Genomic DNA, 56,412 nt, shown 5'->3' with positions numbered 1-56,412 from the left:
CGGCCGGGTTCCTGGTCTTCCGCCGACGGACCCGGAACGCGCTCTCACCGGGACGTGGGAGAGGGGTGCCGGCCCCTCGCGGCCGCGGCCCCGGGACGGTTGACGGCCCTTTCGTCGCACGGACGGCCGACGACCCTGTGTGCCACCGTCCGCCCCACCGAAACGGCCGTGACCTGCGCGGGCGGTGATCGTTCTGTAGCCGTCGGGCGCTGATGCGGCGCCCGGAACGTCACTCTCTCCCGTACGAGGAGCACTGCCCCCATGCCTCTTTCGCGTACCGTCCAGCGCACCGTCCTCACCGCGGCTCTCCTGTCCGTCTCCGCGCTGGCCGCACCCGCCACCGCCGAGGCGGCTCCGCTGCCTCCCGCGTGTCAGGAGGCGCTGCTCGAAACCCTCGACAAGATCCCCGTCGTGGACTTCACGGTCCCCGACAAGGCCAAGAACACGATGCTGGGCGAGGTGCTGGGACTGAGCGAGGCCGAACAGGCCGTGTTCACCGAAGCGGCGTGCGCGGCCTGGAACACGTGGGCGACCCAGAACGGCCAGGCCGTCGCGACGGATCTGGACACCCGCTACCGGAACGCCGCCGGGCCCGTGTGCAACAAGTTCGCCAGGTCCTCCCTCGCGACGCTCAAGAAGTACGCCCCGAACGTGCCCGCCGAGACCCGTGAGCTGGAGAAGCTGGCCAAGAAGGTTTGGAGCAACTCCATGGAGAAGCTGGCCGCGGATGCCACCAACGCCGATTGCCGTACGGCTTACAACGCGGTGAAGGCCGGCTGGTAGCAGAGCAGAGCCCGGTGCGTCGTCCGGCAGGGCGGCGCACCGGCAGGACGGATCCGACACCGGGAGAACACCGGCCCGGCAAGACCGTCCCCGCCGCCGCGGTCGGCGGGGTCGGGGCCGCGCCGCGCGGGCGGCGGGCCCCGACCGCGCGGTCAGACCAGGTCGAAGCGGTCGAGGTCCATGACCTTGCTCCAGGCGGCGACGAAGTCCGTCACGAACTTCTGCCGCGCGTCGTCGCTCGCGTACACCTCGGCGAGCGCTCGGAGTTCGGAGTGGGAGCCGAAGACCAGGTCCGCGCGGGTACCGGTCCACTTGACCCGGCCGGTCGCGTCCCGGGCCTCGAACTCGTCCTGCGCCGCCGACGTCGATTTCCAGGTGATGCCCAGGTCGAGCAGGTTCACGAAGAAGTCGTTCGTCAGCGTGCCCGGGCGGTCGGTGAGGACACCGTGCTTCGAGCCGCCGGAATTGGCGCCCAGCACCCGCAGACCGCCGACCAGGACCGTGGTCTCCGGGGCGCTCAGCGTGAGCAGGTTGGCCCGGTCCAGGAGCAGGTACTCGGCGGGCAGACGGCTGCCCTTGCCCGCGTAGTTGCGGAAGCCGTCGTACACGGGCTCCAGGGCGGCGAAGGACTCGACGTCCGTCTGGTCCTGCGTGGCGTCGACCCGACCCGCCGTGAACGGCACCTCCACCTCGATGCCGGCGTCCCTGGCCGCCTGCTCGACGGCCGCGTTGCCCGCGAGGACGATCAGGTCGGCCAGCGAGACCCGCTTGCCGCCGTTGGCGTCGAAGGACTCCTGGATGCCTTCCAGGGCCCGCAGGACCTGGGCCAGCTCGTCCGGGTCGTTCGCCTCCCAGCCGCGCTGCGGCTCCAGACGGACCCGGGCGCCGTTGGCGCCGCCGCGCTTGTCGCTGCCGCGGAAGGACGCGGCCGACGCCCAGGCGGCCGAGACCAGCTGCGCCACCGTCAGGTCCGTGGCGAGCACCTGTTCCTTGAGCGCGGCGATGTCCTCGGCGTCCAGCGGCTCGGCGGTGCGCGCGGGCAGCGGGTCCTGCCACAGCAGCACCTCGGAAGGCACCTCGGCGCCCAGGTAGCGCTGGATCGGGCCCATGTCACGGTGCGTCAGCTTGTACCAGGCGCGCGCGAAGGCGTCCGCGAACTGGTCCGGGTTCTCGTGGAAGCGGCGCGAGATCTCCTCGTAGGCCGGGTCGAAGCGCAGCGACAGGTCGGTGGTGAGCATCTGCGGCTTGTGCTTCTTCGACGCGTCGTGGGCGTCCGGGATGGTCGCCTCCGCGTCCTTGGCGACCCACTGCTTCGCACCGGCCGGGGACTCGGTCAGCTCGTACTCGTAGGCGAAGAGGTTGTGGAAGAACTCGTTGCCCCACGTGGTCGGGGTGCTGGTCCAGGTCACCTCCAGACCACTGGTGATGGCGTCGCCGCCCTTGCCCGTCCCGTGGGAGCTGCGCCAGCCCAGGCCCTGTTCCTCCATCGAGGCGCCCTCGGGGTCCGCGCCGACGCTCTCGGCCGGGCCCGCGCCGTGGGTCTTGCCGAAGGTGTGGCCACCGGCGATGAGGGCGACGGTCTCCTCGTCGTTCATCGCCATCCGGCGGAAGGTCTCGCGGATGTCGCGGGCGGCGGCGACCGGGTCCGGGTTGCCGTTGGGGCCCTCGGGGTTGACGTAGATCAGGCCCATCTGGACCGCGCCGAGCGGGTTCTCCAGCTCACGGTCCCCGGTGTACCGCTCGTCGTCGAGCCAGGTGGTCTCCGGGCCCCAGTAGACGTCCTCCTCCGACTCCCACACGTCCTCGCGGCCGCCGGCGAAGCCGAAGGTCTTCAGGCCCATGGTCTCCAGGGCGACGTTGCCGGTGAGGATCAGCAGGTCGGCCCAGGACAGCGCCTGGCCGTACTTCTTCTTGACCGGCCACAGCAGACGGCGGGCCTTGTCCAGGTTGCCGTTGTCCGGCCAGCTGTTCAGCGGGGCGAAGCGCTGCTGACCGGCGCCCGCGCCACCGCGGCCGTCGCTGATGCGATACGTGCCGGCGCTGTGCCACGCCATCCGGATCATCAGCGGCCCATAGTTGCCGAAGTCGGCCGGCCACCAGTCCTGCGACGTGGTGAGCACCTCGGCGATGTCCCGCTTCACCGTGGGCAGGTCGAGCGCCCGGAACGCGGACGCGTAGTCGAAGTCCGCACCGAGCGGGTTCGCCACGGCGGGGTTCTTGGCGAGGATCTTCAGATTGAGGCGGTCCGGCCACCACTGGCGGTTCCCGCCGCCCTGCGTGGGGTGCGGCGCGCGGCCGTGGGCCACGGGGCAGCCGCCCGCCTGCGCCTCGGGCGCCTCGGGGACGGCCGTCTCGGGCGAATCCGGGGTGACGGGATCAAAGACATGCGACTCGTGGTTCTCGGTCATGGCAATCCTTCCGGACCCGATGGGTCGTGGGGCGCTGAACGGGGAGGAGGATTCGGGCCGTGCAGAAGGGGCACGAGGTATGCCGGGTCCCCGCGCGCCCGCCCGAACGTCTCACCGACGGGACCGGACGGCCCCGGGGTGCGGCGAGGGCGGCGCTCGGTCGGCGCCGCGCGGTCGACCGACGGTGTCCCACCGCGTTCTCTGCTGCCGTACCGGAGCCTTCCTGTCTCTTGGATGTCGCCGTGATCGATCCTACGATGGACTTCGTCCAAGTCAAGAAGTGCGCTAAAACGATAATGGCCCGGGCGTGACGTCGTCGGATTTGTGGATCCGTACGGGGTCGCGCGTCCCCCGCGAAGTGGAGCAGGTGACGAGATGAGCGACCTCCTTCAACGGCTACGGGGCCGTGGCTGGCGGTTGACCTCGCAGCGGCGCGTCGTCGCGGAGGTCCTCGACGGTGAGCATGTGCACCTGACGGCCGACGAGGTACATCTGCGGGCCGCCGCGAGGCTGCCCGAGATCTCCCGCGCGACCGTCTACAACACGCTGGGGGAGCTCGTCACGCTCGGCGAGGTGCTGGAGGTCTCCACCGTGGGCCGGGCCAAGCGCTACGACCCGAACGCCCGCCGCTCCCATCAGCACCTGGTGTGTTCAGGCTGCGGCAAGGTCCGCGACGTCCACCCGGTCGGGGACGCCCTCGGCGACCTGCCCGAGGCCGAGCGGTTCGGGTTCGCCGTCGGCTCGGTGGAGATCACCTACCGAGGCCTGTGCCCGGCCTGCTCCTGACCACCCGGCGCGTCAGTCGGCGGCCTGCGGGGAGCGGAGCACGAGCAGGGTGATCTCGCTGGGGGCGAAGACGCGGAAGGGCGGGCCCCAGAAGCCGGTGCCGCGGCTGGTGTAGAGGAGGGTGCGAGCGCCGTGGCGGCTGAGACCGGCGACGGCCGGCTGGTCGAGGCGGACCAGATGGTGGAAGGGCCAGATCTGGCCGCCGTGGGTGTGGCCGGAGAGCTGGAGGTCGATGCCGTGGGCTGCCGCGCGGTCGATGAACTTGGGCTGGTGGGCGAGGAGGAGCACGGGCAGGTCGGGTTCGGCGCCGTGGAGGGCTCCGGCGAGGTGGGCGCGGTGGCCCGCCAGTCCGGAGGACTCGGCGGTGACGTCGTCGACGCCGGCGACCACGAGCGTGTCACCGCCGCGTTCGAGCAGCAGATGGCGATTGCGCAGCGGCTCCCAGCCCAGCTCGTCCATCAGGTCGACCCAGCCCTGGGCCTCGCTGTAGTACTCGTGGTTGCCGGTGACATAGACACGGGCCCGGGTCGCCCGCACGGTGCCCAGCGGAGCGGCCTGGGCGCGACGGCGTTCGGCCGTGCCGTCCGCGATGTCGCCGGTGTGGCAGACCAGGTCGGCCTCCAGGGTGTTCACCGTCTCGCAGACCCGCGCCGACCAGCGCGCGCGGTCGAGCGGACCGTAGTGGGTGTCGGTGATCAGCGCGACCCGTGTTCCGTCCAACCCGGCCCCGAGGCGGGGGAGTCGCACGTCGAGACGGCGCACCCGCGGCACGCGGCGGGCCTCGGCGTGCCCCCAGGCGAGCAGCACGGCGGTGACGCCGAGGACGGCCCAGGTGACGATGCGCGCCCGGTCCTGTCCGGCACCCACACCGGCCACGGTCAGGGTGAGCCGCAGCAGGACGCCGAGCAGTACGGACCAGGTGAACAGGACCCAGATGGCGCCCAGCAGCGTGTCACCGACGATCGCCGCCCGGTCCCGCTGGCGCCGGCCGTGGCCGCGCACCATCGCGAGCGGCATACCGGCCAGGCCGAGCACGAACAGCGCGGTGCCGGCGAGGGTGACGGGCATCGGCCAGCGCTGGCCGGTGTGCAGAAGGACCCAGCACGGCACGGCCCACAGCAGGACGGGGGCGATCAGAGGGACATAGCGCATCAGACGCTGCAGTCGGCTCCGCTGCGCCTCCGGCGCTTCACCGGCGGCGGATCGGGTGTCGCTCGTCTCGGTCATGTTTCCCCTCCTGGGGTTCTGTCCGGCGCCTCTCGGCCGGCTCATTGTGCGCCGTCGCGGAAAGCCGCCGCCGCTCAGGGGTGGCCGAGTCCCTTGCGGGCGGTACACGGGCGGGCGCCGGACGACGGCCCGGAACCCGTGGTGCCCGGACGGCTTGGGGTACGGCTTGGGGTAGCGCCCGCCCCGGCATGTCCCGTCCCGGACGCCGAGGACGGCGATCGCCTCCACCCGCCGGGAGCCACCACCTCGACCCATGTCCGCAGTCCGGGACTGCCGAGTCGGTCGCCGCACTCCGGCATGCTGGGCGGTCTCCGTCGAGAATCGCCGGCCCCGTCGGGAACAGGCGGCCCGGTCGGCGCGGTTGCACCGTCCGAGGGACCGGCGCCGTGCGGGCGGGGGGACACGGAGGCCGCTGGGTCGTCCGCCCCGTCGGGATCCGGACCCTGGGACCGCGGTAGCACGCCCGCCGTCGGCCCGGACCACGATGTATCTCTGCGGGAGGACCCCTTCATGACCGACCGGCCCTTGACTCTCATGGCCGTGCACGCCCACCCCGACGACGAGGCGACCGGAACGGGAGGGGTCCTGGCGCGGTACGCGGCGGAAGGCATCCGCACGGTTCTCGTGACGTGTACCGACGGCGGTTGCGGTGACGGGCCGGGGGGTGTCAAGCCGGGCGACCCCGGACACGACCCGGCGGCCGTCGCCTCGATGCGCCGTCGGGAGTTGGAGGCGAGCTGTGAGGTCCTCGGGGTCAGTGATCTGGAGACGCTGGACTACGCCGACTCCGGAATGATCGGCTGGCCGAGCAACGAGGCCCCCGGATCCTTCTGGCAGACCCCGGTGGAGAAGGGCGCCGCCCGACTCGCGGAACTCATGCGGCACTACCGCCCCGATGTCGTCGTCACCTACGACGAGAACGGCTTCTACGGACACCCCGACCACATCCAGGCCCACCGCATCACGATGGCGGCACTGGAGATGACCGAGCTGACGCCGAAGGTGTACTGGACGACGATGCCCCACTCGATGCTGCGACGGTTCGGGGAGGCCATGCGCGAGTTCCACGAGGACGCGCCGCAGCCGGATCAGGAGCCGGAACGGCAGCCGGATCCGGCCGAGGCCGACGCGATGGCCGAGATCGGCCTCCCCGACGACGAGGTCACCACGTGGGTGGACACCACCGCGTTCAGCGGCCGGAAGTTCGACGCGCTGGCCGCGCACGCCAGCCAGGGCGACAACATCTTCTTCCTGAAGATGGGCAAGGAGAGGTTCGGCGACCTGATGGGCACGGAGACCTTCGTACGCGTCCAGGACTCCACCGGCGCGGCCCTGCCCGAGAAGGACCTCTTCGCCGGTCTCCGCTGATCCGCCCGCCCTCTATGGCATGGACGTGCCGACGCGCATGTCCGCGCCGTACGTCGTGCGGTAGTCCGGGACGACGATCCGGCTCGTCGGGGACTCCCGGTGGACCTGGGCGGTGATGCCGTCGAAGTCCAGGAGCTCCCCGCCCCTGACGACCGAGATCTGGCCGGGGTCGACGCCGAACGCGACCAGCAGATGGAACGTCGTCTCGGTGCCGACGATCCGTGCGCGCCGAGCCGACGACGGCGGCCTGGGCACCCTGCGCGCGGGCGTCCCTCCCGACACCACGGTCTCCACGCTCTCCGCACTGCTCTCGGCCTGCGCCGAGCACTCCCCGGGACTCTCCGTCGATCTGCAGGAGATCACCACCGAGGAACAGCTGCGGCTGCTCGCCTCCGGCGGGCTCGACGTCGGCCTCGTCCACCAGACCGTGGACGCCACCGAGCTCCGCCTCGGCCCGGAGGTGCGGACGGAGTTCGGCGTCGTGCTGCCCCGCACGTCACCGCTGGCCCGGCTCCCCGAGGTGGCGCTCGCCGAACTGTCCGGCCACGATCTCGTGCTCTTCCCCCGCGCCCAGGCTCCCGGCTGGTACGACCGGATCCTCGGCTCCTGCCGTGCCGAGGGCTTCGTGCCCGGCCGGGTCCGGCACGCGTCCAACCCCGAGTTCCTGCTGGCCCTCGTCCACGCGGGCCACGGCGTCGCCTTCGACCAGGGCCCGGTGGCCCGCAAGGAGCCCCGCGTCCTCTGGCGCCCCCTGGCCGGCCGCCCGCTCACCCGGCGGACCACCGGTGCCTGGCCCACCGGCCGCTCCGCACTTCGCGGAGCTCGCGGCCGCTGTGCTGGCACGCGACCGGTCGGCGACGCCGCGTGCCACCGGCCCACGCCCGCCGGACGGGCCGCCCCGCCCATGGTCGGTGGTGTACGACGAGCCGAGCTGACGTGCAGCCGGCCCGTGGCTCCGACGCTGTACGGCCGGGCCGGCCAAGCGATGTCCTGTCCACGTTCACGTGCCGCGGCCGGCCGCAGCGTACGGTAGCGGTCGAGTGCCCGCGGATCCCCGAGGTGTCGGCGGCCGCGAGTGCCGCGTCGAGGACTCCGTCCATCCAGAGCCGGGCTTCTCGCTGTACCTCCACCGCTTCGGTGAGGCAGCCGAGTTGAGCCCGATGCGACTGGAGCGTGTTGAGCGTGCTCTCGGTGCGTGGCCCGCCTGCCGCCCACGCAGTCATGAACAGGCGGGACGCCTCCCGCTCGCCCTGGCCCGCCGCGTGGTGGGCCCATGACCGGAGGCTCTCCTCCGCCGGGTCGGAGGGGAAACCGCGCACGTTGTTGGTCGAGCCACCGCCCGACGGCGGCGTCGGTGCGGCCGTCCGACGTGATGTCGTCCAGAATGCGGCCACCAGCCTCACGAGGGTTTCGCTCGCGGGGCACACGGCCGGTGGCTACCTCCGGGGCTTGTCCGCGAAGACCCACCGGTTGCCCGCCAGTGCGTCGTTCGGCTCGGGCAGCGGGCCGCGTCCGTGCAGCCGGGTGAAGTCGAAGGGGGTGCGGACCGACGTGCGCCAGCCCATGTCCGTCAGCTTCCCCGCGGAGTCGGGCCGCGGGCTCCTGTCGAACAGGTCCAGCAGGTCGATGCCGATCTGCTGGTGCGTGGCCGTGTAGAGCGGGCTGTCGCGGTACTCCAGCAGATCCTTGTCGAGCTTGACCTCGAAGGCCAGCGCGCTTCCCCCGGCACTCAGCCGGTCCACCGTGTCGATGAGATACGTCTCGGCGGCGGGCGGCAGATAGAACAGCAGGCCCTCGACGAGCCAGACGCTCGGCGCGGCGGAGTCGAAGCCGGCGGCGGGCAGAGCGGCGGCCCAGCCGGCGCGCAGATCCATCGGGACCGGTACGCGCGCCGTCTTCGGGGTGGCCGAAAGACCGCCGAGCACCTGGTGCTTGAACGCCAGGACCTCCGCCCGGTCGATCTCGAAGACCACACAGCCGGGAGGCCAGGCGAGCCGGTACGCACGTGAGTCCAGCCCCGCCCCGAGAAGGACCACCTGGCGGGCGTTCCCCGCGTGCACCGACCGGAGGAGGAAGTCGTCGAGGACCCGCGTCCGCAACCCGAAGTACCGGGCGAACCGCCCCCACAGCGGGTTCCGGTCCCCGTCCGGGACCTCCCGCGGGTGGACCGGCCAGCCCTTGGACGCCGGGGCCCCGAGCACGAAGTGCTCCGCGAAGACGTCCCGTGCCAGGCTGTCGGGGCGATGTGTTTCGATGGCCCGCGCCGCGGCCACCAGGAGGGCGGTCGCACCGACCCCTCCCGCCACCCCCTCCACACCGTCGTTCCGGTGCGCCGTGTCGGCCATGTGCACTCCCTTGGGGTTGTTGGGGAAGAAGAACAGAGCGGGGGAGCAGCCGGCGGGAAGCCGTCGGGGCGTCACCGGGAGCGCGGGGGAGCCGGCCGGGCGGAGCACGCCTCGGCCGTCGGGCCGCCCCGATCCGTGGAAACCACGTGCTGCCGGAATCCACGTGCTTCCGGAACGCGCGCTGCCCTACGGAATGAGGACCGGCTTCACCACACGGCCCGCGTCGCAGTCGCGTTCGGCCTCGTTGATGTCGGCCAGCGGGTACGTGCGGATCAACTGGTCGAAGGGGAACCGTCCGGCCTGCCACAGCCCGGTCAGCCGGGGGATCAGCAGCGCCGGGACCGCGTCCCCCTCGCAGATGTGGGAGATCTTCCTGCCCCGGTCCAGGGTCCCCGGTTCGAGCGGCAGACGGGTGTGCAGCCGTGCCACCAGACCCAGGTGGCCGGTCGGACGCAGCGACCGGAGCGCGTCGTTGATCAACCGGGCGGAACCCGTGGTGTCCAGGGCGTACTGAGCGCCGCCGCCGGTCAGCCGCTGGACGCGGCCGGGGAGGCCGACCGAGGAGGCGTCCACCGGAACCGCACGGAACCGCTCGGCCTGGGCCAGCCGTTCGGGGTGCCTGTCGACCGCCACGACGAGTGCCCCGGCGGCGGTGGCCGCCATGACCGCGGCCAGGCCCACCGCCCCGGCGCCGAAGACCGCGACGGTGTCTCCGGGGCCGACGCCGAAGGAGTTGAGGACCGCCCCGGCGCCGGTGAGGAAGCCGCAGCCGAGCGGGCCGAGCAGTTCGAGGGGGAGGGAGGCGTCGACCGGCACGGCGTTGCGGGCCGGGACCAACGCGTACTCGGCGAACGCGGACTGGCCGAACCACCGGGGCGCCAGCGCCTCCCCGGCCCCGTCGGTGAACCGGGCCGCGCTCTCGGCGCGCCCCCCGAAGAGGTTGAGTGCGGCGAACCGGTCGCAGTAGGCGGGTGCCCCGCCCAGGCAGCTCCGGCACCGCCCGCAGGAGTCGAAGCTCAGCACCACATGGTCACCGGGGATCAGACCGGTGTCCGGGCCGCCCGTCTCCACCACCACCCCGGCCCCCTCGTGGCCGAGCACCGCGGGCAGCGGCGAGCGGCCCGCCGAGCGGCGGACGGCGAGATCGGTCCGGCACAGCCCGCAGCCCGCGATCCGGACCAGGATCTCGCCGTCGGTCGGCCCCGCGCCCAGGATCACCTCCTCGACGGTGAACGGGGCCTCGTAACCGCGCAGTACCGCCGCGCCGAACCTCATCGTCGGACCTCCCGGGGACGGTGGACGACGAACGGCCGCAGATTTCCGTACAGCCCCCACGGCCCGCCCGCGACGCCGACGCCGCTCTCCTTGACACCGGCGAAGGGCTGGGCGAGGGAGAGCTCGGCGTGGTGGTTGATCCACGCCGTCCCGCACTCCAACCGGTCGGCGACCGCCTCGGCCCGGTCCAGGTCGGTCCCCCACACCGAGCCGCCGAGTCCGAAGCGGGTGGCGTTGGCCGCTTCCACGGCTTCGTCGAGGCTTCCGTACGGCAGTACCGGCAGGACCGGACCGAACTGCTCCTCCGTCACCACCGGGCTGTCGGGCCGGACATCGGCCAGGACGGTCGGGGCGTAGAAGTAGCCGGGCCGGTCCAGCCGGTGGCCACCGGCCAGGGCCCGGGCCCCGTCCGCCAGGGCCCTGGCCGTGTAACGCTCCACCCGGGCCAGTTGGGCCGCGTTGTTGAGCGGCCCCAGCTCCGTGGCCCGGTCGAGACCGGCTCCGACGACCACGCTCTTCGCCCGTTCCGCGAGGACCTCGACCACCCGCGAGTGGAGCCGGGCCGGGGCGTAGACGCGCTTGACCGCCATGCAGACCTGCCCGCAGTTGCGGAACGCCGCCCAGAACAGCCGGTCCGCGATCCGCTCGACGTCCACGTCGTCCAGCAGGATGGCGGCGTCGTTGCCGCCCAGCTCCAGGGTGACCCGGGCGAGGCCGGCCGCCGCCCCCGCCGCCACGGACCGTCCGGCGGCGACCGAACCGGTGAAGGTCACATGGCGGATCCCCGGGTGCGACGCGAGGCAGGCGCCGAGCGGCTCCCGCCCGGTGACGACCGTCAGCACGCCGTCGGGGAGGGCGGCGGACAGGACGGATCCCAGCAGCCGGGTGGCCAGCGGCGTGAACGGGGAGGGCTTGAGCACCACCGTGTTGCCCGCCGCGAGCGCGGGCGCGAACTTCGCGGAGGCGAGCTGGAGCGGGAAGTTCCACGGGACGATGGCGGCGACGGGCCCCAGCGACCGCCAGCGGACCTCGCTGTGCACCGCCCGGCCGTCGGTGATCGTACGGGGCTCGGGGACGCACTCGGCGAACCAGCGCAGGCGGGCCGCCGTGCGGGCCACCTCCGCGTACGACTCGGCCAGGGGTTTCCCCTGCTCACGGGTGAGCAGGGGAGCGAGGTCCGCCCCGGCCCCCTCCACGGCGTCGGCCGACGCGAGCAGGGCGGCGGTGCGGCCGGCCGGGTCGGCCCGCCAGTCCGGCCAGGCCTCCTGGGCGCGGCCGACCACCGCGTCCAGCTCCTTCGCCTGCTGGTCGGGAACCTCACCGAACGGCTCGCCCGTCGCCGGATCGAGGACGGTGAAACGCTCACCGCGGGGTGCGGGACCGGGTCGGTGCTGCTGCGGCTCCACGCCGGCGGTCAGCTCGCGGCCGGGGTGGCCGCGAACTCCCGGGCGTGCCGGTCCATCTCCGCCCGGAAGGCGGCCACCAGCCGCGGCTGGATCCTCCCGGTGTCGCGGTCGCCGCCCTCGCAGACCGCCCCGCGCACGCCCACGATGTCCGTGCCGATACGCGTCAGCGTGGCGAGGTCCGCCGCCTTGACGCTGCCCGCGAGGGCGGCGAGCAGACCGGCCTCGTGGGACAGCCGCACGAACTCCGCGCATGCCTCGGGCGGCACATGGTCGAACAGTCGGGTCCCGTCCTTGACCGCGGTGTCGAGCATGGCCGCGTCGGATCCTGAGCGGCGGGCGATGTCGGGCAGCGCGAGCGGGTTGACGCAGCCGATCCGGTGGGCGTCCGCGTACCCCGAGGCGACGACGAACGCGTCGGGCCGGAAGTCCTTCACGGCCCGGACGACCCCCCGCATGACGTCGACGGCCTGGTCGGGCGTCGTGCATCCGTAGAGGCCGACCTTGATGTAGGTGGCTCCGGAGACAGCCGCGCCGAGGGCCGCCTGGGCCACCGTGCCGGGCTTGTACGGCACGTCCCCGACGGTGGCGGACACCGGCTTGTCCGCGGGGACCACCCCGCGGATCTCCCTGATGACCCACGGGAAGTTCGCGCCGAGTGATCCCTCGTCGGGCTTCTTGACGTCGACGATGTCGAGGTGTTCCGCCGCCTTCGCACACGCGAGAGCTTCCTCGACGCCGTCCGGGGAGATGAGAAGCAGCAACGTGGATTCCTTCCACCGCGTGTTCACCCGCCGTACGGCGGGTGCGCGGAGCAGCCGGGATCTGGTGCGGTCGGCTCATCCTCGCGGCGCCGTACGGGCCCCGGCAGGGCGCGAGGGATGGCGAAGGGGGCACTGAGCCGACGCGCCCACGCCCCCGTGGCGCGCCGTTCACCGCGTTCGCCCCTGACCGGGCCCGCCGGGAGCGCATCCGGGAGCCGGACGGGCGCCCGCGAACCGGAGATCCGCCCGCGAACCGGAGATCTGCCCGCTCTGTCCGCGGCTCCTCCTCCGGAAGGTGACCCCGGGGCCCGGGCCCCGGCGGGCCGGCCGCCGACGAGGCGGGTGAACACGCGCATGAGCCGGTGGCTGTGGGCCGCGGGAGCCGGGATCGGCGAATGGGTCCAGGGCGTGACACGCCTCAGTAGGCGGTGCTGAGTTCCCAGAACCGGAAGACGGTCGAGGTGTCCAGGCAGTTCTGAAGCCCTCGGACGTTCTCGTGGGCGACCGCGTACTGCTTGCCCTGCCAGAGCGGCAGAATCGGCAGCTGTCGCGCCACGATGTCCTGCAGTTTCATGTACTCCTGCCGTGTGTTCGCGCGATCCGTCATGGACGAGGTCCGCGGAATGATCCGGTCGACGATCTCCTCGTTGTCGTAGTTGTTCGACAGGACGTTGCCCTCGCCGAAGAACGGCTGGGTGAAGTTGTCAGGATCGGGGTAGTCCGGCACCCAGCCCTTGACGTAGATGCCGTACTTCCCTTCGGCGATGCCTTTCTCGTAATCACCGAAGGGGACGGACTTCATGCGGGCGTCGAAGAGCCCGCTCTGGTTCAGCTGATCGGCGATGGTCTCCAACGCGTCGTCGGTGGCCGGCCCGTACCGGCTCGGGGTGGACCAGAGGGTGAGTCTCACCTTGTCCGCTATACCGGCTTTCCGTAGCTCCGCCTCGGCCTGTTTCGGCTTCGGGCTGTCCCCGTAGGTGTCGAAGAAGGAGGTGCCGTGGCCGGTGATGCCTCCCGGGATGATCGAGTAGAGCGGTGCCGCCGTGGACTGGTAGACCTCGCTGACCAGGGAGTGGCGGTCGACGAGGTAGGCGACGGCCTTCCGGACGGCGAGCTTGCCGACGACCGGGTCGTCGACGTTGAAGACCATGTGCTGGACTTCGGCGCTGTTGCCCTGGACCACCTCGATGCCGTCCCTCTCCGCGGTGGACGCGGTATCCAGGTCAGCTATCGCCCTGGCGCTGAGGCCGCGGTAGGCAATGTCGACGTCGCCCTTCTCCAGGGCCGACTGGAGGGCCTGCTGGTCTCCTCGGAAGAACTCCAGGGTCACGCCCGCGTTCTTCACCTCGGCGGTGCCCTGATAGCCCGGGTAGACCGAGAAGACGGCTTTCCTCCTGTCGATGGAGTCCAGCTGGTAGGGACCGGAACCGACCGCCTTGCCACCCTTGAGCAGGCCGTCCTCGGGATAGACCCGACGGTCGACTATGGAACCGCCCCCCGAGGCGATCTTGCTGGGGAACGTCGCGTCGGGCACCTTGAGGCGGAAGACGACGGTCCTGTCGTCCGGGGCGCTGATCGACGAGATCGTGGAGAGCAGCGGTGCGGGGCCCGCCGGGTCGTTGATCCTGATCGTCCGGTCGAAGGAGTACTTGACGTCCGCCGAGGTGAGGCTGTTGCCGTTGCTGAACTTCAGCCCGTCACGCAAGGCGCAGGTGTACGTTTTGCTGCCGTCGGAGAACGTGCACTTCTCGGCGGCCTCCGGCACGGGAGTGGACGCTCCGGGCGGGAAGCTCAGCAGGGACTGGAAGACGTTGTTGAACAACAGCCAGGATCCCGGGTCGTATCCGGAGGCCGGATCCGTGGCGAGGATGTCGTCGGACATCCCGACGGCCATCGTGCTCTCGGATTCCTGGGAGCCGCAAGCCGTCAATAACATCGCTGCCAGTCCCCCGGCGATCAGGGTGCTCGGCCGCCTCGTACGAACCTTCACAGAACGTTCCTCATGCTCTCGGCCGGCCGCGTGGGGGGTGTCCCCGGACAACCGGATCAGGTCGGAAACGACAGCGAACACCGCGACGGTCCAGCACTGTCGGCCCGACCGGGTTCGATCGCGGACCGACGGACCGTGCGGACTCGGTGTTCGTCAGAAAGTCTGCACGCGATGACGGGCCACCAAATTTCGGCTGGTGAACCGCGGTGGGAAGGTCGATGTAATCGCGTGGTGTCGTCGACAATCTACTTGTACAACGCGTTGCGCGCTGCCGCATTGCACGAAAGAAATCCTCATCCAACAGCTCGCGAACCCACTGGCCTCTTCTGGACTGTCCGGGTACCTCCACGATTTACCCCTTCGAGCAGGACGCTTCGTACCTCTTATAACCTGTCGGGGTATACGAACAGATTCGGCGTCCTCAGGTGAATGCCGGACGATCGGATATCGCCATCGAGTTGCCCAAAGGTTCCGCGTGGGACTGGAATGCCCTTTCCTGGGACGGCAGTCGATTCATCAGGAGAAATCCGGCAGCGCCGGGCGTTCCTCGGCCCGAACGGCGGGGAGCGGTCCGGGCGGTCGCGACCCCGTTCACGTTCCCGTTGCCGGAAGGTGCCAGAGCGGCGCGTACGTCGCCCTCGTCCTCGGCGGATCGGGTGTCGACACGATCGTGTACGTCCCCGAACTGGAGCGGGCGCGACCGGCCCTCCGATCGTCACCCGCCTTTCTCTGCCGTACCGGCCTGCGGCTAGTTTGGACGCAGCACAGGTGAGCGGGCCCGTGGTGGCAGAGAACGCACGGGGGACGGGAGGTCGGGAAGAGTGTCGCTGCGCGGAGGTGATCCGGTCGAGATCGGCGGTTATCCGCTGGAGGCTCGGCTCGGTTCGGGTGGCATGGGCACGGTCTTCCTGTCCCGCACGAGCTCGGGGCGACCGGTCGCGATCAAGCTGATCCATCAGCAGTTCGCGGGGGACGACGAGTTCCGCATCCGTTTCCGGCAGGAGGTGGCGGCCGCGCGACGGGTGAGCGGCGCGTTCACCGCCGCCGTGGTCGACGCCGCCCCCGAGGCCGAGCAGCCGTGGATGGCGACGACCTACATCGAGGGGCCCACGCTCACGCAGCGCATCGCCGAGGGCGGCCCGCTGGACGGAGTGGAGCTGAGGCGGCTCGCCATCGGGCTGGCGGAGGCGCTGCGCGACATCCACCGGGTGGGAGTCGTCCACCGCGACCTGAAACCCTCGAATGTCGTGCTCTCGCCCGAGGGCCCACGGGTCATCGACTTCGGCATCTCGCGCGCGGTGGACCAGCAGACGCTGACGATGACCGGGCGGGTCATCGGCACGCCGCCCTTCATGTCGCCCGAGCAGTTGCAGGCGCCGCGTGGTGTGGGCCCGCGGTCCGACGTCTTCTCCCTGGGGACGCTCCTGGTGTACGCGGCGACGGGCCAGGGGCCCTTCGACGCGGACAGCCCCTATATGACGGCCTACCAGGTGGTCCATGAGGAACCGTCGTTGGACGCGGTCCCGGAGGCTCTTCGGACGGTCGTCGAACCGTGCCTGGACAAGGAGCCCGAGGGTCGCCCCTCGGCGGACGAACTCCTCGTGCTGCTGCGGGACCTGCCCGCCGAACTCGGCGAGGCCAGGACCGGCGGCCCGGGTGCGAGTCGCACCCGCGACATGAACACGCAAGCTCACCTCGCCACGGGGGGCACCCCGGCGCGGACCGCCCCGACGGACCCCGGCACCGGAAGCACCGGCGCCCCGGTCGGCGGCCGTCTGCGCGGCCGCTGGCGGCCCGTGCTCGCGGCGGCGGTCGCGGTGGCGGCGATCGGCGGCGGAGTCGCCGCGCTGACGACGGGCGGCTTCGACGGGGGCGGAGGCGGCACGAGCCCCGGCGGCGCGGGCACCGGGCAGAGCACCGCGGTACCGGCGGGCGCGCTTCCGGACGGCTTCGAGCCGTGGCGCGCCACCGTGCCGGGCGGACGCGAGGACATCCCCGACGAACTGCGGTGCGTCGCGAGGGGCGACGCGCTGTTCTGCGGGGGCGGCGGCGTCGTCGCGACCCGTATCAGGGCCCACGACGGGTCCCGGGTGTGGACGGCGAAGAGCCCGGGCGTCCCCGTCCAGGGCATGCACATGGTGGGCGCCACCGACGACACGGTGCTCGGCTACCGCTTCGCCGCCCAGGATGCCACCGAGGGCCCCCGCAGCGAGGTGGTGGCCCTCGACGCCGACAGCGGCCGGGAGTTGTGGTCCGCACCGTCCGGCGCCCAGTCGACGGCCGTCACGGGCCGCACCATGGACGCCGTCGTGGTCGGCTCCGCCGCGGTGACGGTCGACGCCTCCAACTCCCGCTTCGAGGCCCGGGACGCCCACAGCGGTGACGTCCTCTGGACGACGCCGTTCCCGGCCGGCACCCAGTGCGCCCCCGTCCCGCTCCGGCCGCGGCTCCTCGCGATGTGCGCGGCCGACGAGGAGGTGGACGGCCTCCAGGTGCGCCGCCCCACCCTGCGTACCCTCGCCCTCCCCTCCGGGACACTGGGCAGGCCCGTCACGGTCGACGGCCCCGTCGTGCCGGTCGGCTCGGCCCGCGGCGGGCTCGTCCTCCTCTCGAAGCGCTACGAGGGAACGGCGCCGGCGGGGTACGACGGAGTGGCGCGGTTCGACCCGGCCTCGCGGAAGGTCACGTACGCGCGGTTCGACAGGACATACGCGGGCACCGCCGGCATGGCGGACGGCACCGTCTACGTGAGCGGACAGGCCGGTCTCGTGACGGCGTTCGACTCCGCGACAGGGCGTAGGAAGTGGTCGCGTCAGACGGGCGTGGAGGGTGCGTCGGGCCCTGCGGCGGGAGCCGGCGCGCTGTACTTCAGCTCGGCCACCGGCCGGGTGGTCGCACTGTCGCCGAACGGCGGCAAGCCGCTGTGGACGACGGATCCCCGGGTCGACGGTCTGACGGGCGAGCAGGACGCGAGCCCCCGCGTGACCGTCGCGGGACGCGCGGTGTTCGTGGCCGCGGCGACGAACACCCTCTTCGCCTTCGACGGGCAGAGGCCGCCGAGGGCCGGCTGACCCCGGCGGCCGCGTCCGCCCTCCCCGCGGGGGCGGGCGTCAGGCCCGGCGCAGGACCGTGGCTTCCGTGCCCCAGCCGAGCGCGATCGTCCGGTCGACGGTCCAGCCCGACCGCTCCGCGAGAGCGGCGATCGCGGCGGAGTCGCGCAGGGGGCTGCCGGTCGCGGTGTACGCGTGCAGGGCCGCCTCGGCCGCGTGCGGACTCAGGCCGTCGGGGCGGGAGGCCTCGACGAGGACCGCTGTCCCGGTCCACCCGGCCAGCCGCCCGAGGAGCTGGACGCACTCCTCGTCGGTGCGGTGGGCGAGGGCCTTCGCGGCGACGGCGACATCGGCGGGGCCGGCCGTCCAGTCGATGCGGTCCGGTGCCGTGACGTGCCGTCGCAGCACCCCGGCCGGGGTGGCTTCCTCCGCGATCCGCAGCCGGGGCCGCCGCCCGGCGTCGTCGAGAGCGGCGACCACCGAGGCGCTGCCCGGCCCGGTCAGGAGACAGGTCCCGACGTCCTCCCAGAGGGGGTCGGCCGTCAGACCGGTCAGCAGGAAGACCAACTGCTCGCACTCCGCGACCAGTTCGCCGTAGCGGTCCGTGTCGTGGGTCACCGTGTCGTGCAGGGTGGCGCCCGAGGCGAGCCGCCAGGGGGACGTGCCGTCCCGGAGCGCGGGAGCCAGGTGCGCGAGGGCGAGCAGCAGCTCGGCCTCGTGGCCGGTGTACTCCTCGCGCTCGTGGTCGTCCAGGAGTTCCTCGCCCGCCGGGCCCAGACGGAGCCCGGCCCCCGTGTCCGCGCTGACGACCACGTCGTACGCGGCGAGCAGCGGAAGCAGTACGCCGATCCCCGGCGCGGGCACGCCCAAGCGGGTCGCGAGCGCTTCGGCGGAGAGCCCCGGCGCGTCGGCCACCGCGTCGACGACGCCGAGCCGCAACGCGGCCCGAGCCACCAGCCACGGCAGCGGCGACGGAATCCTGGCAGGGCCCTGCGCGGCGGCGGCGTCGGCGGGGCCGTGTGCCTCCGGTGCGGCGGCCTCCTCGCGGTGCCAGTAACCCGTGATGTTCACGCGGTCCTTGGGGAGCTTCCGCTCCCGTTGGAGATACCGGCGTACCGGGAGCAGCGCCCTGCTCTCCGCGGCCGCCCAGGCAAATCCCTCGCCCGCCGGCGAAGGCAGTGCGCGGACGGCGGCGTCCAGCGCCGCCGCGTCGCCCGGCTCCGCCACCACCCACCTGATCGTGTCGCCGTCGCGCAGCGCCAGCTCCTGGCGTGCCGTGTCGTCGGAGACGGCGACCAGGATGTGCGCGGGGGCGTCGAGGGGACGTTCGTCGAGGAAGCGGCCGATCGCGGGCAGCGCCGTCTCGTCCCCGATGAGGAGGATCCAGTCCAGCCGTTCCGGCAGCCTGAGCGACGACTTGGGCCCGACGAACCACAGCTCGTCGCCCTCCCTCGCCGACGCGGACCAGGCCTCCGCGGGCCCATCGCCGTGCACGACGAAGTCGAGGTGGAGCTCTCCCGCCCGGTGGTCCACCCGCCGGGGCGTGTAGTCGCGGGTCAGCCGGTGTTCGGCCGGCGTCCACTCGATGCCGTGCGGCAACTGCGCGGGGAGCGCCGCCCGGACGTCCCCGTCCCCGGCCAGGATCAGCTTGATGTGGTCGTCGAACCCGGGCGCGGCGAAGGCCGGGTGAGCGGTCCCGTCGCGGGTGAACGCGGCGATGTCCTCGCCGCCGAGGACCACCCGACGCATTCCGGGGGTCACCTCATGGACGCGGCGTACGGTGACCCGGCGCAGGACGAGGGGGTGCGTCGTGTACGCACGCTGGGCGGCCATCAGGAGAACTTCTTCTCGATGAGGTCGAGCAGGGCCATCGACTCGTCGTAGTCGCCGCGCAGCACCCAGTACGGCAGGTCATAGGCGTGGTTCGCCGTGAAGGCGGGCAGCGCGCCGTAGACGGGGTTCTTCTTGAGGGTGGCGACGTCCGTCGTGTCGGCGTTGAAGCCCATCACGAACACGGACGGCTGGGTGATCGTCTGACCCACCTTCTCGGTCGACAGCTCGAACATGTCACCGCCCTGCCCGTACACGCGGAAACCGCCCTCCGCGAAGACCGGCGCCGGTTCGATGCCGACCTTCTTCAGCTCGGAGGGCAGGCCCACGCTCTCCACCAGACCGTAGGCGGTGCCGTCGCCGGTGAGGGCGAGGAAGGACACGGGGCCGGCCGGCGGCTTGATCGCCTTCTTCACCTCCTCGATTCGCCGGTCGTAGGCGGCCACGTGCTTGTCGTAGACGTCGGCCTTGCCGAACACGTCACCCGCGAGGAACGAGAACTGGCTCCGCCAGTCGCCGAGCTTCTTGCCCACGAGCACGGTGGGGGCGATGTCGGTGAGGTCGTCGTACACCTTCTCCGCCTGGAACAGCGGGAAGCCGATGCCGCCGCCCACGATGAGGTCGGGCTCCAGGGCGAGGATCGCCTCCAGGTCGAAGCCGTCGACGCTCCACGGCAGGAACGTCGTGCCGTCCTCCTTCGCCTCCTCGGCCCAGTTCGGGGAGAACTCGCCCTTGCCGTCGGCGTCCTCGGGGATCGTGGCCCGCACCGGCACGTCGAGGTCATAGAGGTACCCGGCGAGGGCGTGGTTCAGCACGACCACCTTCTTGGGCTCGGCCGGCACCTTCACCTTGCCGTAGTCGGTCGTGACGGTTCGGGTCTTCGCGGCGGAGGCCTTGTCCCCGTCGCCCGACGGGTCGGCGGCCGAGCAGCCGGTGAGAACCAGCGCGGCGACGGCCGCGACGGCGAGAAGGCGGGCAGGAGCAAACATGGGACCTCATGTGGCTGGGTAGGCTCGAATGTTCGAGCTGTTGGTAAGGTGAGGCTAACCTCGCTGGTTCCGCTGCGTCGATCCGCGTACGACATCGCCAGTGACGGACACGACGCGCCGCACAACGGGAGGCACGCTTGCCGACGACATCCCTCGGCACCGTGGTCGCCGAGAACGCCATTCGCTTTCTGGGGCACGACACGCACCGGCACGACGCGCCGCACCTCGTCTACCTGGTGACCGGCCGTGCCCGCCTGTCCGCCGACGGCGAGGAGTGGCGGCTCGGGCGGCACGAGGCCCTCTGGCTCGCTCCGCGCGTGCCGCACGCGCTGCGGATCGAGCCGGGCGGCATGGCTCTCGGCCCCCTCCTCGACCCCGCTGACCAGCCACGATGTCGGGTTCAGCCACTCGGGGCAGTACCCGCGATCGTCGAGGTCATGACCACCACACTCGGCGCGGCGCCGACCACGCCGGAGCAGGTCGAGCCGTTCCGTCAGGAGCTGGGCCGCGTACTGAAGGGCATCTCCCGGCAGTACTTCCCGGTCGTGCTGCCCGTCCATCCCGCGGTGCGCGGACTCGCCCGCGAGGCCCTGCGCGCTCCCTCCGTGACCCTGGAACGGCTCGCCGAGCAGCACCGGATGAGCCCTCGCCAGGTGCAGCGCGTCTTCCTCGACGAGACCGGACTGCCCTTCACACGGTGGCGCAACCGGGCCAGGATGAACGCCGCCGTCGAACACCTCCGCGGCGGAGGCGAGCTGACGGCGGCGGCCAGGGCGGCCGGCTACGCGACCCGGGCCGGACTGCTGCGCGCGCTGAGCCGCGAGTCCGGGGTGCCGGTGAGCGCGCTCACCACGGACGCGGTGGGGGCGCTCGGCGGCCGCTGAACCGGGAGCCGGGCGGTTCCGGCAGTCCAGCAGTTCATGTACGTCGATCACGCACGGCACTCCGGCCTGTCCGGATGGCGGGTTGCACAGGGAGAACAGATGGCACAGGCGCTCGCCCCGACGACCGCGCCACCACCGGCCACGCCGTCGAGGTCGTCGCGTCGCAGGACCCGCCGGCTCCTCGGCCTGGGCGTCGCCGTCGCCACGCTCCTCGTGGCGGTGGTGCTCAGCGTCGCGATCGGCTCGGCACTGCTCCCCCTCGACGTGGTGTGGCAGGCGCTGACCGCCCCCGACGGCTCCGCCTCGCACGCCACGATCAGCGGCGCCCGCGTGGACCGCACGCTGCTCGGCGTCGTCGTCGGCGCGTCCCTGGGCGTGGCGGGGGCGCTCATCCAGGCGCTCACCCGCAATCCGCTCGCCGACCCCGGAGTCCTCGGCGTCAACGCCGGCGCGAGTTTCGCCGTCACCCTGGCCGTGGCGGTCTTCGGCGTCACACGCATCGACCAGTACCTGCCCTTCGCCTTCGTCGGCGCCGTCGTCGGCTCGGCGGTGGTCTACCTCGCCGCGAGCGGCGGCCGGGGCGGGCCCACACCGCTGCGCCTCACCCTCGTCGGGGTCGCCTTCACGGCGGTCCTGCTCGGGATCTCCCAGACCCTCGCCCTGATCGACACCGAGACCTTCGACCGCATGCGGTTCTGGGGAGCGGGCACCATCACCGACCGCCCGACAGGCACCGCCGCCGACATCGCGCCCTTCGTCCTGGCCGGACTGCTGGCCGCCGCCTTCTGCGCGCGCCCGCTCAACGCGATCGCGCTCGGCGACGACGCGGGGCGGGCCGTCGGGCTGCGAGTCGGCGCGACCCGGTGCGGGGTGGTGATCGCGGTGGCCCTGCTGTGCGGTTCTGCCACGGCCGCGGCGGGGCCGCTGATGTTCGTCGGCCTCATGGTGCCGCACGCCGTGCGCTGGCTCACCGGACCCGACTGGCGCTGGATCCTCGTCCACTCCGCCGTCCTCGCCCCGGCGATCGTGCTGTACGCCGACGTACTGGGCCGGTTGATCGTGATCCCGTCCGAGCTGCAGGTCGGCGTCATGATGCCGCTCATCGGCGCGCCCGTACTGATCCTGCTGGTGCGCGGAAGCCGGGTGAGAGAGCTGTGAGCGGGACATTCGTCCTCAGGGCGGGGTCCCTGAGCCTGCGAGCGACCCGCCGCGGGGTCGTGGTGTGCGGACTGCTGTCGGCGGCGCTGCTCGCGCTGGCCCTGTGGGCGTTCACCCTCGGCAGCTACTCGCTGAGCCTCGGCGACCTGGCCGCGGTCCTGTCGGGCACCGCCGGGAACAGCGTCCGCACCGTCGTCCTGGAGTGGCGGGCGCCGCGCATCGTCGCCGCCGTACTGTTCGGGGCCGCCCTCGCGATGGGCGGCGCGGTCTTCCAGTCCCTGACCCGCAACCCGCTCGGCAGCCCCGACGTCATCGGCTTCACCACCGGCTCCTACACCGGAGTCGTCGTCACGCTGCTCGCGGGTGCGAGCAGTTACTCGGCGCTCGCGGCGGGCGCCCTCGTCGGCGGCCTCGTCACCGCCCTCGCCGTGTATCTGCTGGCGTTCCGACGCGGGGTGCGCGGCTTCCGGCTCATCATCGTGGGGATCGCGGTCGGCGCGCTGCTGTCCTCGGTCAACACGTGGTTCTCGGCGAAGGCCGACGTGGACACCGCGCTGAGGGCCGCGGTGTGGGGCGCCGGCTCGCTCAGCGCCATCGGCTGGCCCGCCGTGACGATGGCCTCCGTCCTGCTGGCGCTGGTCGCCCTGGCGGCGCCGGTGGCGCAACGCCGGATGCGATGGCTCGAACTGGGCGACGACACGGCGGCGATGCTGGGCGTACGCGTCGAGCGCACGAAACTGCTGCTGGTCGTCCTCGGCGTGGCCGCCACGGCCGCGGTGACCGCCGCGGCGGGCCCCATCGCCTTCGTGGCCCTGGCCGCACCCCAGATCGCCCGCCGCCTCACCGGCCGCGGAACCTCCGTCGACCTCACCGGTTCGGCGCTCGTCGGCGCGCTGCTGCTGCTCGGCGCCGACATCGCGGCGCAGCACGCGATCGAGGGTGTGGTGCTGCCGACCGGCGCGGTCACCGTGTGCGTCGGCGGGGCGTACCTCCTGGTGCTGCTGGTGCGGGAGTCCCGGCGGGGGTGGTAGCGCCCTGCCCCGGGCGGAGGTGCGGAGAAGGGCGGCGGTAGCGGTCCACCGCCCACGCATGCGCGCCGCGTTCACCGCCGCGTCGTCCCGAGTCCCTCCGAATCCCCCGAGGTCCCCGCCCTGATTCCGGTCAGCTCGTACCGGATCTCCAAGGCATCCTGGGCGGAGCCGGAGGGGCGGCCGTGGGGTCCTGCCGCCAGCCGCCCTTCCGGTAGAAGTCGCGGCCCCGGGTGTTGCGTTCCAGCACCCGGAGATATCCCGCCCGCGTGCCCCGCTCCGCCCAGACGGACAGCGTGGAGCGCATCAGGCTGCGTCCGACCCCGGTGCCCCAGCAGTCGGGTCGGGCGTAGAACGCGTACAGCTCCTCGACGTCGGGCCGTTGCCCGAGGTCGTCGTCGCGGGCCGGGCCGAAGGACGAGAAGCCGGCGATGCGCCGGCCGTCGTCGTGCACGAGCACCTGGGCTCCGCCCGCGGCGCCGGCCCCGATCCGGTCGCGCCACAGGCCGGTGAGGGCGGTGGTGTCGAGAGCGTGGAGCTCGGCGGCCGGCGGAATTCCGGCGTATGCCGCGCGCCACGCGGCGACCTGGAGCCCGGCGATTTGCCCGGCGTCGTCCTCGCGCGCGTGCCGGTCACGCCGGGGGACGGCCCGGCCGTGCGCATCCGTGGTCAGCACGGGTACTCCCTGAGGTTCGGGGGCTGCTCGACGCCCGGCGCCACCTGCCGGCAGGCGCGGTCCGTCGCGGCCGTCGGAGGGCGGCGGGCGTGAACCTATGATGGTTCCCGGGGGCGCGACGGCGCACGGAATTTGGGGACGGGGAATGCGACGGCTCGGAGAGCTCGAAGCCGAAATCATGGACTGCCTGTGGACGTGGGACAGGCCGGCGACGGTCCGTGAGGTCGTCGACGACATCAACCTCCGCCGCCCGGCCGCCTACACGACGGTGATGACCGTCGCCACCATCCTCTACAACAAGGGCTGGCTGACCCGGCAGAAGCGGGGGGTGGCGTGGCTCTACACACCGGTCCGCAGCCGCGAGGCCTACTCCGCCGCCCTGATGGAGGACGCCCTGGGAACGAGCCGGGACCGCTCGGCGGCGCTCGTGCACTTCGTGGAGCGGATGACGGAGGAGGAAGTCGCCGCGCTCCGCGAGGCGCTGCGCGCGACGGGCCGCGGCGGCGCGCTGTGAACGCCGTCCCCTTCTTCCTCGGTTACGCCGCGGCCGTCGGCGTCCTGGCCCCGCGCGCGCTGCTCCGCAGCGGCTGGCCCCAGCGGTCACCGCTGCTGGCGGTCGCCGTGTGGTTCGCGCTGGCCGCGTCCTTCTCCGTCTGCGTCGCCCTGGCCGCCCTGCACCTCACCACCCCGGGGGCACACCTGCACGGAATCCTCTACTCCTGCCGCTCGGCCCTGGGCCTCGGAGCGTCCGGCGGCGGCCTCCTGCCGGGCCCGGGGCTCGCCGCGGTCGCCGTCCTGGTCGTCGCCCACCTCGCCGGCTTCGCCGACCACACCGGGCGGGCGTACGCCGCCCGCGCCCGGCACCGCGAGATCCTGGACAAGGTCGGCCGCAGCTCGGCCTGTTCGCGGGCCACCGTGGTGGAACACCCCGAGCCCGCCGCCTACTGCCTGCCCGGCCGCCACCCGAGGATCGTCCTCAGCAGCGGGGCCGTCGGCCTCCTGTCCGGCGGCGAACTCGACGCCGTCGTCGAACACGAGCGGGCCCACATCCGCGGCCACCACCACCTCGTCCTCGCGGCCGCCCAGGCCTTCACCCGGGTTTTCCCCGGTGTGCCGCTCGGCGGCCATCTCCAGCAGCAGATACCCCTGCTGCTGGAGATGGCCGCCGACGACCACGCGCTGCGCCGCTGCCCGCGCGGCGCGCTGGCCGCCGCCATGTTCACCCTGGCTGCGGGCGAGGCCCCGAACGGGGCCCTGGCGGCGGGCGGCCGGACGGTGCTGGTCCGCCTCCGGCGGGTGCTGGCCCCGGCGCGCCGCGCGCATCCCGCCCTGCGCTGCGCGGTCGGCACGGGCGCCGTGATCACGCCCGTGCTCCCCGTACTGCTGACCTGTCACGCCGGACTGGGGTGGTGACCGCCGCCCACGGCTGCGAACCGGCCGACGGCCTCAGATCCGTACGCCCCACATGAACGGCATCCCGCTGCGGGCCATCGACTCGTACCGCACCTGGGCGCCGGGCTTCGGCGCGTGGAGAATCTGCCCGTTCCCGGCGTAGAAGCCCACATGGCTCAGGTCGGTACGCATGATGACGAGATCGCCGGGCTTGAGCGCACCGATCGAGTTGATCCGGGTGCCGGCGTTGGCCTGGGCCTGCGACGTACGGGGCAGCGAGACGTTGGCCTGCTGGAACGCCCAGGAGGTCAGACCGGAGCAGTCGAAGGATCCAGGACCGGTGGCGCCCCACACGTACGGCATGCCGACCTTGCTCTTCGCCGCGTTGAACGCCGCGGCCGCACGACCGGACCCGCTGGCCTCGTTGCCCGACTCGCCCTGCTGGCTCGCGAGTTCGGTCCGCTCGCTCGCCCGGTTGGCCCGTTCCTCCGTGGCGGCCCGCTCGGCCCGCTCCTCGGCCGTGAGCGTGTTGAGGAGCCTCTGCGCCTCCGCCAGCTTGCCCTGGATCTCCTCCTTCTTGCTCCCCAGCTCCTTGCGGGTCTCCTGGAGGCTGCCGAGCTTCTTCGCGGCCTGGGCGCGCTGCTGCTGCAGAGCACGCTGCTGCGAGAGGAACCGCTGGAGCGTGTCCGACTGCCGGGCGCTGAGCCGGTCGAGGCCCGACGCCTGGTCCAGGTAGGCATCGGGGTCGGCGGAGAGCAGCAGTTGGAGGGAGGGGTCGAGACCACCGCTGCGGTACTGGGCCGTGGCCGCCGAACCGAGCTGCTGCCGCAGCTCGTTGAGCGCCGCCTGCTTGCGGACGACCTCCTCGTGGAGGTTGTCGGCCTCCTTCTGCAGCTTCCCGGCCGATTCCTTGGCCCCGTTGTACTTCTCGGTGGCCTGGGTGGCCTGCTCGTACAGCCGGTCGATCTGCGCCTGGACACCCTTCTTGTTCGGGTCCGGCAGCGGATCGGCGGAGGCCGACTGCGCCGACAGCGCGACCGTCACCGCAGCGGTCGCGGTGAGCACGGACGTGTATCCGTGACGGGGCTGTTTGGGACGACGGTGGGACGCCACTGAGGCGGGCTCCTTCTTCCTCGGCCGCTGCCCGACGGTCCATGGGCCGTCAAGTACCGCCGGGGGAGGGCGGCTTCAGCGACACCTCCACCGGTGACCCGGGCGGGCGACCGGCCGTTCGGAGGCCGAGCCACGCATACTAATCAACTTAGTGGCCCACATCCAAGCGCGGTCGCAGGAGCGCCCCCTCCGTCCGATCACGCTGTGACCTGGTCAGTCGCCGAGGATCCGCTCCCACAGCAGTCCGTCCCGCCAGCTCCCGTCGAGAAGGATCGCCGAGTGCGCGACGCCGTACGGGGTGAACCCGTTGCGGCGCAGCACCCGCTGCGACGGCAGGTTCTCCAGGTTGGTGGACGCCTCGGCGCGGTGCAGGCCGAGCTCGTCCGTCATCACCCGGAGCGCGAGCCCGACGGCGCTCCCGGCATGCCCCAGATTCTGGGCGACGGAGGCGATCCAGTAGCCGACGGAGCCGCGGCGCAGATGTGGCTGCGGCAGGATGCCGCCCACGGTGACCTGCCCGATCACCTGGTCGCCGGCGAGCACCACGCCCGGCCAGACGGTGCCGGCCCGGTGTCCTGCCAGCAGCCCCTCGATCCGCTCCGCCTGACCCTCCGGGGTGAAGTAGTCGGCCGGCTGGGCCGGTTCCCACCGTCGGAAGGCATCGGCGTCCCGCACCCGGTGCGCGGCGATCGGGGCCGCGTCGGTGGGCTCTATCAGGCGGATCCTGGTACTGCTGCGCATGGGGGCGGTCCTCGTCGCGGTGCGTCGGCTGGGACGGCCAACCTATGCGAGGGCGCCCGGTCCGCCACCCGGCGGCGGGGGGCCGGTGATGGTCAGGGGACCTTGGCCCAGTCGAGGGTGCGCTCCACCGCCCTCTTCCAGCCGGCGTAGCCGTCCGCACGCCGCTCCTCGGACCACTGGGGCGACCAGCGCTTCGACTCGTGCCACTGGGTGCGCAGCTCGTCGGTGTTCTGCCAGAAGCCGGTGGCGAGCCCCGCCGCGTAGGCCGCGCCGAGCGCGGTCGTCTCGGCGACGACGGGACGGCTGACCGGAACGCCGAGGACGTCGGACTGGATCTGCATGCAGAGGTCGTTGGCGGTGACCCCGCCGTCGACCTTGAGCACGTCGAGATGGACCCCGGAGTCCTGTTCCATGGCCTCGACCACATCGCGGCTCTGATAGCAGATGGCTTCCAGGGTGGCCCGTGCCAGGTGGGCGTTGTCGTTGTACCGGGCCAGACCGACGATCGCGCCGCGGGCGTCGGACCGCCAGTACGGTGCGAACAGGCCGGAGAACGCGGGCACGAAATACATGCCGCCGTTGTCCTCGACGCTCCGGGCCAGCTCCTCGCTCTCGGGCGCCGACTTGATGATCTTCATCTGGTCGCGCAGCCACTGCACCGCCGACCCGGTGACGGCGATGGATCCCTCCAGCGCGTAGACCACCGGGCTGTCGCCGAACTGGTAGGCCACCGTGGTGAGGAGCCCGTGCTCCGAGCGGACCAGCTCGGTGCCGGTGTTGAGCACGAGGAAGTTGCCGGTCCCGTAGGTGTTCTTGGCCTCGCCCGGGGCGAAGCAGACCTGGCCGACGGTGGCCGCCTGCTGGTCGCCGAGGACGCCCCCGATGGGAATGGCGGCGCTCAGCGGCCGGGAGGTGCGGGTCGAGCCGTAGGCCTCCGGATGCGACGAGGGGTTGATCTTCGGGAGCATCGCCCGGGGGATGCCGAAGAAGCCCAGGAGTTCCTCGTCCCAGTCGAGGGTCTCCAGGTCCATCAGCATGGTGCGGCTCGCGTTGGTCACATCGGTGGCGTGGATACCGCCGTTCGGACCCCCGGTCAGGTTCCACAGGACCCAGGCGTCCGTGTTGCCGAAGATCGCGTGACCGGCCTCGGCCGCTTCCCGTACGCCGTCGACGTTCTCCAGGATCCACTGGATCTTGCCGCCGGAGAAGTACGTCGCCGGCGGCAGCCCGGCCTTGCGGCGGATGACCTCTCCCCGCCCCGAGCGTTCGAGGTCGGCCGCGATGGCGTCGGTACGGGTGTCCTGCCACACGATGGCGTTGTAGTAGGGCCGCCCGTTGCGCGGGTCCCAGACCACCGTGGTCTCGCGCTGGTTGGTGATCCCGATGGCCTTCAGGTCCGTCGCCGAGAGACCGCCGTGCCGCAGGGCGTTCTGGATCACCGAGTTGGTGCGCTCCCAGATCTCCACCGGGTCGTGCTCCACCCAGCCGGAGCGGGGCAGGATCTGCTCGTGCTCCAGCTGGTGCTTGGCGACCTCGTTGCCGCCGTGATCGAAGATCATGAACCGGGTGCTGGTGGTCCCCTGGTCCACCGCGCCGATGAAGTCCGCCATGATGTGTGTCGCCTCTCCGGCCGGTGTCGTCAGTCCTTGGAAGTCGTCAGTCCTTGGAGGGCGCCGGGACGCGTCCCGGCGGTTCGGGCGCGGCGGACGGCAGGAAGCGTCCGATGAGGGCCCTGTAGAGGCCCGCTCCGAGCAGGCCGCCGATCAGCGGGCCGAGGATGGGCACCCAGAAGTAGAGATTCCCGTACTGGTCCCGCCACGCGCCCCCGTAGCCGGTGAGGAAGCTCGCCAGCCGGGGGCCGAAGTCACGGGCCGGGTTGATCGCGTAACCCGCGTTGGTCCCCCAGGCCATCCCGATGGCGACCACGATCAGCCCGATGATGAACGGACCCATGTTCGAACCGGGCGGGGTGTTCAGCAGGTCCGTGACGGCCATGATCAGGAGCAGCAGCAGGGCGGTGCCGATGATCTGGTCGCGGAACGCGCCCCACTCGTGGACCGGCAGCGCCGGGTTGCCGTTGGCCGGAAGGGTGGAGAACACGGACTGCGTCTTGATGGTGTGCCCGGGGTCGGCCTTCGCCAGCGCCTCGCTGTAGTTCCACCGGACGAGGAGCGCGGCCACGAAAGCGCCGGCCGTCTGTGCCAGCGCGTACGGAGCCACCTTGCTCCACGGGAACCCCTTGAACGCGGCCAGGGAGAGCGTCACCGCGGGATTGAGATGGGCCCCGCTCAGCCGCGCCGCCACATAGACGCCGAGCGTGACGCCCAGCCCCCACGCCCAGGCGATGCTGTCATGGTCCCCGAGCCCGCCGGCCGGATCCGTGAGGGCTCCGCCCGCCGCCACCTGGGCGACCACTCCGCACCCGAAGAGGATGAGGATCATCGTGCCCGCGAACTCGGCGGACAACTCGCCGAGCAGTCCGGACTTCCTGCGTAGTTCAGCCATGGGAGCTCGCCCTCCGCCGACGGCGCCGGCTGTCGACTATCCGAGCAGTGTCAGCAGGCTAAGGCGATTTACGAGATCGGGCATATCGGGGTGTTGATGGCTTTGTTGTCGGGTGTGCGGGTCCCATCACGACGTCCGGGGCCGAGGGCGCAGGACGTGGGACGGGCAGTGGACCGCCCCGGGCGGGGCGAATCCGCCGCGAGCGCAGGGCGGTGACGCTGACCCGATCGGGTGGGAACGGCCGAAGCGCGGGATGTCCAGGACACCCGCCTGCTCGGCACACCCCCGAGAGCGCCCACAGCGTCGTGGGCGGCACCGCCGTCACCGCCCCCACCGCCCTGACCGCCCGCTGCGTCGGCGCACCGGCCCATGGACCTGGCGACGGCGCGGGCGATACCGCCCGGCGCTGAACCGGCAGGCGGCGGCCCACCGGTCGCGCCCCACCCCGCCTCGGGGGCGCGACCGCCGGTCTGAGACGCTGTCCGGCACCTGACCAGGGTGTTCCGCCCGGCCCGCCCACCGCACGTGAACCGGGTGTTCCATCCGGCCGCCCACCGCACCTGATCCACCCGCAAGGAAGACATGCAGGGAGTCCTCACCGGCTTCACGGTGATCGCCACTGTCATCGCCGTCGGGTACGTGATAGGCCGCCGCGGATATCTGGGACAGGACGGCCGCACCGTGCTGACCCGGCTGGCCTTCAACGTGGCGACACCGGCCCTCCTCTTCACCATGCTGGCGGGCGCGGACCTGTCCGTCGTCCTGTCGACACGCCTGCTGGTCACGGCGACGGCCACGGCCGCCGCGGCCGGAGTCTTCGTCGTGGTGGCCGGGCTCTTCCTGAGCTGGGACGCCGGACGGGTCACCATCGGCGCCCTGTGCTCCAGTTATGTCAACGCCGGGAATCTGGGCATCCCCATCGCCGTCTACGTCCTCGGAGACGCCTCGCTGGTCGCCCCGGTGCTGCTCCTCCAGCAGATCGTGGTGACCCCGCTGGCCCTGACCGTCCTCGACCTCGGCCGCTCCGGGGAACCGGTCTCGGTCCTCCGGCGGCTGACCACCCCGTTGCGCAACCCGATGGCGATCGGATCGCTGGCCGGCGTCGCCGTGGCCGCGTCCGGCCGGACCCTGCCCGGACCCCTGCTGGAGCCGCTCGTCCTCATCGGCAACATGTCCGTCCCGGCGGTGCTCCTCGCCTTCGGGATATCCCTGTACGGAGGCGAACGTCCGGGCCGGGGCGAGGACCCGGGGGCGCTGTACCTGTCCGCCCTGCTGAAGACGGTCGCCCAGCCGGTCGTCGCCTGGGCCGTCGGCGCGGGACTGTTCGGGCTGCGGGGCGAGGCGCTGCTGGCCGTCGTCGTGATCGCGGCCCTCCCGGCCGCCCAGAACCTCTTCACGTACGCCTCGCACTACGGGGTCGCCGAGAGGTTCGCCAGGGAGTCGATCCTGCTGTCCACCCTGCTCTCCGTCCCCGTGCTGATCACCGTCGCCGCGCTGCTCGGGCGGTAGCCCCGGCCCGGTCCCGGCGTGACGCACAACGCGTCCGGTCGAGAGCGCGCAGGGTCCGCCCCGCGTCCGACCGGCGTGAGACCGCGAAAGAAGCGGCCCTGGGAATGACGGCCGGTCGCGGGAGGCAGGGAGGCCCCGCCGGTCGCGGCTACTTCGTGATGCCGTGCCCCGCCGCCCAGTCGTTCGCGACGTCCTCCGGGTCCTTCCGGTCCTTGTCCACCCGGCGGTTGAGCTCGGTGAGGTCCTCGGTCGTCAGTACGGCCCCGAGGCGGGCGAGCGCCTTGCGGACCGTCGAGTCGGCCTTGCGGTCGGCGATGAGCGGAACGACGTGCTGGCCGGGGATCAGGTTCTTGGGGCCGGTGAGGACGACCCAGCCCTCGGCGGCGATGTCGGTGTCGGTGGTGAAGAGGTTCGCCACGTCCACGTTCCGGGGGCCGAGGGCGTGAAGCGCGTGGAAGTCTCCTGGAACGCCGCGCGGGAAATCGCTTCGTGGGGTCGCGTCTACGGTCGTTCCACCGGCGTGGGGGCGAACCGGAATGAGACCGTGCCCACGGGGGCCGCTTCCGGACACGGACTCCGCCTGCTGCGCAGCCACGCCGGGGCGATCGGCGAGGAGCTGCCCGCGCGGCAGGTCCGCGCCATGCTCGCCGTCCGCGCCAACCAGCTCCTCGCCGGCGGCGCGGGACCGCGTCCGACCGTCGTCACCGCGCTCTGCGAAGCCCTGGAGACGGGCGCCTACCCGAAGGCCAACGAGGTCCGGGCCCCGTCCGGGGGCTCACCCGAAAGTGAAGGCATAGGCCTGTAGGCCCTCCTCCAGGCGGAGTTCGAGGCGTGCGCTGCGCGGGCCCCGGTCGTTCACCAGGGCCGCGCCGACCTCACCGCGGATGCCCGCGGGGGGCGCGGGAACGTCCCTCCTCAGGAGCGGGCGGCGGTCCCGCAGCCCTCCCGCATACGCTCCTCCATCGTCGTGCTCCGGTCGTACGGGTCGACCTCGGCACCGTCGCGCGCCCCGGCGTCGGTGCGCTCGGCGAGGAACGCGGGGGTCAGATAGCCGGTGTGGGTGTCGCAACCGCCGTTGGTGGTGTCCGCCTTGTAGGAGACGAGGGAGAACGTCCCCGGCTCGACCACGATCTTCGCCGGGTCGTCCCAGCTCATCACCACCTCGCGGCGCACGATGGTGCGCGCGACCTCGTCGCTGTCCCCCTCGGCCCGCACGACCGGGTAGACGTAGGTGACGTCGGTGGACACCCGCACCGCACCGCGCTCGCCCTCCCGGAAGGTGACCCGGCCGCGGGTTTTGACCACGTCCCCGGCCGGCCGCACATGGGAGGGCCGGAAGCGGCTGAACAGCAGGAGCGGGTCGTTCTCGCGATCGGGTGCGCGGAGCGCCTTCTTGAGGAAGCCCCGCACATCCGCCTGGTGCGGGTTGATCAGCGCGATGGCCCTGTCCGGCCGCTCGCCGCGCAGTACGGCGGGGTCGAGGCTGGACGCGGCGAGGAAGTCCCGGGTCCTCGCGAGCGCGTCCGCGACCTCCGCCCTGCTCATCCAGCCGGTCGCCCGCGCCTCGGGCAGGTGGACGCCCGCCGTTCCGTCGCTCCACCGCGCCGCCGGGGATCCCCTGAACGGCTCGTCCAAGGTGGGCGGCCGGTCCGCGGCCTCCTGCGCGGGCGCACCGGTCGGGCGCTCCGACTCCGCGGCGAGGGGCGTGACGCTCGCACCGTCGTCGCCGTCGAACCAGCTGCCGATCCCCCAGGGGCCCACGGCCACGACCACCACGGCGACGGCGGCCGCCAGGCCGAGCGCGGCCCAGCCCCTGCCCCTGCGCCGCCGGGCCGGCGTGTACGTCCGCCACCCCTCCGGCGGGCCGGACCCCTCCTGGAGCCGCTGCGCCACCATCCGGGCCCGGGCCGACGGTTCCTCGGGCGCTCCCCGGCCCCCGGCCTCGGCCTCCCTCAGGAAACGCTCCCACTCCTCGTCCGGTATGGACGCCCCGCCCTTGCTCAACTCACCGCTCCCGCCGCGTGCGTACGGCTCGGTCCCTCCCCAGGTCCGAGCGCTGACCGGGGCATCATCACACGGCCCGCCGACACTCGGGGGCGGTGGTCCCGTCAGCGGCCGGGCGCCCCGACGCGCAGTCCGTCCATGACGAGATCCAGCAGCCGGCCGGCCCTCGGCTCCCAGTCCTCGCGCGGATCGATCTGCCAGAGACCGGCGATGGCGAGGAAGAAGTCGTCCGGGGTCACCCCGGGGCGGACGACGCCGGCGTCCTCGCAGGCGCGGAGCAGGGTTCCGGCCGCCTCCATGACCGGGGTGGGGCCGGGCTTGGCGGGTCCGCCCGGTGCGCTGGTGACCAGCCGGATCGCGTCCGCGAGGCCGGCCTTGGTCATGGCGAAGCCGGCGAGGCGGTCCATCCACTCCCGCAGGGCCCGTTCGGGCGGGAGCGTCCGGAGCAGCTCGCCCGCGGCATCGGCGACCTGCTGCATCTCGTAGCGGTAGACCTCCAGGACGAGGGCCTCCCGGTGCGGGAAGTTCCGGTAGAACGTGCCCTGCCCGACGCCCGCCTTCTTGGCGATCGCGCTCAACGGGGCGTCGGCGCGCAGCGTCAGCTCAGCCATGGCCACGCGCAGGATGCGCTCGCGATTGCGCTGCGCGTCGACGCGCAGGGGGGCGTCCTTCTTCGGCTGGGACACGGATCCTCCTCGCGGGCTCGTGGCCGAAACCCGTCCTTGTTAACCGGACAGCTGTCCGTTACGTTTTTTCCGTGAACGGACAGCAGTCCGGTTAGGGCTACCTTAGCGCCGGTCGCGTTCGCCGGCCGCCGGATCGACCGGTCCCGGCCGACGGTCCGGTTCCTCGTCACCAGAGACCAGAGAAGGCTGATCATGGCCCCAGCGACCTCGTCGACGTCCAGTGCGATCACCCTGAACGTCAACGGCGAGAAGCACCACCTGCCCATCGACCACCGCACCACCCTGCTCGACGCCCTGCGCGAGCGCCTCGACCTCACCGGCACCAAGAAGGGCTGCGACCAAGGACAGTGCGGCGCCTGCACCGTCCTGGTCGACCGGCGACGCATCGTCTCCTGCCTCAGCCTTGCGGTCGCGGCCGAGGGGCGCGAGATCACCACCATCGAGGGCGTGGCCGAGGGCGACGAACTGCACCCCGTCCAGCAGGCCTTCCTCGACCTCGACGGCTACCAGTGCGGCTACTGCACACCCGGCCAGATCTGCTCGGCCATCGCCGTCATCGAGGAACACGCGGCCGGCTGGCCGAGCGCCGTCACCGACGACCCGGGGCCCGATGCGGGACCGCCACCGCTGACGCCCGACGAGATCCGCGAGCGCATGAGCGGCAACCTGTGCCGCTGCGGCGCCTACGTCTCGATCGTCCGGGCCGTCGCCCGCGCCGCCGAGTCCCACGCCGAGGACCGGACGGCAGCCACGAAGGAGGCTTCCGCGTGAAGGAGTTCGACTACCAGCGCGCCCACGACGTCGCCGGTGCGGTCGCGCTCCTCGCCGCCGCCCCGGACGCGCGGTTCCTCGGCGGCGGCACCAACCTCGTCGACCTGATGAAGTCCGGCGTGGAGCGCCCCGCCCGCCTCGTCGACGTCCGCGAACTCCCCCTGGACCGCGTCGAACCCACGGCGGACGGCGGTCTGCGCGTCGGAGCGACCGTCACCAACAGCGATCTCGCCGCCCACCCCGAAGTCCGCCGCCGCTACCCGGCATTGGCCCAGGCCGTGCTGGCCGGAGCCTCCGGGCAGCTGCGCAACATGGCGACCGTCGGCGGCAACCTCCTCCAGCGCACCCGCTGCGGCTACTTCACCGACGTCTCCAAGCCCTGCAACAAGCGTGCCCCGGGCAGCGGTTGCCCCGCCGTCGCCGGTGAACACCACAACCACGCCGTCCTCGGCGCCTCCGACCACTGCGTGGCCGTTCACCCCTCCGACATGGGCGTGGCGCTGGCGGCGTTCGACGCGGTGGTCTCCTACGAGAGCGCCGACGGGCCCGGCGAGACACCGTTCTCCGACTTCTACCTCCCCGTCGGAGACACCCCGCACCGGGAGACCGCCCTGCCGCCCGGCGCGCTGATCACCCACGTCAGCCTCCCCGCCGCACCCGTCGCCGCCCACTCCCGCTACCGCAAGGTGCGCGAACGCGCCTCGTACGCCTTCGCCATCGGCTCCGTCGCGGCGGCGCTCGACATCGAGGACGGCCTCGTACGCGAGGCGCGCCTCGCCCTCGGAGCCGTCGCCTCCCGGCCCTGGCGCGCCCGTACGGCGGAAGCCGTGCTGACCGGCGCACCGGCCGACGCCGCGACCTTCGCCGCCGCGGCGGACGCCGAACTGGCCGCCGCCCGGCCGCTGCCCGACAACGGATACAAGGTGACCCTCATGCGCAACCTCGTGGTCTCCGTACTCACCGAACTCGCCGGAAGGGACGCCCGATGACGACCACCACGCCGGGACCCCGAGCCGTGCGCGGAGCCGTCGGCGTCGCCCACACCCGCGTCGAGGGCCGGGACAAGGTCACCGGCGCGGCCCGCTACGCGGGCGAGATCCCGCATCCGGACCTGGCCCACGGCTGGCTCGTGCTGTCCACGGTCACCCGAGGCCGGATCCTCGACGTGGAGACCGCCCCGGTCCTCGACATGCCGGGCGTGCTCACCGTGCTGCACCACGGCAACGCCCCGCGTCTGAACCTCGACTACGTCGGCATGCTCGGCACCCCGCCGGACCCGACCTGCGCCGTCTTCCAGAACGACCGGGTGCCGTTCGCCGGCTGGCCGGTCGCACTCGTCGTCGCGGAGACCTCCGAGGAGGCCCGGGAGGCCGCCGAAGCGCTCGTGGTGACGTACGAGCGGGAGCCCCACGACACCGTGCTCGTCGCCGGCCACCCGGACGCCTACCCCGCCGCGAGCCACATGCCCGCCGAGACGGAGAAGGGTGACCTGGAGGACCGGCTGGCGGCGTCCGCCCATGTGGTGGACGCGCGGTACACCACCCCCGAAGAGCAGCACAGCATGATGGAGCCGCACGCGGCGACCGCCCACTGGGACGGCGGCCGGCTGGAGGTCGTCGACTCCAACCAGGGCGCCGTCTGGGTCCAGAGCGAGCTGGCCATGATGTTCTCGCTCGACGCCTCCTCGGTGCGGGTCCGCTCCGAGCACATCGGTGGTGGCTTCGGCAGCAAGGGCCTGCGCGCCCACCAGGTGTCCGCCGTGATGGCCGCCACCGCCCTGCGGCGCCCGGTGCGCGTGGTGCTGAACCGGCGGCAGACGTTCACCCTGGGCGGCTACCGCAGTCCCACCATCCAGCGGATCAGGCTCGGCGCGGCCCCCGACGGCCGGCTGCTGGCCCTGGAGCACCTCTCGCTGAACCAGACGTCGACGGTGTACGAGTTCGTCGAGCCCAGCGCGGGCGTCGCCCGGGTGATGTACGACGCCGAGGCGCACCGCACCGGCAACCACGTCGTACGGCTCGACGTGCCGTCCCCGACCTGGATGCGCGCGCCGGGGGAGGCCCCGGGGTCGTTCGCGATCGAGGCGGCCCTCGACGAGCTCGCCGTACGCGCCGGTGTCGACCCGATCGAACTGCGCCTGCGCAACGAGCCGGAGGTGGGCCCCGTCTCCGGGCTCCCGTTCGGCAGCCGCAATCTGGCGGCCTGCTTCCGCGAGGGCGCGCGCAGGTTCGGCTGGGCGGACCGCGATCCGCGGCCCGGCACCCGCCGCGACGGACGCTGGCTGCTGGGCACCGGCACGGCGGCGGCCTCCTTCGGCGCCGGGGCCGCCCCGTCCACCGCCCTGGTCACGGCGGAGGCGGACGGTTCGTTCACCGTACGGATCACCGCCGCCGACATCGGCACCGGAGCCCGCACCGCGCTCACCCTGATCGCCGCCGACGCGCTGGAGACCGCACCCGAACGGGTCCGGGTCCGCATCGGCGACAGCGACTTCGGCCCCGCGATGATCGCCGGCGGTTCCATGGGCACCCGCTCCTGGGCCTGGGCGGTCACGGCCGCCGCAGCCGAACTGCGGGAGCGGCTCGCGGTGACCACGAGCCTCCCCCCGGAGGGGATCACGGTGCGGTCCGACACCACCGAAGCGCTCGCGGGCCTCGCGCGGAAGGAACGGCACTCCTACGGGGCGCAGTTCGCCGAGGTCGCCGTCGACACCGCCACCGGTGAGGTCCGGGTGCGCCGCATGCTGGGCGTCTTCGCCGCGGGCCGCATCGTCAATCCGCTCACGGCCCGCAACCAGCTCGTCGGCGGGATGACCTGGGGCATCTCCATGGCCCTGCACGAGGAGGCGGTCCGCGACCGGAACAGCGGCGGTCACTACGCCCCCGATCTCGCCGGCTACCACGTGGCCACGCACGCCGACGTCCCGGACATCGAGGCGGACTGGGTGGACGACCACGACCCGGACGACCCGGTCGGCATCAAGGGCATCGGGGAGATCGGCGTCGTGGGCGCGGCGGCGGCCGTCGCCAACGCGGTCTGGCACGCCACCGGCGCCCGCCACCGGGACCTGCCGATCCGCCCCGACCGGATCCTCGCGGCCACGGTGCCGGACCCCGCCGGGGGAGCGGCGGATGCTTGACATCGCCGGCGAGCTGCACCGATGGATGGCGGAGGGCCGGGAGTTCGCCGTCGGCACCGTCGTCTCCGTCGCCGGCAGCGCGCCGCGCGGGCCCGGCGCGGCCCTCGCCGTCGACAGCGAGGGCACGGCGATCGGGTCGGTCTCCGGTGGCTGCGTGGAGGGCGCGGTCTACGAACTGTGCGCCCAGGCCCTCCAGGACGGCCGGACCGTGCGCGAGCAGTTCGGCTACAGCGACGAGGACGCCTTCGCCGCCGGGCTGACCTGCGGCGGGGTCATCGACATCATGGTCACGCCGGTCCGCGCCGGCTCGCCGGAACGCGCGGTGCTGGGGGCCGCGCTGTCCGCCGCGGTCTCCGGCACGGGGGCCGCCCTCGCCCGGGTGGTGAGCGGCCCGGAAGGGTTCCTGGGACGTGCGCTGCTCGTCCGCGCCGACGGTGGCCACGAGGGCGGGCTCGGCGGGCGCCCGGAGCTGGACCGTACGGCGGCGGCCGAGGCCTCGGCCCTGCTGGACGCCGGCCGCACCGGCGCCGTCACCCTCTCCGAGGACGGTACGCACTGCCCCGGCGGGCTCACCCTGCTCGTCGAGACCAGCGTGCCACCGCCCCGCATGATCGTCTTCGGCGCGGTGGACTTCGCCGCGGCACTGGTACGGGCCGGGAAGTTCCTGGGCCACCATGTGACGGTGTGCGACGCCCGTCCCGTCTTCGCCACCCGGGCCCGGTTCCCCGAGGCGGACGAGGTCGTCGTCGACTGGCCCCACCGCTATCTCCGGCGCACCCCCACCGACGGGCGCACCGTGCTGTGCGTGCTGACGCACGAGGCCCGGTTCGACGTGCCGCTGCTCACGGAGGCGCTGCGGATGCCCTCCGCGTTCGTCGGCGCGATGGGATCGCGCCGCACCCACGAGGACCGCGGGCGCCGGCTGCGCGAGGCGGGACTGAGCGACCGGGAGCTGGACCGCCTGCGTTCGCCCATCGGCCTGGACCTCGGAGCCCGTACGCCCGAGGAGACGGCCCTGTCCATCGCCGCGGAGATCGTGGCGGCCCGGCGGGGCGGCACGGGCCTCCCCCTGACCGGAGGCGCGGACCCCATCCACCGGGAACCGCGCCAGGAGCCCCACCGCGACCCGCGGGCCGTCAGCCGGCGCTGAGTCCACCGCGGATCCGGTCGACGACGGCGGCGACGAGCTGGTCGAACTGCTCGTCCGCGGTGGGAAGGGACAGCGCGGCGGCCTCCCGGAGGGTGGGAACGTCGAGGTCGGCGTGGGCGGTGAGCCAGGAGTCGGGGACGAGCGTGTTCCGGTCGTCCCCGACCCCTCCGGCGGGCCCGTCGACCACGAGGGCGAAGGACAACACGAGCAGGGAGAGATGACGGTGCTCCGCGAGCGCCGCCGGGAGGTCCAGGCCGACGTCCCGCAGCAGCCGGAGGAACCGGTCCAGGTGGAGCAGGCGGTTGGGGTGCACCGAGGCCGGGGGGGTGTCCTCGTCCAGGGAGACCAGCAGGGCGCGGGGCCAACGGCGGTACAGGGCGCGCAGGGAGGCTGCGTAGCCGGCGACGGAGGTCTCCCAGGCCGCGGGGTCGAGCGGGGGCGGGTTCCAGGAGGTCAGCATCAGGTCGACAGCCAGGCTGACGACTTCCCCGCGATCCTCGACGTAGTTGTACAACGCCCGCACGGTCACGCCCAGTTCGGCGGCGAGAGCCCGCATCGTGAGGGCCGGGAACCCCTGTGCGCCGGCCATCTCCAGAGCCTTGGCGGCGATGATCCCGCGAGTGAGGACGGGGCGGCCCTTGCGTGTGGCGGGTCGGCGGCGAGGCGTGGCAGACATGGCGACAGCGTACGACCCCTCGAACTTCACGCATGTTGACTTTAGTGCTGAGGGGAGCCAGGCTGGCCATGTCACGGGCCGCCAGGGCTCGTTCGCCCGCTCTCGCCGTGCGGGCCGATCACGCCCGCCGAGCCCGGAGGCCGATCCCGCATGCCTGCCCAGAAGTCTCGACGTCTTCCGCCGCTGAGCGGGGTACTGGTGCTCGTGATGGCCTCCACGGGCCTGGTGGTCGTCGACCTGACGATCGTGGCCATCGGGCTCCCGCTGATCAGCGCCGACGTCGCGGACGGAGCCTCGGCCGAGTCCGTGGTGGTGACGTACGTGGTCGCGATGGGCGCGCTCACCCAGGTCGTGGGAAGCCTGTCGGACCGCTGGGGCCGACGTACCCTGTTCCTCGCCGGGATCGCCGTGTTCACCCTGGCCTCCCTGGCCGCGATCTCGGCGCCGGACCTGTTGTGGCTCAACGCCGCCCGGGTAGTCCAGGGGGCGGGAGCCGCCGCGATCATGGTGAACGGCATTCCGCTGCTCTCCGACCGTTATGAGGGCGCGGAGCGCGACCTCGCGATCGGCGCCTGGGGCTCGTTCGCGACCGCGGCGGGCCTGCTCGCGCCGACCCTCGGCGGGGTGCTGGCCGAGACCTTCGGCTGGCGGGCCGTCTTCGCGATCAACCTGCCCCTCGGCGCGGCCGCCTGGGTGCTGGCCGTACGCGTTCTGCCGCGCACCCCGGGGGCGCCGGGTGCCGGGCGGACGGACTGGCTCGGCAGCCTGCTGCTCATGCTCGGCCTCGGCGCGGCCACGCTGCTGATGCTCCGCTCCGGCGACGCGCCCTGGTCCGGGCGGGAGACCGCCGTGCTGCTCGCCGCCTGCCTGGCGCTGGCCGCCTTCCTGGCCGTCCAGCTCCTGGTGCCCGCGCCGACGCTGGAGCTGCGGATGTTCGGCCGGCCCGCGTTCTCCGGTGCGATGCTGGCCGTCCTGCTCAGCCGCGTCCTGACCATCGGCGGCTCGGTCTACCTGGTGCTGTACTTCTCCGAGGGCCTCGGTATGGGCCCGACCGCGGTGGGCCTGCTGATGACCCCGATCTTCCTCGCCCAGATCGTCATGGGCCTGGTCGGCTCCCAACTGATCGGCCGCTCGGCACCCGGCCTGGTCATCGGCGCCGGCTACGCGCTCAAGGGCGTCGGCCTCGCCGCTCTGGCGTTGCTGATCACCCCCGGCACCCCGTGGTGGGCGCTGTTGGCGCCGTTGCTCGCCTGGGGGGCGGGCGGCGGCATCGCGGGCGCACCCGTCATGGCCGTCGCCGTGCGGGTCACGGCCCCCGAACGGGTCGGCATGGTCGCCGGGACCGTCGCCACCCTCGCGTCCCTCGGCGCGGGGGTCGGAACCGCGGCGCTCGGCGCGGTCTTCACGCTCCACGGCGGCCACGGCGCCCAGGCGGTCACCGACGGGGCCCGAGCCGTGCTGGGCGTGTCCGCGGCGCTGGCGGTCGTCGCCGTGCTCACCACCGTCACGCTCATCGGACCACGCCGCGTCCCCGGCCCGGCCCCCGCCCCGGCTCCGGCGGAGGAAGACGGCGATCCTTCGGCCGCCCGAAGCTGAGGACCGCCGGAGACGGCGGCTGAAGAAGGTCCGGAGCGTCCTTCATCCGCGCCCCGATGACGTCGAGCAGCCCCGGAAGGCCGAGGCCTCGGCCTTCTTCGTGACGCGCTCGGTGGTGCGCGCCCAGCCGGCGCTCTCTCCGCCTCCCGTTGGTACGCACGTCCATTCCCCTGCCGGTCCGAACGTCGCATTCAGCGTACGACGGACCTCCGGCGCACGACCGGTGTCCCCGGTGCGGCGAGCGGCGGATGTTTGGCGGGGCCGTTCGGGGTCACTCCACTACAGCGGCGCGAGCCACCCGGAACAGACACGCCCAGGTAGCGGACCCTGAGGTGCGCGCCGGGGACGAGGAGACATGAACCGATCGACGGTGGAACTACTACTGACCGCACAGGAGGACACGATGCGTGACGTACGCAGGGTCCTGCGGGCCAAGGTACTGAAGGCCCGCGGGCTGGCCACGGAATCGGACGGCAAGGCGCTGGACGACCAGGACCGCAAGGAGGAGGGCCGACGCCGGCAGGCCGAGGCGCGCCGCCAGGAGCGGCAGGCGCGGCCCGACGGGCGACCCGGCCGTTGAACGGGCCGGAGGTTCGGGTACCCGAGGGCGAAGACGGCCCGATGGCGCGGCAGGCCCCGCCGCACACGTCCGGCAGGGCACGGCGGCCGGGCGGGGAAGCACCGCGGCCCGGCCGGGTCGTACGGCTGCCCGGCGTCTACCGGCCCCAGACCGACACCCTGCTCCTCGCCCTGGCCATGCGCCGCGAGGGGATCGGCCCGGGCACGGACCTGCTGGACCTCTGCACGGGGAGCGGCGCGCTGGCCCTGCACGCCGCCCGGCTCGGCGCCCGCGTCACCGCGGTGGACATCAGCCGCCGGGCCGTCGCGTCCGCACGGCTGAACACCGCGCTGGCCCGCCTGCCCGTCACCGTACGCAGGGGCGACCTGCTCGGGGCCCTGCCCGGCCGCACGTTCGACGCCGTCGTCAGCAACCCGCCGTACGTTCCGGCCCCCGGCCCGTCGGTGCCCCGGCACGGCCCCGGCCGCTCCTGGGACGCGGGCCCCGAAGGGCGGGTGATCCTCGACCGCATCTGTGACGACGCCTTCGCCGCGCTGCGCCCCGGCGGGCTGCTCCTGCTGGTCCAGTCGGGGCTGAGCCGCCCCGAGGAGACGGTCGGCCGGCTGTCCGCGGCCGGACTGGACGTCACCGTGACCGACCGGGTGATGATCCCGTTCGGGCCGGTCACCCGACGCCGGGCGGCCTGGCTGCGGGCACGGGGCCTGCTGCGGGACCGTCTGGACAGGGAAGAACTGGTGGTGATCCGTGCCCGGAAGGAATGAGACGCCGCGCCGCGTGGTGATGAGCCTGCAAGGACCGATCCTGGTGGAAGGGCCGGTCGAGGTCGTGGGCGACGACGGTACGACCACCCGGTCCGACCGCTTCGTCGTCGCCCTCTGCACCTGCCGCCGCAGCCGCGCCTACCCGTGGTGCGACACCAGCCACCGCCGCCGCAAGCCCGCCGGGCCCTCCGGGGCCCCGCCCGGCGGCCGACAGCCCCAGGAGGGCGAGGAGGAGTCCCGACCGTGACGATCCCGGACACCACCATCCACAGGAGCCCCGTGGCGCCTCCCGGACTTCCCCGGGCGCGCGGCCCCCTGAGCGAGAGCGTCCTCGCCGTGCTGGCGGGCGGCGGAGCTCCGCTGCCCGAAGCCGGTGCTGTCCGCCGGTCCGACCCGTACGGGGACGACCTCCAGCTGCTCCTGTACGTCCTGTACGAGCTCCACTACCGGGGTTTCGCGGGCGTGGACGAGCGCCTGGAATGGGACCCGGCCCTGCTCGCCGTGCGCGCGGCGGCCGAGGACGTCTTCCTGGACGCGCTGCGCCGCGACAGCGGCCCCGGCGGGAAGGACGTGGCGGAGGCGGTCGGCGCGCTCCAGCTGGAACCCGTCGGGGACGACGGCCGCAGCGTCAGCCACTACCTCCGGCGGGAGGGAGAGCTGTGGCAACTGCGCGAGTACGCCGCCGTGCGCTCCCTCTACCACCTCAAGGAAGCCGACCCGCACCTGTGGGTGGTGCCCAGGCTCCACGGCCGGGCGAAGGCGGCGATGGTCGCCGTCGAGTTCGACGAGTTCGGCGCGGGCCGGGCCGAGGACGTCCACGCCCAGCTCTTCGCCGACCTGATGACCGACCTCGGCCTCGACGCGCGGTACGGCCGCTACCTCGACGCCGCGCCCGCCCAGGCCCTGGCCACCGTCAACCTGATGTCGCTCTTCGGCCTCCACCGGCGGTTGCGCGGCGCGCTCGTCGGGCACTTCGCCACCGTGGAGATCACCTCGTCCCCCGGGTCGAGAAGGCTGGCCGAGGCCCTGCGCCGCGCGGGCGCGGGCCCCGCCGCCCAGCGGTTCTACGACGAGCACGTGGAAGCCGACGCCGTCCACGAACAGGTGGTGCGCCACGAGGTGATCGGCGGCCTGCTGGAGGACGAGCCCGGCCTGGCGGCGGACGTCGTTCTGGGCATCGAGGCGACCGGCCACCTGGAAGACCTCCTCGGGGACCACCTGCTGGCGGCGTGGCGTGAGGGGCGCTCCGCCCTGCGCACGCCCCCGAAGCCCTGAGAGGCCCCAGGTCGGGCCCGGAGCCCTGAGAGAGCCCTGAACACCGCCTCTCAGTCGGTCTCCGGGGGCGTCTCCCGTACGGATTCCACGGAACGAACCCCCACGGTTGTGCCGCTCTCGGAGGCGTCGTCCGGAGCGACGACTCCGGAGCGTCTCAGGACGGCGCCGATGGCTGCTTTCCCAACCGGCCGGCGCCTGAGATCCGCGTACGCCGGATACCTGAGGGAGGAGTACCCGCGCAGCGAATGCCAAACATGCCCCGTGCCGTGCCGCTGTCCTGCGACTCCTCCCGGCTTCGGATCACGGACGCGGGCGCAGGCGGGAGCCACCGGAGGGAGGGCCGCCGGAGACGCTCGTGACCAGTTGCGCGCAGAGGTCGCGGAGCTTGACGTTGCGGTGCTGCGACGCGGTGCGCAGGGTCTGGAGCGCTTCCTCGGAGGTGCAGCGGCGCTGGTTCATGACGATGCCGGCCGCCTGGTCGATCACCGTGCGGGACCGGAGCGCCGCCTCCAGATCGGCGGTGAAGGTCCGCGTGTCCGAGAGCCGCTGGGCCAGTGCGACGGCCCCGGTCGCCTGGGCGGCGAGCGCGCGCAGCCCGCTGAGGTCGGCGTCGGCGAAGCCGTTCTCCTTGGGCGCGTACAGATTCAGCGCGCCCGCCGTGTGGGAGCGCGCCGCGATCGGCAGCGACAGCGACGACCGGGTGCCGGCGGCGACGGCGAAGGCGGGGTAGCCGTTCCACCGGCTCTCCTCGCGCATGTCGTTCACGCTGACCTCGTCTCCCTCGCGCAGGGCCTGCAGGCAGGGGCCGTCATCCTGCCCGTACTGCGCCTCGTCCAGCAGCGGGGCGCTGGTGCCCGCGCTCGCCACGGTCAGGGGACGGTTCTCACGCTCCAGCGTGACTCCGCAGCCGTCGGCCGTGGGCGACAGGTCCAGCGCGCTCTGCGCCAGGGCTCCAAGGAATCCGTCCAGGGTGTCGGTCTCCAGGAGGAGGGAGACAAGGTCCGGCGGCCTCGGAGTGAGCACTCCGTCGTCGCTCATGGTCGCTCCCTTCCCGGCCTGAACTCTGTGACCAGCATCGCACTGTACGCGCCGCGCCGCGCCGCTTCCCGGGCGTGGCCGCCCCTGTTGCAGCGGACCGCCGCGCACAACAGGTGTAGGTCGCCGCAGGGCGGGCAGACGCGCACGGAGGTCAGGAAGCGGCCGTGCTCTCAGCCCTGCTTCCCTGGAGTGCTCATGTTCCTGCTCAGCTATCACCTCGACGCCGCGCACCTGGTCGTAGAACTGGGCGCAGTGGTCGACCTCGACAACGAGGCGAGGATCGAGCGCGAAATCCTCCGTCTGCTGCCGTGCTGCGGTCCCCGGGCCCTCGTCGTGGACCTCCGCACCCCCGTGCTCACCCCCCGGGCCCTGGGGCTGCTCCTGCGGGTGCGCGGCCGGTCCGAGGAGCGCGGTGTCCCGATGGTGGTCGTGGCCGGGTACGACACAGGCCGCGAGGCGCTGAGCGCCGCCGGTCTCCACCGCGTCCTGAGGGTCGCGCCGACTCTTCAGGGCGCGGTGTCACGCAGCCGGGGCTGCCGGCCGGAGTCGGAGGCGTCCCCGGGCGGGACGCGTGACGACCGGCCCGGCGCGGCGTCTTCCGGCAGGTCCGCGGAGGGGCCGATCGGCCCGTACGCCGACACCTCCCGTCCCCGCTACCCGGGGGAGCGCTGACGGGCGGACACCGAGCGGGTTGATCCGGACGGACAGGCCGGGCCGGGCCGCGCCGGGCGAGAGGGCATAATGAAGGGCTGGAGGTCAGGAAACGGCCCTTGAGAATTCTTCCTGCCTCCGTGGAGTGTCCCGTGAACCTCTGTCCTCGTGCCCGTGCCGCCCTTTCGGCTCCGGCCTCCCGCGCTTCCGGCGCCCCGCACGTTTCCGTACGGGCGGCCCGCGGCCGGCCACCCGCGGTGAGGCCCCACTCCGCAGACGTCCCGGCAACAGCCGCTGCCCCGAAGGCCGGTAGCGCGCCCGCCACTCGGCGGCCGTCCCGCGACGACGTCTGACCCCCCACCACCGCCCCACGCCCGGAGCCCGCTCGGCGGCTCGGTGCGTAGGTGGCGGCTGCCCCGTCCCGGCGGCCCGGACCGCGCCGCCCAGCTCTGCCCCGCCCTTTCCGCCGGCGGGTCACCGCCCAGAACGAGATGATCATGACTGACAGGCCCGTGGCCGAGGTGCCGGACACGACCGCGCTGCTCCTGGAGACGAAGTCGCTGGACGAGTTCCTGCACGCACTCGCCCGCAGCGCCCTCGCCCTGGTGGAGGAGGCCGACGGCTGCGGAATCACGCTGGAGCGGCAGGGACGTCCCGTCACCGTCTCCAGCGTGGGAGCCAGCGCCACGAAGCTGGACGAGGCCCAGTACGGGCAGGACGACGGTCCCTGCCTCCAGGCGATGCGCACCGGCCGCGAGGTGAGCGTCCCGGACACCCTGCGGGAGAGCCGCTGGGCCGACTACCCCGCCTACGCGGCGGTCTGCGGCGCCCGGTCGTCGCTGTCCCTGCCCATCGCGCCCCACAGCCACACGGCCGGTGCCCTCAACCTGTACGCGCCCCTCCCCAACGCGTTCGACACCGCCGACCTGACGGCGCTGAGACTGCTCACCGCGCAGGCCACCGGGGCCATCGCGCTGGCCCAGCGCATCGCGGACACCGAGGAGTTCGCCGCCGACCTGGAGGCCGCCCTGCGGTCGCGCACCGTCATCGACCAGGCGATCGGCGTGGTCGTCGGCCAGCAACGCTGCACCCCGGAGAAGGCCTTCGACGTGCTGCGCACGGCATCGCAGCACCGCAACATCAAACTGCGCGAGCTCTGCGCCGAGTTGATCGCCAGCATCACCGGCGAGGTCCCGCCCGAGGGCCGCATCCAGCCCCGGAGCTGAATTCCCCGGGCCGCGGAATTCTCGAACCGGAGCGTCCCTTTCAGGCCCCCGGTTCGGTGCACCGCGTTTGAACTGGCGCGCAGGGGTACACGGCGCAGATCCCGGACGACCTGTACGAAAGGAGATCCTGTGCCCCGAGATCCCCGCAAGAACATATTCGTCATCGGCATGGACGAGGCGAATCTGCGGACCCTGGAGGCTGTTCCGGACGCCGACGGCCACCGTCTCCATCCGCTGCTCAGCATCAAGGAACTGCAGGAGGAGAGCAACACCGTCGACGAGCTGATGACCCGCGCACGTGCCGTGCTCGACGCCCACGAGGGAGACATCGACGCGATCGTCGGCTACTGGGACTTTCCCGTGAGCACCCTCGTACCGCTGCTGAGCAGGGAGTACGGCACGACCAGTACCAGTCTGGAATCCGTGGTCAAGTGTGAGCACAAGTACTGGAGTCGGCTGGAGCAGCAGAAGGTCATCGACGAACACCCCCGCTTCGGCCGGGTGGATCTGCGGAGCGACGATCCGCGACCACCGGACGGCGTGAGCTTTCCCATGTGGCTCAAGCCCGCTCTGTCCTACTCGTCCGAGCTGGCGTTCGGCGTCTCGGACATGACGGAATTCCGGACGGCGGTCAAGGAGATACGCGGCGGGATAGCCCGGGTGGGCAAGCCCTTCGAAGCCATACTCGATCTTCTGGAACTGCCCCCGGAGATGGCGGGAGTCGGCGGGCAGGTCTGTCTGGCCGAGGAGGCCATGACCGGTATCCAGGTGGCCGTCGAGGGATACGTGCACCAGGGCGAGGTCACCGTCTACGGCGTGCTCGATTCGATCAACTACCCCGACTCCTCGTCGTTCCTGCGCCACCAGTACCCCAGCACCCTCCCGGCCCCGGTGATCCAGCGGCTGCACGAGGTCAGCGAACGCACCATGCGACAGATCGGCATGGACGCGGCGACCTTCAGCATCGAGTACTTCTACGACCCGAAGACCGCCGACATCAGCCTGCTGGAGATCAACCCCCGGCACTCCCAGTCGCACGCGGAGTTGTTCGCGTTCGTCGACGGTGTGCCCAACCACCACCGGATGCTCCGGCTCGCCCTCGGCGGCGACCCGGCCCTGCCGCCCGGCGGGGGCCGCTACAGGATGGCCGCCAAGTGGTACTACCGCTGGTTCGGTGAAGGGCGCGTCCACCAGGTACCGACCGCCGAGGAGATCGCCGCCATCGAGCGGGAGATTCCCGGTGTCCACATCGACATGGTCCCTTCCGAGGGGCAGCGACTCTCCTCGGTCAAGGGTCAGGACAGCTACAGCTACGAGGTCGCCCACATCTTCACCGGCGGCGACGACGAGAACGACCTGCGCCGCAAGTTCGACGCGTGCGTCGCCGCCCTCGGTCTGCGTTTCGACGAGACGGAGCCGGGCGGGCGCGGCCGGAATTCCTCGTGACGCCCCGGGTACCCGCCCCCACCGGACCCGACGCCAGGAAGGAATCCGCCGCCCGTATGCGATACGTCGAGCAACTCCCGTACGAAACGGGAGAAGAGAACCACGTCACCATCACCATGACGGACGGGGTGCGTCTGTCGGCCAGGATCTGGCGGCCCGTCTCGTCCGACGGGGAGCCGGTCCCCGCGGTCGTGGAGTGCATCCCCTACCGCAAGAACGACCTCACCTCGACCCGTGACGCCATCCACCACCCGTACGTCGCGGGCCACGGCTACGCCTGCGTCCGTGTGGACCTGCGGGGGACGGGCGAGTCGGAGGGCGTGCTCCTGGACGAGTACCTGGAGCAGGAGCAGCGCGACACCGAAGAGGTGCTGGCCTGGGTCGCCGCCCAGCCCTGGTGCGACGGGACGACCGGCATGACGGGTATCTCCTGGGGCGCCTTCGCCGCGCTCCAGACGGCGGCCCGGCGGCCCGAGAGCCTCAAGGCCATCGTCATCGCGTCGTTCACCGACAACCGGTACGCGGACGACATGCACTACCTCGGTGGCGCCATGCTCTCCGACAACCTCGCCGAAGCCGGCACGATGTTCGCGTACGCCACCTGCCCGCCCGACCCCGCGGTGGTGGGGGAGCGGTGGCGGGACATGTGGCGGGAACGGCTGGAAGCCGCCCGTCCCTGGGTCCTCGAATGGCTCCGCCATCCGCACCGCGACGCCTACTGGCAGCACGCCTCGCTCAACGAGGACTACGCGCGGCTGAGGTGCCCCGTCCTCGCCTCCAGCGGCTGGGCCGACGGGTACTCCAACGCCGTCACCCGGCTCCTGGCCAACGTGGACGTCCCCCGCAAGGGGCTGATCGGCCCCTGGTCCCACAAGCTGCCGCACCTCGGCGAGCCCGGCCCGGCCATCGGTTACCTCCAGGAAGTCGTCAAGTGGTGGGACCACTGGCTCAAGGGCGTCGACAACGGCATCATGGAGGGGCCGATGCTCCGCACCTGGATGCAGGACAGCGTCCCGCCCTCCACGTCGTACGAGGAGCGCCCCGGCCGCTGGGTGGCCGAGCCGTCCTGGCCCTCACCGCGGATCAAGGAAGTGGCGTACCCGCTGCGGGGCTCCGCCATCGTGATGGCCGACGACCGGGAGCCACCGCCGAACGGTCGTACGCGCACGGTCCAGTCGCCGCTCTCCGTCGGCCAGTTCGCCGGCAAGTGGGCGTCCTACAACGCGCCCCCCGACCTGCCCTACGACCAGCGTGAGGAGGACGGGGGCTCCCTGGTCTTCGAGACCGAACCGCTCGCCGAGCGGATGGAGATCCTCGGCTCGCCGACCGTCGGCCTGGAGGTCTCGGCCTCCGCCCCCGTCGCCCAGATCACCGCCAGGATCTCCGACGTCGCACCGGACGGCCGCGCCACCCGCGTCACGTACGGCGTACTGAACCTCACCCACCGGGAGAGCGACGAGCACCCCCGGCCGCTGGAACCCGGCCGCCGCTGTCACGCCCGGATCCCGCTGAACGGGGTCGCGCAGGCGTTCCCGCCCGGCCACCGTGTCCGGCTCTCCCTCTCGACCTCGTACTGGCCCCTGGTGTGGCCGGCGCCGGCGCCCGCTCTGCTCACCGTCCATGAGGACGGCGGCGAGCTGGTTCTGCCCGTACGCCCCACCGGGGAGGCGGACGGCATGCCCCAGGCGTACTTCGGGGAGCCGGAGGGGTGCCGACCGCCGCCCGTCACCCGGCTGACCGAACCGGAGCAGGCCTGGAACGTCTCCAGGAGCCTGGTGGACTACCACTCGGCCCTCGACATCGTGAAGGACCGAGGAACGCAGCGGTACGAGGAGAACGGCATCGAGGTGGGGCTGCGGGCGTGCGAGAGGTACACCTCCGTGGCCGACGACTTCACCTCCCCGAGCGGCCGGTCCGCCTGGACCATGCGGTTCTCCCGGCCGGGCTGGGACGTGCGGGTCGAGACGAGCACCGTCCTGACCGCGAACGCGGACGAGTTCATCGTCGACGCCACCCTGGACGGCTATGAAGACGGCCGCCGGGTCTTCTCCCGCACCTGGAACGAGACCGTTCCCCGCGACCTGGCCTGACGACATGACAGGAGGGTGACACCGCACGTGTCGATCACCACCGAAGGCGCGGTGTACGCGTGCCTCGGCATCGGAGCCTTTCTCGCCGCGGTGCTGCCCCGGCTGCTCTCCCGCCTGCCGGTCTCCGTGCCGATCGTCTTCCTCGCCGCCGGAGTGCTCCTGTACCTGACACCGCTGCCGCTGCCCGCGGTCGACCCGGTCGCCGACCGCGGTTGGGTGCACCACCTCACCGAGCTCTGCGTGATCGTCTCGCTGATGGGAGCGGGCCTGGCCATCAACCGTCCCTTCGGGTGGCGGTCCTGGGCCGCTACCTGGCGACTGCTCGGGCTGGCGATGCCGCTGACGATCGGGGCGACCGCGCTGGCCGGCTGGGCGCTGCTCGACTGGCCGGTGTCGGCGGCCCTCCTGGTGGCCGCGGTTCTCGCACCGACGGATCCCGTGCTCGCGTCCGAGGTGCGCGTGGGGGAGCCGTCGGCCGAGAAGGAGGACGAGGACGAGGTCCGCTTCGCGCTGACGAGCGAGGCCGGACTCAACGACGGCCTCGCCTTCCCGTTCGTCCTCGCGGCCGTGGCCCTGGCCGCCGCCGGGGAGAGCTGGACCGGGGGCTGGATGACGCACTGGGTCTGGAGCGACGTGCTCGTCCGGATCTCCGCGGGCGTGGCCGTAGGCCTCGCCATCGGCCTCCTGCTGGGGCGGGTGCTCTTCCGGTCCCGCGCCAGATCGCTGCGGCTCGCCGAACAGGGCGAGGGGTTCGTGGCGTTGGCGGCCACCTTCCTGTCCTACGGCGTCGCCGAGGCCCTGCACGGCTACGGTTTCCTCGCCGTGTTCGCCACCGCGTGCGCCCTGCGCGGGTCGGAGCACAGCCACGGTTACCACCAGGTGATGCACGCGTTCGTGGAGCAGATCGAACGCCTGTTGATGGCCCTGCTTCTCTTCGGTGTGGGCGCTTTCGTCGCTTCCGGCGGCCTGGCCGCGCTCACCTGGAGGGGGGCGGCGGTCGGCGTGCTGCTGCACCTCCTCATTCGCCCGGCCGCCGGCCGGCTCGCCCTGCTGCGGGGCCCGGGCCGCCCGAACGAGCGCGCGGCGGCCGCCTTCTTCGGGATCCGGGGCATCGGCTCGCTCTTCTATCTCGCCTACGCCCTCGGGGAGGGCGGATTCGGATCGTACGAGAGGGAGATGTGGGCGGTCGTCGTCTTCGCCGTCCTGATCTCCGTCGTGGTCCACGGGGTGGCGGCGGCCCCGGTGACCTCCTACCTCGACCGACGCTCGGCCGAGTCCTCCCGGCGCGACGCCCGCACGGGCCCCGGCCCCGGGCCCGGGCCCGGGTGAGCCGTGTCTCATCGGGGCTCCACGACTTGTCTATGCAACGAGTTGCATAGAAGGATCGCGGTATGGCCCTCGACCACGCGATCCTCGTCTCCCTGCTGGAGAAGCCCGGCTCCGGCTATGAGCTGGCCCGGCGGTTCGAACGGTCCATCGGGCACTTCTGGACCGCCACCCACCAGCAGATCTACCGCGTGCTCGCGCGGATGGTGACCGACGGCCTGCTCCTCGTCCGCGAGGTGGAGCAGCAGGGCCGGCCGGACAAGAAGGAGTACTCCGTCACCGGCCCCGGCCGCGCGGCCCTCGCCGCCTGGCTGCACAAGCCGATCGAACCGGAGAGCCTCCGGCACGACCTCGCGGTGAAGATCCGGGGCGCGGCCTTCGACGACCCGGCCGCCCTGATCCGCGAGGTCGAGCGGCACCGCCAGGCGCACCGGGACCGGCTCGCGCACTATCTCGCCGGGGAAGTGCGCGACTTCACCGGGCCCGACGCCCCCGCGCCGTTGGACGCGGGGCAGGAGCTCCAGCACGTCGTGCTGCGCGGCGGCATCGCGTACGAGCGCATGACGATCGCCTGGCTCGACGACGTACTCGACACCCTCGACCGGCTCGCGGCTTCGAGGCCGGACGCCTGAACGGCGCCCCGACCGCCACCTCCGCAACCACCACGACCCCACCCTTCCCGGAAGGCACCGCCATGGCTGAGTCCTTGCTGTTCAACCCGCGCACCTACGACCCCGAGCACTTCGACCCGGAGACCCGCAGGCTGCTGCGCGCCACCGTCGACTGGTTCGAGGAGCGGGGCAAGCGCCGGCTGATCGAGGACTACCGCTCCCGCGCCTGGCTGGGCGACTTCCTCGCCTTCTCCGCGAAGGAGGGGCTGTTCGCCACCTTCCTGACCCCCGTCTCCGCCGCGGTGGACGGGGCGGAGACGGACCGGCGCTGGGACACCGCCCGGATCGCCGCACTCAACGAGATCTTCGGGTTCTACGGTCTGGACTACTGGTACGCCTGGCAGGTGACCATCCTCGGTCTCGGCCCGGTCTGGCAGAGCGACAACGCCGCCGCCCGCGACCGGGCCGCCGAACTCCTCGCCCAGGGCGAGGTGTTCGCCTTTGGTCTCTCCGAGAAGGCCCACGGCGCCGACATCTACTCCACCGACATGCTGCTGGAGCCGGACAGTGAGGTCGACGGCGGCTTCCGGGCCTCCGGCTCCAAGTACTACATCGGCAACGGCAACGCCGCCGGTCTCGTCTCCGTCTTCGGCAGGCGCACCGACATCGAGGGCCCCGAGGGTTACGTCTTCTTCGCGGCCGACAGCCGCCACGAGGCGTATCACCTGGTGAAGAACGTCGTCGACTCCTCCAAGTACGTCAGCGAGTTCCGCCTCGCCGGCTACCCGGTGGCCCCCGCCGACATCCTGCACACCGGCCGAGCCGCGTTCGACGCCGCGCTCAACACCGTCAACGTCGGCAAGTTCAACCTCTGCACCGCCTCCATCGGCATCTGCGAGCACGCGATGTACGAGGCCGTCACCCACGCGAGCAACCGCATCCTCTACGGCCGCCCCGTCACCGCCTTCCCGCACGTGCGCCGTGAGCTGACCGACGCCTACGTCCGGCTCGTCGGGATGAAGCTGTTCAGCGACCGCGCCGTCGACTACTTCCGCTCCGCCGGGCCCGAGGACCGCCGCTACCTGCTCTTCAACCCGATGACGAAGATGAAGGTGACCACGGAGGGCGAGAAGGTCATCGACCTCATGTGGGACGTCATCGCCGCCAAGGGCTTCGAGAAGGACAACTACTTCGCCCAGGCCGCCGTAGAGATCCGGAGCCTGCCGAAGCTGGAGGGCACCGTCCACGTGAACCTCGCGCTGATCCTCAAGTTCCTGCGCAACCACCTGCTGGACCCGGTCGGCTTCCCGGCCGTCCCGACGCGCCTGGACGCCGCCGACGACGCGTTCCTCTTCCGGCAGGGACCCGCGCGCGGTCTCGGCTCCGTACGCTTCCACGACTGGCGCCCCGCGTTCGACGCGTACGCCGAGGTGCCGAACGTGGCCCGCTTCCGCGAGCAGGCGGACGCCCTGTGCGCCTTCGTCGGGACGGCCGCCCCCGACGAGGAGCAGAGCCGCGACCTCGACCTCCTCCTCGCCGTCGGCCAGCTGTTCGCACTCGTCGTCCACGGCCAGCTGATCCTGGAACAGGCCCGACTGACCGGCCTGGACGAGGAACTGCTCGACGAACTCTTCGCCGTGCTCGTACGCGACTTCTCGGCACACGCCGTCGAGCTGCACGGCAAGGACTCCGCCACCGAGGACCAGCAGCGCTGGGCGCTCGGAGCGGTACGCCGTCCCGTCGTCGACGCGGCCCGTTCGGCGCGGATCTGGGAGCGCGTCGAGGCGCTGTCGGGGGCGTACGAGATGGCGGAGTAGCCCGCAGCCGCGCGGGATGTCGTACGGGATCGCCGTGCAGCCGTTCAGGAACCCCTCGCTGCCGTCCTTCGCCGTGCTCGTGATGTCGACGGGCCCCATGTCCGGGATCCCGCGTTCGCGCATGTCGGCCCGGTTCATGAAGACCAGCGTGCGCGGGTTCCTGATACCCCGATAGCGGTCGTTGTCGGAGTAGACGGTGGTGCTCCACTGGTCGTGCGAGCGCATCGTGCCGAGCGCCAGGGCGCCGGCCTCGGGCACGACGTCGGGCAGGGCGGCCGCCCGGCATTGGGTACGCTCTCGTCTGATCTTCGGGGCGTGTGCGGGCTCCGGACTGCCGTGACCAGGGGGATGGTTCCTAATGAGCAGTGCGTCTTCGACCGACCCGTTCCAGCCGCTCAAGGCCGACGATCCGGCTGTCGTGGGGGGCTACCGGCTGGCCGCCGTGCTGGGCGCGGGCGGGATGGGCAAGGTGTACCTCTCGTACACGCCGGGCGGTCGTCCTCTCGCGATCAAGGTGATCCGGGCGGAGTTCAGTGAGGATCCGGAGTTCCGGCGGCGGTTCCAGCAGGAGGTGCGGGCCGCGCAGCGTGTGCAGGGCCTGTACACCGCACCGGTCATCGACTCGGACACCGAGGGGGCGCAGCCGTGGCTGGCGACGGCGTACGTGCCGGGCCCGTCGCTCGCGCACGCGGTGGCCCGGCACGGCGGGCTGCCGTTGCGGAGTGTGCTGTTGCTGACCGTCGGGGTGGCGGAGGCGCTCGGTGTCATCCATGGTGCGGGCATCGTCCACCGCGACCTGAAGCCCGCGAACGTGCTGCTGGCGGCCGACGGGCCCCGGGTGATCGACTTCGGCATCGCCCGGGCCGCCGACACCACCGCCCTCACCGGCACCGGCGTCAGCGTCGGCACCCCGGCGTTCATGTCGCCCGAACAGGCGGCGGTCGGCACCGTCACTCCGGCCACCGACGTCTTCGCCCTCGGCCAGATCGCCGCCTACGCCGCGATCGGCGCACCCGCCTTCGGCGACGGCCCCTCGCACGCCGTCCTCTACCGCATCGTCCACGAGGACCCCGACCTCAGCCGGCTGCCGGACGCACTGCGCCCCCTGGTCACCCGCTGCCTCAGCCGCGACCCCGCCGAACGCCCCACCCTCACCGACATCATCCGCATGTGCCACGAGATCTCCCCCGAACCACTGCGCCAGGGCGAGGACTGGCTCCCACAAGTGGTCGCCGGCTCCATCACCGAACGCCACCAGCTCCCCGCCCCCGCACCCACCCCGCCGCCCCGGCCCACCACCGGACCCGCGCCCACGCCGACGCAGTACGCTCCGCAGCCCCCGGCACCGGGCCCCGCCCAGCCGTACACCCCCACCGGTTACGCCGTGGCCGCCGCCCCCACACAGACCGGACCCGCCGCTCCCGGGGCGCCGGGAACCGTGCCGACCGGTCACTGGCAGCAGAACACCCACCCCCAGGGCTTCGCGACCCCGCCGCCCCACCACCCGTCCGGATTCGCCCAGCCCGGCTACCCGCAGCCCGGCTCCCAGCAGACCGGCTGGGGCTCGCCCGGTTTCCAGCCCGCCGCGCCGCGCCCCAAGCGGGCGGGGCTGATCGTCGCCGTTTCGGTCGTCGGCGCGCTGGTCGTCCTGGGTGTCATCGGCGCCCTGTTGCCGGAGGACCCCGACACCTCGGGCAAGGGCGACCGGTCCCAGGCTTCCGCCAACGGCGGTGCGAGCGGCAGTGGGTCCGGAAACAAGGGCCGGCAGGAACCGGTCGACCCCAGGCCCGTCTCGTACGAGGGCATCGACGTGACGGCGAACTACGCCCTGCGCCTCGCCGACCATCCGCCCCGGCCGCTGGAGGACGAGGACAGCGGCGTCATGTACGGCAAGAAGGACTTCTACTTCTACTGGGACTCCCTCTTCGGCGACGAGCAGGTGGGCAGCGACAACGGAAAGCTCGTCGTGCTGAAGAACTCGCAGAAGGGCTCGCTGAAGGTCTGCCGCGAGGAGACCCGCTACACCGAGAAGATCGGGCTCGACCAGCTCACGTCAGGATCGCAGATCTGTGTGCTCAGCAAGGCCGGGCACATCGCCGTGGTGACCTATCGCGGCAAGTCGGGTGCGAACGACCCCAGTCGCTACATCACCATCGACCTGACGGTCTGGCGCAACGCCGAAGAGGCGCAGCAGGACTGACGGGCAGCCAGGCCGATCGCCCGCCCCTCACCTGTCGCACGTCGGCGCGCCGGGGGGGTGCCCCTATGGGTTTGGTCAAGCTGATCGGGCGGGTTGGGGTTCGTAGAAGGTGCCGTCGCGGAGCATCGCGAAGAGGACGTCGGCC

Annotated in this window: 47 protein-coding genes and 4 pseudogenes (1 of these 51 only partly in view); 30 read left to right on the top strand and 21 right to left on the bottom strand. The window is 72.5% G+C overall.

Annotation, left to right across the window (positions count from 1 at the left end; genetic code table 11):
- Both ACH4RG_RS31435 and ACH4RG_RS31430 read left to right on the top strand, forming a co-directional pair.
- On the top strand, positions 1-188 hold the end of the coding sequence (locus ACH4RG_RS31435) for an ABC transporter permease (RefSeq protein WP_397923569.1). It extends 712 nt beyond the left edge of the window; 188 of the gene's 900 nt are visible here — the last part of the coding sequence; the start codon falls outside the window, past its left edge; its stop codon occupies positions 186-188.
- 73 nt (positions 189-261) lie between these two features.
- Positions 262-783: a hypothetical protein gene (locus ACH4RG_RS31430; RefSeq protein WP_398540582.1), complete on the top strand. Its 522-nt coding sequence runs from the start codon at positions 262-264 to the stop codon at positions 781-783.
- 152 nt (positions 784-935) lie between these two features.
- Here ACH4RG_RS31430 and katG read toward each other — a convergent pair whose 3' ends face one another.
- Complete coding sequence (gene katG, locus ACH4RG_RS31425) at positions 936-3,191, bottom strand: catalase/peroxidase HPI (protein ID WP_398540581.1); 2,256 nt, start codon at positions 3,189-3,191, stop codon at positions 936-938.
- 375 nt (positions 3,192-3,566) lie between these two features.
- Here katG and ACH4RG_RS31420 point away from each other — a divergent pair, with 375 nt between their 5' ends.
- Positions 3,567-3,977: a Fur family transcriptional regulator gene (locus ACH4RG_RS31420; RefSeq protein ID WP_397931477.1), complete on the top strand. Its 411-nt coding sequence runs from the start codon at positions 3,567-3,569 to the stop codon at positions 3,975-3,977.
- 12 nt (positions 3,978-3,989) lie between these two features.
- On the opposite strand, the gene ACH4RG_RS31415 is transcribed toward ACH4RG_RS31420, so the two are convergent.
- Positions 3,990-5,204, bottom strand: coding sequence for a metallophosphoesterase (locus tag ACH4RG_RS31415; protein WP_398540580.1), 1,215 nt, complete (start codon positions 5,202-5,204; stop codon positions 3,990-3,992).
- A 510-nt stretch (positions 5,205-5,714) separates the two neighbouring features.
- Here ACH4RG_RS31415 and ACH4RG_RS31410 point away from each other — a divergent pair.
- Positions 5,715-6,572, top strand: a complete 858-nt coding sequence (locus ACH4RG_RS31410; protein WP_397923577.1) for a PIG-L family deacetylase — start codon at positions 5,715-5,717, stop codon at positions 6,570-6,572.
- Positions 6,573-6,584: 12 nt separating this feature from the next.
- On the opposite strand, the gene ACH4RG_RS31405 is transcribed toward ACH4RG_RS31410, so the two are convergent.
- On the bottom strand, positions 6,585-6,827 hold the full coding sequence (locus tag ACH4RG_RS31405) for a hypothetical protein (RefSeq protein WP_398540579.1): 243 nt from the start codon (positions 6,825-6,827) through the stop codon (positions 6,585-6,587).
- Between ACH4RG_RS31405 and ACH4RG_RS31400 the strand changes: the two are divergent.
- Positions 6,796-7,507: pseudogene (locus ACH4RG_RS31400) on the top strand (LysR family substrate-binding domain-containing protein); the annotation flags it as partial. The gene ACH4RG_RS31405 and the pseudogene ACH4RG_RS31400 sit on opposite strands and share 32 nt — an antisense overlap.
- A gap of 501 nt (positions 7,508-8,008) precedes the next feature.
- Here ACH4RG_RS31400 and ACH4RG_RS31395 read toward each other — a convergent pair.
- From ACH4RG_RS31395 to ACH4RG_RS31375, 5 genes are all read right to left on the bottom strand, one after another.
- Positions 8,009-8,917 (bottom strand): SAM-dependent methyltransferase, encoded by a 909-nt coding sequence (locus ACH4RG_RS31395; RefSeq protein ID WP_398540578.1) that lies wholly within the window; start codon positions 8,915-8,917, stop codon positions 8,009-8,011.
- A gap of 186 nt (positions 8,918-9,103) precedes the next feature.
- The gene (locus ACH4RG_RS31390; RefSeq protein ID WP_398540577.1) at positions 9,104-10,192 is read right to left on the bottom strand and encodes an NAD(P)-dependent alcohol dehydrogenase; all 1,089 of its coding nucleotides are present in this window, start codon (positions 10,190-10,192) and stop codon (positions 9,104-9,106) included.
- Positions 10,189-11,598: an aldehyde dehydrogenase family protein gene (locus tag ACH4RG_RS31385; protein ID WP_398540576.1), complete on the bottom strand. Its 1,410-nt coding sequence runs from the start codon at positions 11,596-11,598 to the stop codon at positions 10,189-10,191. The genes ACH4RG_RS31390 and ACH4RG_RS31385 overlap by 4 nt, the downstream gene beginning before the upstream one ends.
- A gap of 8 nt (positions 11,599-11,606) precedes the next feature.
- Positions 11,607-12,359 (bottom strand): (5-formylfuran-3-yl)methyl phosphate synthase, encoded by a 753-nt coding sequence (locus ACH4RG_RS31380; RefSeq protein ID WP_397923586.1) that lies wholly within the window; start codon positions 12,357-12,359, stop codon positions 11,607-11,609.
- 418 nt (positions 12,360-12,777) lie between these two features.
- Positions 12,778-14,349, bottom strand: a complete 1,572-nt coding sequence (locus tag ACH4RG_RS31375; RefSeq protein WP_398163398.1) for an ABC transporter substrate-binding protein — start codon at positions 14,347-14,349, stop codon at positions 12,778-12,780.
- An 821-nt stretch (positions 14,350-15,170) separates the two neighbouring features.
- Between ACH4RG_RS31375 and ACH4RG_RS31370 the strand changes: the two genes are divergently transcribed.
- On the top strand, positions 15,171-17,420 hold the full coding sequence (locus tag ACH4RG_RS31370; protein ID WP_398540575.1) for a PQQ-binding-like beta-propeller repeat protein: 2,250 nt from the start codon (positions 15,171-15,173) through the stop codon (positions 17,418-17,420).
- Between the two features lie 39 nt (positions 17,421-17,459).
- Here ACH4RG_RS31370 and ACH4RG_RS31365 read toward each other — a convergent pair whose 3' ends face one another.
- Together ACH4RG_RS31365 and ACH4RG_RS31360 are read right to left on the bottom strand one after the other, a co-directional pair.
- Complete coding sequence (locus ACH4RG_RS31365) at positions 17,460-19,232, bottom strand: siderophore-interacting protein (protein WP_398540574.1); 1,773 nt, start codon at positions 19,230-19,232, stop codon at positions 17,460-17,462.
- Positions 19,232-20,218 (bottom strand): ABC transporter substrate-binding protein, encoded by a 987-nt coding sequence (locus ACH4RG_RS31360; protein WP_397923594.1) that lies wholly within the window; start codon positions 20,216-20,218, stop codon positions 19,232-19,234. The genes ACH4RG_RS31365 and ACH4RG_RS31360 overlap by 1 nt, the downstream gene beginning before the upstream one ends.
- Before the next feature lie 137 nt (positions 20,219-20,355).
- Here ACH4RG_RS31360 and ACH4RG_RS31355 point away from each other — a divergent pair, with 137 nt between their 5' ends.
- The 3 genes from ACH4RG_RS31355 to ACH4RG_RS31345 all read left to right on the top strand — a co-directional run bounded on the left by ACH4RG_RS31355 (position 20,356) and on the right by ACH4RG_RS31345 (position 23,291).
- Positions 20,356-21,102, top strand: a complete 747-nt coding sequence (locus tag ACH4RG_RS31355; RefSeq protein WP_397923596.1) for a helix-turn-helix domain-containing protein — start codon at positions 20,356-20,358, stop codon at positions 21,100-21,102.
- Positions 21,103-21,201: 99 nt separating this feature from the next.
- Complete coding sequence (locus ACH4RG_RS31350; RefSeq protein WP_397923598.1) at positions 21,202-22,260, top strand: iron chelate uptake ABC transporter family permease subunit; 1,059 nt, start codon at positions 21,202-21,204, stop codon at positions 22,258-22,260.
- Positions 22,257-23,291 (top strand): FecCD family ABC transporter permease, encoded by a 1,035-nt coding sequence (locus ACH4RG_RS31345; protein ID WP_397923600.1) that lies wholly within the window; start codon positions 22,257-22,259, stop codon positions 23,289-23,291. Before ACH4RG_RS31350 ends, ACH4RG_RS31345 begins: the two co-directional genes overlap by 4 nt.
- A gap of 130 nt (positions 23,292-23,421) precedes the next feature.
- Here the strand turns inward: ACH4RG_RS31345 and ACH4RG_RS31340 are convergent, their stop codons facing one another.
- Entirely contained in the window at positions 23,422-23,964 is a 543-nt protein-coding gene (locus ACH4RG_RS31340; protein ID WP_398540573.1) for a GNAT family N-acetyltransferase, read from the bottom strand.
- A gap of 145 nt (positions 23,965-24,109) precedes the next feature.
- Between ACH4RG_RS31340 and ACH4RG_RS31335 the strand changes: the two genes are divergently transcribed.
- Positions 24,110-24,478 carry a BlaI/MecI/CopY family transcriptional regulator gene (locus tag ACH4RG_RS31335; RefSeq protein ID WP_397923604.1) on the top strand — a complete coding sequence of 123 codons (369 nt, stop codon included), beginning with the start codon at positions 24,110-24,112 and terminating at the stop codon, positions 24,476-24,478.
- Positions 24,475-25,377, top strand: a complete 903-nt coding sequence (locus ACH4RG_RS31330) for a M56 family metallopeptidase (RefSeq protein WP_398540572.1) — start codon at positions 24,475-24,477, stop codon at positions 25,375-25,377. Before ACH4RG_RS31335 ends, ACH4RG_RS31330 begins: the two co-directional genes overlap by 4 nt.
- Positions 25,378-25,410: 33 nt before the next feature.
- On the opposite strand, the gene ACH4RG_RS31325 is transcribed toward ACH4RG_RS31330, so the two are convergent.
- The 4 genes from ACH4RG_RS31325 to ACH4RG_RS31310 form a co-directional block, all read right to left on the bottom strand.
- Positions 25,411-26,469, bottom strand: coding sequence for an NlpC/P60 family protein (locus ACH4RG_RS31325; protein WP_398540571.1), 1,059 nt, complete (start codon positions 26,467-26,469; stop codon positions 25,411-25,413).
- Between the two features lie 213 nt (positions 26,470-26,682).
- Positions 26,683-27,210 (bottom strand): GNAT family N-acetyltransferase, encoded by a 528-nt coding sequence (locus ACH4RG_RS31320; protein ID WP_397923610.1) that lies wholly within the window; start codon positions 27,208-27,210, stop codon positions 26,683-26,685.
- Between the two features lie 92 nt (positions 27,211-27,302).
- Positions 27,303-28,820 carry a glycerol kinase GlpK gene (glpK, locus tag ACH4RG_RS31315; RefSeq protein ID WP_397931462.1) on the bottom strand — a complete coding sequence of 506 codons (1,518 nt, stop codon included), beginning with the start codon at positions 28,818-28,820 and terminating at the stop codon, positions 27,303-27,305.
- A 46-nt stretch (positions 28,821-28,866) separates the two neighbouring features.
- Positions 28,867-29,715: an MIP/aquaporin family protein gene (locus ACH4RG_RS31310; protein ID WP_397923614.1), complete on the bottom strand. Its 849-nt coding sequence runs from the start codon at positions 29,713-29,715 to the stop codon at positions 28,867-28,869.
- A 582-nt stretch (positions 29,716-30,297) separates the two neighbouring features.
- On the opposite strand from ACH4RG_RS31310, the gene ACH4RG_RS31305 reads away from it, so the two are divergent.
- A complete protein-coding gene (locus ACH4RG_RS31305; RefSeq protein ID WP_397923616.1) occupies positions 30,298-31,224 on the top strand; it encodes an AEC family transporter in 927 nt (308 codons plus the stop codon).
- A 148-nt stretch (positions 31,225-31,372) separates the two neighbouring features.
- Here ACH4RG_RS31305 and ACH4RG_RS31300 read toward each other — a convergent pair.
- Positions 31,373-31,666, bottom strand: a pseudogene (locus ACH4RG_RS31300) (glycine betaine ABC transporter substrate-binding protein); the annotation flags it as partial.
- Here ACH4RG_RS31300 and ACH4RG_RS31295 point away from each other — a divergent pair.
- Positions 31,667-31,978 (top strand): annotated as a pseudogene (locus ACH4RG_RS31295) (aromatic amino acid lyase); the annotation flags it as partial. It abuts the pseudogene before it with no gap.
- 161 nt (positions 31,979-32,139) lie between these two features.
- On the opposite strand, the gene ACH4RG_RS31290 reads toward ACH4RG_RS31295, so the two are convergent.
- Entirely contained in the window at positions 32,140-33,228 is a 1,089-nt protein-coding gene (locus ACH4RG_RS31290; RefSeq protein WP_398540570.1) for a hypothetical protein, read from the bottom strand.
- A 104-nt stretch (positions 33,229-33,332) separates the two neighbouring features.
- Complete coding sequence (locus ACH4RG_RS31285) at positions 33,333-33,914, bottom strand: TetR/AcrR family transcriptional regulator (protein WP_397923620.1); 582 nt, start codon at positions 33,912-33,914, stop codon at positions 33,333-33,335.
- A 192-nt stretch (positions 33,915-34,106) separates the two neighbouring features.
- On the opposite strand from ACH4RG_RS31285, the gene ACH4RG_RS31280 reads away from it, so the two are divergent.
- Genes ACH4RG_RS31280 through ACH4RG_RS31265 form a run of 4 tightly spaced genes read left to right on the top strand, consistent with a single transcriptional unit; the run spans position 34,107 to position 38,974 of the window.
- On the top strand, positions 34,107-34,685 hold the full coding sequence (locus ACH4RG_RS31280; RefSeq protein ID WP_397931456.1) for a (2Fe-2S)-binding protein: 579 nt from the start codon (positions 34,107-34,109) through the stop codon (positions 34,683-34,685).
- Positions 34,682-35,674: an FAD binding domain-containing protein gene (locus tag ACH4RG_RS31275; protein ID WP_397931453.1), complete on the top strand. Its 993-nt coding sequence runs from the start codon at positions 34,682-34,684 to the stop codon at positions 35,672-35,674. Before ACH4RG_RS31280 ends, ACH4RG_RS31275 begins: the two co-directional genes overlap by 4 nt.
- Complete coding sequence (locus ACH4RG_RS31270) at positions 35,671-37,824, top strand: xanthine dehydrogenase family protein molybdopterin-binding subunit (RefSeq protein ID WP_398540569.1); 2,154 nt, start codon at positions 35,671-35,673, stop codon at positions 37,822-37,824. Before ACH4RG_RS31275 ends, ACH4RG_RS31270 begins: the two co-directional genes overlap by 4 nt.
- The gene (locus tag ACH4RG_RS31265) at positions 37,817-38,974 is read left to right on the top strand and encodes an XdhC family protein (protein ID WP_397923628.1); all 1,158 of its coding nucleotides are present in this window, start codon (positions 37,817-37,819) and stop codon (positions 38,972-38,974) included. The genes ACH4RG_RS31270 and ACH4RG_RS31265 overlap by 8 nt, the downstream gene beginning before the upstream one ends.
- Here ACH4RG_RS31265 and ACH4RG_RS31260 read toward each other — a convergent pair.
- The gene (locus ACH4RG_RS31260) at positions 38,961-39,650 is read right to left on the bottom strand and encodes a TetR/AcrR family transcriptional regulator (protein ID WP_398540568.1); all 690 of its coding nucleotides are present in this window, start codon (positions 39,648-39,650) and stop codon (positions 38,961-38,963) included. The genes ACH4RG_RS31265 and ACH4RG_RS31260 overlap by 14 nt on opposite strands.
- Positions 39,651-39,800: 150 nt before the next feature.
- Here ACH4RG_RS31260 and ACH4RG_RS31255 point away from each other — a divergent pair, with 150 nt between their 5' ends.
- From ACH4RG_RS31255 to ACH4RG_RS31235, 5 genes are all read left to right on the top strand, one after another.
- On the top strand, positions 39,801-41,246 hold the full coding sequence (locus tag ACH4RG_RS31255) for an MFS transporter (protein WP_397923632.1): 1,446 nt from the start codon (positions 39,801-39,803) through the stop codon (positions 41,244-41,246).
- 355 nt (positions 41,247-41,601) lie between these two features.
- Positions 41,602-41,826, top strand: a complete 225-nt coding sequence (locus ACH4RG_RS31250) for a hypothetical protein (protein WP_397923634.1) — start codon at positions 41,602-41,604, stop codon at positions 41,824-41,826.
- A gap of 41 nt (positions 41,827-41,867) precedes the next feature.
- Positions 41,868-42,587 carry a HemK2/MTQ2 family protein methyltransferase gene (locus tag ACH4RG_RS31245; RefSeq protein ID WP_397923636.1) on the top strand — a complete coding sequence of 240 codons (720 nt, stop codon included), beginning with the start codon at positions 41,868-41,870 and terminating at the stop codon, positions 42,585-42,587.
- A gap of 19 nt (positions 42,588-42,606) precedes the next feature.
- Positions 42,607-42,834, top strand: coding sequence for a CDGSH iron-sulfur domain-containing protein (locus tag ACH4RG_RS31240; protein WP_398540567.1), 228 nt, complete (start codon positions 42,607-42,609; stop codon positions 42,832-42,834).
- Positions 42,831-43,862, top strand: a complete 1,032-nt coding sequence (locus ACH4RG_RS31235; RefSeq protein ID WP_397931447.1) for an iron-containing redox enzyme family protein — start codon at positions 42,831-42,833, stop codon at positions 43,860-43,862. The genes ACH4RG_RS31240 and ACH4RG_RS31235 overlap by 4 nt, the downstream gene beginning before the upstream one ends.
- 300 nt (positions 43,863-44,162) lie before the next feature.
- Here ACH4RG_RS31235 and ACH4RG_RS31230 read toward each other — a convergent pair whose 3' ends face one another.
- On the bottom strand, positions 44,163-44,900 hold the full coding sequence (locus ACH4RG_RS31230) for a GAF and ANTAR domain-containing protein (RefSeq protein ID WP_397923642.1): 738 nt from the start codon (positions 44,898-44,900) through the stop codon (positions 44,163-44,165).
- Between the two features lie 195 nt (positions 44,901-45,095).
- On the opposite strand from ACH4RG_RS31230, the gene ACH4RG_RS31225 reads away from it, so the two are divergent.
- The 7 genes from ACH4RG_RS31225 to ACH4RG_RS31195 all read left to right on the top strand — a co-directional run bounded on the left by ACH4RG_RS31225 (position 45,096) and on the right by ACH4RG_RS31195 (position 54,067).
- A complete protein-coding gene (locus ACH4RG_RS31225) occupies positions 45,096-45,572 on the top strand; it encodes an STAS domain-containing protein (protein WP_397931444.1) in 477 nt (158 codons plus the stop codon).
- 476 nt (positions 45,573-46,048) lie between these two features.
- Positions 46,049-46,777 carry a GAF and ANTAR domain-containing protein gene (locus ACH4RG_RS31220; RefSeq protein ID WP_397923646.1) on the top strand — a complete coding sequence of 243 codons (729 nt, stop codon included), beginning with the start codon at positions 46,049-46,051 and terminating at the stop codon, positions 46,775-46,777.
- Between the two features lie 129 nt (positions 46,778-46,906).
- Entirely contained in the window at positions 46,907-48,223 is a 1,317-nt protein-coding gene (locus tag ACH4RG_RS31215; protein WP_397923648.1) for an acetyl-CoA carboxylase biotin carboxylase subunit family protein, read from the top strand.
- 56 nt (positions 48,224-48,279) lie between these two features.
- On the top strand, positions 48,280-50,313 hold the full coding sequence (locus ACH4RG_RS31210; RefSeq protein ID WP_397923650.1) for a CocE/NonD family hydrolase: 2,034 nt from the start codon (positions 48,280-48,282) through the stop codon (positions 50,311-50,313).
- A 27-nt stretch (positions 50,314-50,340) separates the two neighbouring features.
- On the top strand, positions 50,341-51,642 hold the full coding sequence (locus ACH4RG_RS31205; RefSeq protein WP_397923652.1) for a cation:proton antiporter: 1,302 nt from the start codon (positions 50,341-50,343) through the stop codon (positions 51,640-51,642).
- 62 nt (positions 51,643-51,704) lie between these two features.
- Complete coding sequence (locus tag ACH4RG_RS31200) at positions 51,705-52,271, top strand: PadR family transcriptional regulator (protein ID WP_397923654.1); 567 nt, start codon at positions 51,705-51,707, stop codon at positions 52,269-52,271.
- 62 nt (positions 52,272-52,333) lie between these two features.
- Positions 52,334-54,067 (top strand): acyl-CoA dehydrogenase family protein, encoded by a 1,734-nt coding sequence (locus ACH4RG_RS31195; protein ID WP_397931441.1) that lies wholly within the window; start codon positions 52,334-52,336, stop codon positions 54,065-54,067.
- A 3-nt stretch (positions 54,068-54,070) separates the two neighbouring features.
- Here the strand turns inward: ACH4RG_RS31195 and ACH4RG_RS31190 are convergent.
- A pseudogene (locus ACH4RG_RS31190) lies at positions 54,071-54,346 on the bottom strand (molybdopterin dinucleotide binding domain-containing protein); the annotation flags it as partial.
- 79 nt (positions 54,347-54,425) lie between these two features.
- Between ACH4RG_RS31190 and ACH4RG_RS31185 the strand changes: the two are divergent.
- The gene (locus tag ACH4RG_RS31185; RefSeq protein WP_397931438.1) at positions 54,426-56,267 is read left to right on the top strand and encodes a serine/threonine-protein kinase; all 1,842 of its coding nucleotides are present in this window, start codon (positions 54,426-54,428) and stop codon (positions 56,265-56,267) included.
- Positions 56,268-56,412: the final 145 nt, after the last annotated feature.

Source organism: Streptomyces sp. NPDC021019, assembly GCF_044333295.1.
Classification (GTDB): domain Bacteria; phylum Actinomycetota; class Actinomycetes; order Streptomycetales; family Streptomycetaceae; genus Streptomyces.
Note: the sequence above shows the minus strand (reverse complement) of the source record. Positions and strands in the feature narration are given on the sequence as shown.

What these genes read in the sequence shown, in the direction of transcription:
- ACH4RG_RS31240 (WP_398540567.1), top strand. Translation starts at nt 42,607, where the DNA reads ATGAGCCTGCAAGGACCGATCCTGGTGGAAGGGCCGGTCGAGGTCGTG.
- ACH4RG_RS31245 (WP_397923636.1), top strand. Translation starts at nt 41,868, where the DNA reads ATGGCGCGGCAGGCCCCGCCGCACACGTCCGGCAGGGCACGGCGGCCG.
- ACH4RG_RS31410 (WP_397923577.1), top strand. Translation starts at nt 5,715, where the DNA reads ATGACCGACCGGCCCTTGACTCTCATGGCCGTGCACGCCCACCCCGAC.
- ACH4RG_RS31225 (WP_397931444.1), top strand. Translation starts at nt 45,096, where the DNA reads ATGTTCCTGCTCAGCTATCACCTCGACGCCGCGCACCTGGTCGTAGAA.
- ACH4RG_RS31320 (WP_397923610.1), bottom strand. Translation starts at nt 27,210, where the DNA reads ATGCGCAGCAGTACCAGGATCCGCCTGATAGAGCCCACCGACGCGGCC.
- ACH4RG_RS31255 (WP_397923632.1), top strand. Translation starts at nt 39,801, where the DNA reads ATGCCTGCCCAGAAGTCTCGACGTCTTCCGCCGCTGAGCGGGGTACTG.
- katG (WP_398540581.1), bottom strand. Translation starts at nt 3,191, where the DNA reads ATGACCGAGAACCACGAGTCGCATGTCTTTGATCCCGTCACCCCGGAT.
- ACH4RG_RS31395 (WP_398540578.1), bottom strand. Translation starts at nt 8,917, where the DNA reads ATGGCCGACACGGCGCACCGGAACGACGGTGTGGAGGGGGTGGCGGGA.
- ACH4RG_RS31220 (WP_397923646.1), top strand. Translation starts at nt 46,049, where the DNA reads ATGACTGACAGGCCCGTGGCCGAGGTGCCGGACACGACCGCGCTGCTC.
- ACH4RG_RS31335 (WP_397923604.1), top strand. Translation starts at nt 24,110, where the DNA reads ATGCGACGGCTCGGAGAGCTCGAAGCCGAAATCATGGACTGCCTGTGG.
- ACH4RG_RS31360 (WP_397923594.1), bottom strand. Translation starts at nt 20,218, where the DNA reads ATGTTTGCTCCTGCCCGCCTTCTCGCCGTCGCGGCCGTCGCCGCGCTG.
- ACH4RG_RS31350 (WP_397923598.1), top strand. Translation starts at nt 21,202, where the DNA reads ATGGCACAGGCGCTCGCCCCGACGACCGCGCCACCACCGGCCACGCCG.
- ACH4RG_RS31270 (WP_398540569.1), top strand. Translation starts at nt 35,671, where the DNA reads ATGACGACCACCACGCCGGGACCCCGAGCCGTGCGCGGAGCCGTCGGC.
- ACH4RG_RS31250 (WP_397923634.1), top strand. Translation starts at nt 41,602, where the DNA reads ATGAACCGATCGACGGTGGAACTACTACTGACCGCACAGGAGGACACG.
- ACH4RG_RS31265 (WP_397923628.1), top strand. Translation starts at nt 37,817, where the DNA reads ATGCTTGACATCGCCGGCGAGCTGCACCGATGGATGGCGGAGGGCCGG.
- ACH4RG_RS31280 (WP_397931456.1), top strand. Translation starts at nt 34,107, where the DNA reads ATGGCCCCAGCGACCTCGTCGACGTCCAGTGCGATCACCCTGAACGTC.
- ACH4RG_RS31420 (WP_397931477.1), top strand. Translation starts at nt 3,567, where the DNA reads ATGAGCGACCTCCTTCAACGGCTACGGGGCCGTGGCTGGCGGTTGACC.
- ACH4RG_RS31310 (WP_397923614.1), bottom strand. Translation starts at nt 29,715, where the DNA reads ATGGCTGAACTACGCAGGAAGTCCGGACTGCTCGGCGAGTTGTCCGCC.
- ACH4RG_RS31200 (WP_397923654.1), top strand. Translation starts at nt 51,705, where the DNA reads ATGGCCCTCGACCACGCGATCCTCGTCTCCCTGCTGGAGAAGCCCGGC.
- ACH4RG_RS31305 (WP_397923616.1), top strand. Translation starts at nt 30,298, where the DNA reads ATGCAGGGAGTCCTCACCGGCTTCACGGTGATCGCCACTGTCATCGCC.
- ACH4RG_RS31230 (WP_397923642.1), bottom strand. Translation starts at nt 44,900, where the DNA reads ATGAGCGACGACGGAGTGCTCACTCCGAGGCCGCCGGACCTTGTCTCC.
- ACH4RG_RS31210 (WP_397923650.1), top strand. Translation starts at nt 48,280, where the DNA reads ATGCGATACGTCGAGCAACTCCCGTACGAAACGGGAGAAGAGAACCAC.
- ACH4RG_RS31415 (WP_398540580.1), bottom strand. Translation starts at nt 5,204, where the DNA reads ATGACCGAGACGAGCGACACCCGATCCGCCGCCGGTGAAGCGCCGGAG.
- ACH4RG_RS31195 (WP_397931441.1), top strand. Translation starts at nt 52,334, where the DNA reads ATGGCTGAGTCCTTGCTGTTCAACCCGCGCACCTACGACCCCGAGCAC.
- glpK (WP_397931462.1), bottom strand. Translation starts at nt 28,820, where the DNA reads ATGGCGGACTTCATCGGCGCGGTGGACCAGGGGACCACCAGCACCCGG.
- ACH4RG_RS31185 (WP_397931438.1), top strand. Translation starts at nt 54,426, where the DNA reads ATGAGCAGTGCGTCTTCGACCGACCCGTTCCAGCCGCTCAAGGCCGAC.
- ACH4RG_RS31365 (WP_398540574.1), bottom strand. Translation starts at nt 19,232, where the DNA reads ATGGCCGCCCAGCGTGCGTACACGACGCACCCCCTCGTCCTGCGCCGG.
- ACH4RG_RS31260 (WP_398540568.1), bottom strand. Translation starts at nt 39,650, where the DNA reads ATGTCTGCCACGCCTCGCCGCCGACCCGCCACACGCAAGGGCCGCCCC.
- ACH4RG_RS31390 (WP_398540577.1), bottom strand. Translation starts at nt 10,192, where the DNA reads ATGAGGTTCGGCGCGGCGGTACTGCGCGGTTACGAGGCCCCGTTCACC.
- ACH4RG_RS31430 (WP_398540582.1), top strand. Translation starts at nt 262, where the DNA reads ATGCCTCTTTCGCGTACCGTCCAGCGCACCGTCCTCACCGCGGCTCTC.